General features: G+C 64.2%; 52 protein-coding genes, 4 tRNA genes and 1 pseudogene (2 of these 57 cut by a window edge). 27 read left to right on the top strand and 30 right to left on the bottom strand.

The features are described from left to right. The 5 genes in view from rpoA2 to CV102_RS06350 are tightly spaced (at most 9 nt apart) and all read right to left on the bottom strand, a layout consistent with a single transcriptional unit that may run on beyond the window. Positions 1-502, bottom strand: partial view of a DNA-directed RNA polymerase subunit A'' gene (gene rpoA2, locus CV102_RS06370; RefSeq protein WP_148857038.1) — the start only. Its footprint begins 698 nt before the window's first position; the window shows 502 of its 1,200 coding nt (coding positions 1-502); the start codon lies at positions 500-502; the stop codon falls past the left edge of the window. Beyond that, complete coding sequence (locus CV102_RS06365) at positions 495-3,422, bottom strand: DNA-directed RNA polymerase subunit A' (RefSeq protein WP_148857037.1); 2,928 nt, start codon at positions 3,420-3,422, stop codon at positions 495-497. Before CV102_RS06365 ends, rpoA2 begins: the two co-directional genes overlap by 8 nt. Before the next feature lie 9 nt (positions 3,423-3,431). Then, the gene (gene rpoB / locus CV102_RS06360; protein ID WP_148857036.1) at positions 3,432-5,261 is read right to left on the bottom strand and encodes a DNA-directed RNA polymerase subunit B; all 1,830 of its coding nucleotides are present in this window, start codon (positions 5,259-5,261) and stop codon (positions 3,432-3,434) included. A 6-nt stretch (positions 5,262-5,267) separates the two neighbouring features. Continuing rightward, positions 5,268-6,842: a DNA-directed RNA polymerase subunit B'' gene (locus tag CV102_RS06355; RefSeq protein ID WP_148857035.1), complete on the bottom strand. Its 1,575-nt coding sequence runs from the start codon at positions 6,840-6,842 to the stop codon at positions 5,268-5,270. Continuing rightward, positions 6,843-7,070 (bottom strand): DNA-directed RNA polymerase subunit H, encoded by a 228-nt coding sequence (locus CV102_RS06350; RefSeq protein ID WP_148857034.1) that lies wholly within the window; start codon positions 7,068-7,070, stop codon positions 6,843-6,845. A gap of 329 nt (positions 7,071-7,399) precedes the next feature. Here CV102_RS06350 and CV102_RS06345 point away from each other — a divergent pair. From CV102_RS06345 to CV102_RS06325, 5 genes are all read left to right on the top strand, one after another. Further along, a tRNA-Asp gene (locus CV102_RS06345) sits at positions 7,400-7,472 on the top strand. A 24-nt stretch (positions 7,473-7,496) separates the two neighbouring features. Continuing rightward, positions 7,497-7,569, top strand: a tRNA-Asp gene (locus CV102_RS06340). Between the two features lie 24 nt (positions 7,570-7,593). Continuing rightward, a tRNA-Asp gene (locus CV102_RS06335) sits at positions 7,594-7,666 on the top strand. A 325-nt stretch (positions 7,667-7,991) separates the two neighbouring features. After that, on the top strand, positions 7,992-8,408 hold the full coding sequence (locus CV102_RS06330; RefSeq protein ID WP_148857033.1) for a group I intron-associated PD-(D/E)XK endonuclease: 417 nt from the start codon (positions 7,992-7,994) through the stop codon (positions 8,406-8,408). Between the two features lie 192 nt (positions 8,409-8,600). Then, positions 8,601-10,718, top strand: a complete 2,118-nt coding sequence (locus CV102_RS06325; protein WP_148857120.1) for a bacterio-opsin activator domain-containing protein — start codon at positions 8,601-8,603, stop codon at positions 10,716-10,718. Positions 10,719-10,918: 200 nt separating this feature from the next. Here CV102_RS06325 and CV102_RS06320 read toward each other — a convergent pair whose 3' ends face one another. The 5 genes from CV102_RS06320 to CV102_RS06300 form a co-directional block, all read right to left on the bottom strand. Beyond that, entirely contained in the window at positions 10,919-11,683 is a 765-nt protein-coding gene (locus CV102_RS06320) for a protein-L-isoaspartate O-methyltransferase family protein (RefSeq protein ID WP_148857032.1), read from the bottom strand. Positions 11,684-11,753: 70 nt separating this feature from the next. Continuing rightward, complete coding sequence (locus CV102_RS06315; RefSeq protein WP_148857031.1) at positions 11,754-12,419, bottom strand: protein-L-isoaspartate(D-aspartate) O-methyltransferase; 666 nt, start codon at positions 12,417-12,419, stop codon at positions 11,754-11,756. Between the two features lie 316 nt (positions 12,420-12,735). Beyond that, positions 12,736-13,389 (bottom strand): HVO_0476 family zinc finger protein, encoded by a 654-nt coding sequence (locus CV102_RS06310; RefSeq protein ID WP_148857030.1) that lies wholly within the window; start codon positions 13,387-13,389, stop codon positions 12,736-12,738. Between the two features lie 50 nt (positions 13,390-13,439). Beyond that, positions 13,440-14,561 (bottom strand): glycosyltransferase, encoded by a 1,122-nt coding sequence (locus tag CV102_RS06305; RefSeq protein ID WP_233710639.1) that lies wholly within the window; start codon positions 14,559-14,561, stop codon positions 13,440-13,442. A gap of 636 nt (positions 14,562-15,197) precedes the next feature. Continuing rightward, positions 15,198-16,148, bottom strand: a complete 951-nt coding sequence (locus CV102_RS06300; RefSeq protein WP_148857029.1) for an aminopeptidase — start codon at positions 16,146-16,148, stop codon at positions 15,198-15,200. 79 nt (positions 16,149-16,227) lie between these two features. Here CV102_RS06300 and CV102_RS06295 point away from each other — a divergent pair, with 79 nt between their 5' ends. Further along, positions 16,228-17,154, top strand: a complete 927-nt coding sequence (locus CV102_RS06295; RefSeq protein ID WP_306438831.1) for a phosphatase PAP2 family protein — start codon at positions 16,228-16,230, stop codon at positions 17,152-17,154. Positions 17,155-17,251: 97 nt separating this feature from the next. Here the strand turns inward: CV102_RS06295 and CV102_RS06290 are convergent, their stop codons facing one another. Then, entirely contained in the window at positions 17,252-18,454 is a 1,203-nt protein-coding gene (locus CV102_RS06290; protein ID WP_148857028.1) for a phosphoglycerate kinase, read from the bottom strand. A 47-nt stretch (positions 18,455-18,501) separates the two neighbouring features. After that, complete coding sequence (gap, locus tag CV102_RS06285) at positions 18,502-19,572, bottom strand: type I glyceraldehyde-3-phosphate dehydrogenase (RefSeq protein ID WP_148857027.1); 1,071 nt, start codon at positions 19,570-19,572, stop codon at positions 18,502-18,504. Positions 19,573-19,841: 269 nt separating this feature from the next. On the opposite strand from gap, the gene CV102_RS06280 reads away from it, so the two are divergent. Then, positions 19,842-20,909 carry a type II glyceraldehyde-3-phosphate dehydrogenase gene (locus CV102_RS06280; RefSeq protein ID WP_148857026.1) on the top strand — a complete coding sequence of 356 codons (1,068 nt, stop codon included), beginning with the start codon at positions 19,842-19,844 and terminating at the stop codon, positions 20,907-20,909. 44 nt (positions 20,910-20,953) lie between these two features. Further along, positions 20,954-21,349, top strand: a complete 396-nt coding sequence (locus tag CV102_RS06275) for an Hsp20/alpha crystallin family protein (RefSeq protein WP_148857025.1) — start codon at positions 20,954-20,956, stop codon at positions 21,347-21,349. 14 nt (positions 21,350-21,363) lie between these two features. Here the strand turns inward: CV102_RS06275 and CV102_RS06270 are convergent, their stop codons facing one another. The 3 genes from CV102_RS06270 to CV102_RS06260 all read right to left on the bottom strand — a co-directional run bounded on the left by CV102_RS06270 (position 21,364) and on the right by CV102_RS06260 (position 23,455). Next, positions 21,364-22,254 carry an ATP-grasp domain-containing protein gene (locus CV102_RS06270; protein WP_148857024.1) on the bottom strand — a complete coding sequence of 297 codons (891 nt, stop codon included), beginning with the start codon at positions 22,252-22,254 and terminating at the stop codon, positions 21,364-21,366. Between the two features lie 281 nt (positions 22,255-22,535). After that, positions 22,536-23,066, bottom strand: a complete 531-nt coding sequence (locus CV102_RS06265) for a 50S ribosomal protein L16 (protein ID WP_148857023.1) — start codon at positions 23,064-23,066, stop codon at positions 22,536-22,538. Between the two features lie 158 nt (positions 23,067-23,224). Further along, a complete protein-coding gene (locus tag CV102_RS06260; protein WP_148857022.1) occupies positions 23,225-23,455 on the bottom strand; it encodes a TrmB family transcriptional regulator in 231 nt (76 codons plus the stop codon). Between the two features lie 517 nt (positions 23,456-23,972). On the opposite strand from CV102_RS06260, the gene CV102_RS06255 reads away from it, so the two are divergent. From CV102_RS06255 to CV102_RS06245, 3 genes are read left to right on the top strand one after another with little or no spacing between them, the layout of a single operon-like run. Continuing rightward, the gene (locus CV102_RS06255) at positions 23,973-25,151 is read left to right on the top strand and encodes a CBS domain-containing protein (RefSeq protein WP_187432871.1); all 1,179 of its coding nucleotides are present in this window, start codon (positions 23,973-23,975) and stop codon (positions 25,149-25,151) included. A 59-nt stretch (positions 25,152-25,210) separates the two neighbouring features. After that, positions 25,211-26,221 carry an ABC transporter ATP-binding protein gene (locus tag CV102_RS06250; RefSeq protein WP_148857021.1) on the top strand — a complete coding sequence of 337 codons (1,011 nt, stop codon included), beginning with the start codon at positions 25,211-25,213 and terminating at the stop codon, positions 26,219-26,221. Beyond that, positions 26,221-27,018, top strand: a complete 798-nt coding sequence (locus tag CV102_RS06245) for an ABC transporter permease (protein ID WP_148857020.1) — start codon at positions 26,221-26,223, stop codon at positions 27,016-27,018. The genes CV102_RS06250 and CV102_RS06245 overlap by 1 nt, the downstream gene beginning before the upstream one ends. Positions 27,019-27,027: 9 nt before the next feature. Here CV102_RS06245 and CV102_RS06240 read toward each other — a convergent pair whose 3' ends face one another. After that, positions 27,028-28,044 (bottom strand): NADP-dependent oxidoreductase, encoded by a 1,017-nt coding sequence (locus tag CV102_RS06240; protein ID WP_148857019.1) that lies wholly within the window; start codon positions 28,042-28,044, stop codon positions 27,028-27,030. 126 nt (positions 28,045-28,170) lie between these two features. On the opposite strand from CV102_RS06240, the gene CV102_RS06235 reads away from it, so the two are divergent. The 10 genes from CV102_RS06235 to CV102_RS06185 all read left to right on the top strand — a co-directional run bounded on the left by CV102_RS06235 (position 28,171) and on the right by CV102_RS06185 (position 38,313). Further along, positions 28,171-28,872: a carbonic anhydrase gene (locus tag CV102_RS06235; protein ID WP_148857018.1), complete on the top strand. Its 702-nt coding sequence runs from the start codon at positions 28,171-28,173 to the stop codon at positions 28,870-28,872. A gap of 383 nt (positions 28,873-29,255) precedes the next feature. Further along, on the top strand, positions 29,256-29,474 hold the full coding sequence (locus tag CV102_RS06225) for a hypothetical protein (protein WP_148857016.1): 219 nt from the start codon (positions 29,256-29,258) through the stop codon (positions 29,472-29,474). Between the two features lie 113 nt (positions 29,475-29,587). After that, entirely contained in the window at positions 29,588-29,782 is a 195-nt protein-coding gene (locus CV102_RS06220; RefSeq protein WP_004267330.1) for a cold-shock protein, read from the top strand. 126 nt (positions 29,783-29,908) lie between these two features. Beyond that, the gene (locus tag CV102_RS06215) at positions 29,909-30,274 is read left to right on the top strand and encodes a cupin domain-containing protein (RefSeq protein ID WP_148857015.1); all 366 of its coding nucleotides are present in this window, start codon (positions 29,909-29,911) and stop codon (positions 30,272-30,274) included. 77 nt (positions 30,275-30,351) lie between these two features. After that, complete coding sequence (locus CV102_RS06210; protein ID WP_148857014.1) at positions 30,352-31,872, top strand: NAD(P)H-dependent oxidoreductase; 1,521 nt, start codon at positions 30,352-30,354, stop codon at positions 31,870-31,872. A gap of 66 nt (positions 31,873-31,938) precedes the next feature. Next, entirely contained in the window at positions 31,939-33,063 is a 1,125-nt protein-coding gene (locus CV102_RS06205) for an ABC transporter substrate-binding protein (protein ID WP_148857013.1), read from the top strand. A gap of 2 nt (positions 33,064-33,065) precedes the next feature. Beyond that, a complete protein-coding gene (locus CV102_RS06200; RefSeq protein WP_148857012.1) occupies positions 33,066-34,232 on the top strand; it encodes a FecCD family ABC transporter permease in 1,167 nt (388 codons plus the stop codon). Continuing rightward, the gene (locus tag CV102_RS06195) at positions 34,229-35,158 is read left to right on the top strand and encodes an ABC transporter ATP-binding protein (protein WP_148857011.1); all 930 of its coding nucleotides are present in this window, start codon (positions 34,229-34,231) and stop codon (positions 35,156-35,158) included. Before CV102_RS06200 ends, CV102_RS06195 begins: the two co-directional genes overlap by 4 nt. Positions 35,159-35,417: 259 nt before the next feature. After that, the gene (locus tag CV102_RS06190; protein WP_148857010.1) at positions 35,418-37,484 is read left to right on the top strand and encodes a DEAD/DEAH box helicase; all 2,067 of its coding nucleotides are present in this window, start codon (positions 35,418-35,420) and stop codon (positions 37,482-37,484) included. 172 nt (positions 37,485-37,656) lie between these two features. Further along, the gene (locus tag CV102_RS06185; protein ID WP_148857009.1) at positions 37,657-38,313 is read left to right on the top strand and encodes an MBL fold metallo-hydrolase; all 657 of its coding nucleotides are present in this window, start codon (positions 37,657-37,659) and stop codon (positions 38,311-38,313) included. A 113-nt stretch (positions 38,314-38,426) separates the two neighbouring features. Here the strand turns inward: CV102_RS06185 and CV102_RS06180 are convergent, their stop codons facing one another. After that, positions 38,427-38,684 (bottom strand): pro-sigmaK processing inhibitor BofA family protein, encoded by a 258-nt coding sequence (locus CV102_RS06180; protein ID WP_148857008.1) that lies wholly within the window; start codon positions 38,682-38,684, stop codon positions 38,427-38,429. Positions 38,685-38,767: 83 nt separating this feature from the next. On the opposite strand from CV102_RS06180, the gene CV102_RS06175 reads away from it, so the two are divergent. From CV102_RS06175 to CV102_RS06155, 3 genes and pseudogenes are all read left to right on the top strand, one after another. After that, positions 38,768-38,840 (top strand) — tRNA-Pro (locus tag CV102_RS06175). A 245-nt stretch (positions 38,841-39,085) separates the two neighbouring features. Further along, positions 39,086-39,311 (top strand): annotated as a pseudogene (locus tag CV102_RS26530) (DUF7563 family protein); the annotation flags it as partial. A 1,063-nt stretch (positions 39,312-40,374) separates the two neighbouring features. After that, entirely contained in the window at positions 40,375-40,569 is a 195-nt protein-coding gene (locus CV102_RS06155) for a cold-shock protein (protein ID WP_148857005.1), read from the top strand. 115 nt (positions 40,570-40,684) lie between these two features. Here the strand turns inward: CV102_RS06155 and CV102_RS06150 are convergent, their stop codons facing one another. Continuing rightward, a complete protein-coding gene (locus tag CV102_RS06150; RefSeq protein ID WP_187432870.1) occupies positions 40,685-40,933 on the bottom strand; it encodes a hypothetical protein in 249 nt (82 codons plus the stop codon). 337 nt (positions 40,934-41,270) lie between these two features. Between CV102_RS06150 and CV102_RS06145 the strand changes: the two genes are divergently transcribed. Then, positions 41,271-41,942, top strand: coding sequence for a DUF502 domain-containing protein (locus tag CV102_RS06145; RefSeq protein ID WP_148857004.1), 672 nt, complete (start codon positions 41,271-41,273; stop codon positions 41,940-41,942). A gap of 105 nt (positions 41,943-42,047) precedes the next feature. After that, a complete protein-coding gene (locus tag CV102_RS06140; protein ID WP_148857003.1) occupies positions 42,048-44,150 on the top strand; it encodes a minichromosome maintenance protein MCM in 2,103 nt (700 codons plus the stop codon). A 59-nt stretch (positions 44,151-44,209) separates the two neighbouring features. On the opposite strand, the gene CV102_RS06135 is transcribed toward CV102_RS06140, so the two are convergent. Both CV102_RS06135 and thrC read right to left on the bottom strand, forming a co-directional pair. Beyond that, entirely contained in the window at positions 44,210-45,106 is an 897-nt protein-coding gene (locus CV102_RS06135) for a transcription initiation factor IIB (protein WP_148857002.1), read from the bottom strand. A gap of 190 nt (positions 45,107-45,296) precedes the next feature. Next, entirely contained in the window at positions 45,297-46,574 is a 1,278-nt protein-coding gene (gene thrC / locus CV102_RS06130; protein ID WP_148857001.1) for a threonine synthase, read from the bottom strand. Between the two features lie 224 nt (positions 46,575-46,798). On the opposite strand from thrC, the gene CV102_RS06125 reads away from it, so the two are divergent. Then, positions 46,799-47,269, top strand: coding sequence for a histidine kinase (locus CV102_RS06125; protein WP_148857000.1), 471 nt, complete (start codon positions 46,799-46,801; stop codon positions 47,267-47,269). A gap of 139 nt (positions 47,270-47,408) precedes the next feature. Here CV102_RS06125 and argF read toward each other — a convergent pair whose 3' ends face one another. The 10 genes from argF to CV102_RS06075 form a co-directional block, all read right to left on the bottom strand. After that, positions 47,409-48,341, bottom strand: a complete 933-nt coding sequence (gene argF / locus CV102_RS06120; RefSeq protein ID WP_148856999.1) for an ornithine carbamoyltransferase — start codon at positions 48,339-48,341, stop codon at positions 47,409-47,411. Continuing rightward, a complete protein-coding gene (locus tag CV102_RS06115) occupies positions 48,341-49,438 on the bottom strand; it encodes a [LysW]-lysine hydrolase (protein ID WP_148857115.1) in 1,098 nt (365 codons plus the stop codon). Before CV102_RS06115 ends, argF begins: the two co-directional genes overlap by 1 nt. Positions 49,439-49,446: 8 nt before the next feature. After that, a complete protein-coding gene (locus CV102_RS06110) occupies positions 49,447-50,601 on the bottom strand; it encodes an aspartate aminotransferase family protein (protein ID WP_148856998.1) in 1,155 nt (384 codons plus the stop codon). Beyond that, positions 50,598-51,524 (bottom strand): acetylglutamate/acetylaminoadipate kinase, encoded by a 927-nt coding sequence (locus CV102_RS06105; protein ID WP_148856997.1) that lies wholly within the window; start codon positions 51,522-51,524, stop codon positions 50,598-50,600. The genes CV102_RS06110 and CV102_RS06105 overlap by 4 nt, the downstream gene beginning before the upstream one ends. 1 nt (position 51,525) lies before the next feature. Continuing rightward, positions 51,526-52,602 carry an N-acetyl-gamma-glutamyl-phosphate reductase gene (argC, locus tag CV102_RS06100; RefSeq protein ID WP_148856996.1) on the bottom strand — a complete coding sequence of 359 codons (1,077 nt, stop codon included), beginning with the start codon at positions 52,600-52,602 and terminating at the stop codon, positions 51,526-51,528. Continuing rightward, a complete protein-coding gene (gene lysX / locus CV102_RS06095) occupies positions 52,602-53,489 on the bottom strand; it encodes a lysine biosynthesis protein LysX (protein ID WP_148856995.1) in 888 nt (295 codons plus the stop codon). The genes argC and lysX overlap by 1 nt, the downstream gene beginning before the upstream one ends. After that, on the bottom strand, positions 53,486-53,650 hold the full coding sequence (gene lysW, locus CV102_RS06090) for a lysine biosynthesis protein LysW (protein WP_005554620.1): 165 nt from the start codon (positions 53,648-53,650) through the stop codon (positions 53,486-53,488). Before lysW ends, lysX begins: the two co-directional genes overlap by 4 nt. A gap of 255 nt (positions 53,651-53,905) precedes the next feature. Further along, positions 53,906-55,432 carry an argininosuccinate lyase gene (gene argH / locus CV102_RS06085; RefSeq protein WP_148856994.1) on the bottom strand — a complete coding sequence of 509 codons (1,527 nt, stop codon included), beginning with the start codon at positions 55,430-55,432 and terminating at the stop codon, positions 53,906-53,908. Then, entirely contained in the window at positions 55,433-56,662 is a 1,230-nt protein-coding gene (locus tag CV102_RS06080; protein WP_148856993.1) for an argininosuccinate synthase, read from the bottom strand. Positions 56,663-56,964: 302 nt separating this feature from the next. Beyond that, positions 56,965-57,008 carry the 3' portion of a helix-turn-helix transcriptional regulator gene (locus CV102_RS06075; protein ID WP_148856992.1) on the bottom strand. Its footprint extends 1,081 nt past the window's final position, so the window shows 44 of its 1,125 coding nt (coding positions 1,082-1,125); the start codon falls outside the window, past its right edge; it ends in the stop codon at positions 56,965-56,967.

Below are 57,008 nucleotides of genomic sequence, written 5' to 3'. Positions count from 1 at the left end.
TGTCCTGGTTGAGCGAGATCTGAACGCGCATGTCCGCGACGTTCGTGGAGACGTCACCCAGCGCGAGGATCTTCGTCGCCTCGATCTTCCAGACGACTTCGTGGGCCTTCTCGCGCTCGGTGGCGTACTCGTCCTCGAGGAAGACCGTCATCATCGGCGTGTCCGGAGTCTTCCGCGCGTCGACCAGCTCGATCAGTCGCGGCAGCCCCTGGGTCACGTCGATCTCTGCGACACCGGCGTAGTGGAACGTGTTCATCGTGAGCTGCGTTCCGGGTTCGCCGATCGACTGCGCCGAGACGGTGCCGACGGGGTCGAGCGGATCGACCCGCGTATCGAGGTAACGAGCCTCGACGGCCTTGGCCAGTTCGTCGGCGTCCTCGACGGTCGCATCGCCACGGCCCTCGAGCGTCTCGTAGACCTCGTCCTTGAGCCGCCGGGGGAGGTCGGTGTCTTCGACGACGGCGATCGTGTCGTCGTCGACGGCGTAGTCGACCTCAGTCATCGGAGGTCACCTCCGTGCCCTCGGTGAGTCGAGTATCCGCGTGTTCGGAGAGGTTCGTCTGTTCCGGCTTGGTTCCGAGGAACTCCTCTCGTTCCGCTTCGGAGGCGAACTCGGAGTCGAGGACGCGATCCGCGATGTGTTCGACGTCGATATCGTTGTCGTCGCTGGAGGAGACCTTGACCGGCGACGTGCCGTCTTCGCCGAACTCGAACTGAACGATGGTGTCCGAAGTGTCTCGGACGGTCCCGTCGTACTGGGTCTCCAGTTCGGAGAGCGCGTTGATCAGGCGACGCTGGAGGTATCCGGACTTCGAGGTACGGACTGCCGTGTCGACCAGGCCCTCGCGACCACCCATCGCGTGGAAGAAGAACTCCCGCGGGGTGAGGCCGCTGGTGTAGGAGTTCTCGACGAAGCCGTGTGCTTCCGCCGAGAGGTCGTTCGGCTTGTAGTGGCTGAGGGTTCGGTCCTCGTAACCGCGGTTGATCCGTTCTCCGCGAACTGCCTGCTGACCGACACAGCCGGCCATCTGGGTCAGGTTCAGCATCGAACCACGGGCACCCGACTCGGCCATGACGACCGCCGGGTTCTCGCTGGAGAAGTCCTCCTCGGCGATATTCCCGGCGTTGTCACGAGCCCGCGAGAGCGTCTGCATGATCTTCATCTCGAGGGTCTCGTCGATCGTTCGGCCCGGCAGGGACTCGAGTTCGTTCCGCTCGTAGGCCTCGATAAGTTCCTCGACGCGGTCGTTTGCGTCCGTAATGGTCTCGTCGATCCGAGCCTGTGCTTCCTCCGGGATCGTCTCGTCGTCGATGCCGATCGAGAACCCGAAGTGCATGATCGCCCGCATCGCGAGCGTCGAAACCTCGTTGATGAAGATCCGGGCGCGCGTGTTGCCGTAGACCTTCGTGATCGTGTCGACGATCTCGCCGCCGAACTCGCCGACCTCGTCCTCGGCGATCGTTCCCTCGAGGAGTTGGCCCTCCTCGACGACGACGTCTTCGCCGACGGTGCCGGTGAACTCGAGGTTCAGGTCGTCGGGCAGCAGTTCGGAGAAGACGTCGTACCCGGTCCAGAACGGCTCCCCCTCGTCGTCGACGCCGCTCGGCTCGGGCAGTTCGTCGATCCGGGTCGCCCGGAGCAGGTCGAGCGCCTGGGTCTCGTTGAACCGCGGGTTGTCGTGAGTCAGGAGATACATCCCCGAGATGTGGTCCTGAATGGCGCCGATGATGTTCTCACCGAAGCGCGGGCTCAGGATCTGTTCTTGCACGCGCATGAGGACGCGCGCTTCCGCGCGGGCCTCCTCGTTCTGGAGGGCGTGCATGTTCATCTCGTCGCCGTCGAAGTCAGCGTTGTACGGCGGACAGACGACGGTGTTGAGACGGAACGTCTTGTACGGCATGACCACGACCTCGTGGGCCATGATCGACATCCGGTGGAGCGACGGCTGGCGGTTGAAGATGACGATGTCGCCGTCGACCAGGTGTCGGTTGACCTCCCAGCCGGCCTTGACTTTCTCTGCGAGCTGTTCGCAGTTCTTCTCGGTCACCTTCAGCCGGCGGCCGTCGGGACGCCGGACGTAGTTCGCACCGGGGTGGCCCTCGGGGCCGTTCGAGACGTACCGGCGAGCCTCCTCGACGTTGCGCTCGGTGACGTTCATCGTCTGGGTCATCTCCGTCGCGACGCGGTCCGGAACGCCGACCTCGTTCAGCGAGAGCGTCGGGTCCGGCGAGATGACGGTACGCGCAGAGAAGTTCACACGCTTCCCGGACAGCGAACCACGGAACCGCCCCTCCTTGCCCTTGAGACGCTGGGAGAGGGTCTTGAGCGGTCGACCCGAACGGTGACGGGCCGGCGGCGTTCCCGAGATCTCGTTGTCCATGAACGTCGTGACGTGGTACTGCAGCAGTTCCCAGAGGTCCTCGATGATCAGCTGTGGCGCACCGGCCTCGCGGTTCTCCATGAACCGCTGGTTGATCCGAATGATGTCGACCAGCTTGTGGGTGAGGTCGTCCTCACTCCGCTGACCGTTGTCGAGTGTGATCGACGGTCGCGCGGTGACCGGCGGGACGGGAAGGACCGTCAGGATCATCCACTCCGGCCGGGAGCGCTCGGGATTGATCCCGAGTACTTCGATGTCCTCGTCCGGGATGTTCTCGAACCAGTCCCGGATATCGCTCGGCATCAGCTTGTTCGTGTCCTCCTCGGTGAGGTCGATGTCGAGTGCCTTCTCGATGGCCTTGCGCTGGTTCTCGCGCGGCCGGAACGAGCCCGAGAGGATCTCGTTGACCCGCGAGAGTTCGATCTCGGTCTTTTCGGCGAGTTCGTCCGGCGTCGTTCGATCGACGCCAGCCTCCTCGTCGCCCTGCATCGCGCCGGCGATCCGCTGGGAGTACTCGCTCGTGAGGACCTGCTGGACCTCGTAGTAGGTCGTCGGCTTCTCGTGGTCGATATCGTACTGAATCTCGCCACAGAACGGACACCGATCCTTCTTTCGAGCCTGTCGGATGGCGGCTTTCGTGACGTCGTTCAGGTCGCGACCCAGCTTGCGCGATTCCGTGATCTGGTCGTGGAACTCCTCGCGTTCGTCCTCCGTCAACAGGAGCCGCGAGCACTCGCGGCAGGTGCCACGCAGGAGTCGGCGAATGAGCTTCGTGAAGCCGACGTGGATGACGGGTGCGGCCAGTTCGATGTGACCGAAGTGACCGTTACACGAACCCGAGTGCTTTCCGCAGGTCTTGCACTCGAGGCCGGGGTCGATGACACCGAGACGCGGGTCCATCAGACCCATGTCGATGGGGAAGCCGTCGTCGTCGTAGGTGTCGGCCGTGATGATCTTCGTCGCGCTCATCTCCCGGTACTCCTCGGGCTCCATGAGCCCGAAGTTGATTGATCCGATATCTTTTGGTGTGCTGTTTTGCATGGTGGTGGGTTAGACGGCGTCCTCCAGTTCCAGTCGCGGCGCGATACCCAGGGCCTTCATCTCGTCGAGTAAGAGCTTGAACGCGTAGCTCATCTCGATCTCGTGGATGTCCGTCTCCTCGTCGCAGTTCGGACAGTAGACACGCCGCTGTTCGACGTTTTCGACCGCGCTCATCCCACACTGCCCACAGATGTGGATGAACTCGCGGTCGGACTCGTCGAGCAGCCGTTCTTTCAGCGTCATCGCGGCACCGTGACCGATGAAGACGTCGCGTTCCATCTCACCGATACGGAGTCCACCCTCGCGGGCACGACCCTCGGTGGGCTGACGGGTCAGCACCTGCACCGGTCCGCGCGACCGGGCGTGCAGTTTGTTCGAGACCATGTGGTAGAGCTTCTGGTAGAAAATGATCCCGACGAAGATCTCCGCCTCGATCTTCTCGCCGGTGATACCGGAGTACATGGTCTCCTTGCCGGCCGAGTTGAAGCCGGACTCCTCGAGGCCCTCGCGGAGTTCCGACTCGTCCTCGCCGAGGAACGGCGTTCCGTCGACGCGGCGACCCTCCATCGCGCCGAGTTTGCCGCCGATCATCTCGAGGATGTGGCCGACGGTCATCCGCGACGGCAGCGCGTGCGGGTTGAGGACGAGGTCAGGAACGACCCCCTCCTCGGTAAAGGGCATGTCTTCCTGGGGTGCGAGGTGGCCGACGACTCCCTTCTGACCGTGTCGGGACGCGAACTTGTCCCCGAGTTCGGGGATCCGTTCGTCACGCACGGAGACCTTCGAGAGCTTCGAGCCGTCCTCGCCTTCCATCAGTGTGACCGTGTCGACGACGCCCGATTCGCCCGAGCGCATGGTGACGGAGGTCTCGCGGCGTTTCTGAGGCGAGAGACCGCCCATGTCGTCGGGTTCCTCGAGGAATCGTGGCGGACTCGTCTTTCCGAGCAGAACGGAGTTCTCGTCGACCGTCGTCTCGGGGTTGACGAGGCCGTCCTCGTCTAAGTGCGTGTAGGCTTCCTCGCCGCGGGCCCCGCGGACGTCCTGGCTCGGAATCTCGAAGCGGTCCTCCTGGCCGCCCGGATAGCGGCGTTCCTCGCCCTCGTAGGTCCGGAAGAAGTGCGACCGGGCGAGCGCGCGCTCGACACTGGCCTTGTTCATGACCAGCGCGTCCTCGATGTTGAACCCCTCGTAGCTCATCACGGCGACGACGAAGTTCTGGGCGGCAGGCCGGTCGTCGAAGCCAATCTGTTCGGTCGTCTGGGTCTTCACCATCGAAAGCTGCGGGTAGTGCAGCAGATGCTGGCGCGTGTCCGGCCGGATCCGGTAGTTCGCGCTCGGCAGTCCGAGCGACTGCTTGATCATCCCTGCCCCCATCGTAATACGCGGCGACGCGTTGTGTTCGGGGTACGGAATCATCCCCGCACCGATCCCGAAGATCAACGACGGGTCGATCTCGAGGTGGGTGTGGTCCTCGTCGAGGTCGTCTTCGTCGACGGCGACGTAGATGTCCTCTTCCTCCTCGGCGTCGATGAACTCGATGTAGCCGTGGTCGACGAGGTCTTCGAACTCGAGGTCGTCGTCCTGAAGCGCCTCGATCTCCTGTTCTGAAATGCGCGGTTCGCCGTCTTCGACGACGAGGAGCGGGCGGCGAGCGCGGCCCGCGTCGGCGTTGACGATCACTTCGCGGGTCCGGTCTTTGACCGAGACGTTGACCATCTCGCTGACGTCGCCGATGCGTCGTGCTTCGCGGATCTGTTCGGCCAGTTCGTGCGGATCGGGATGGGTCCCCACCAGCGACCCGTTGACGTAGACCTTGGCTTCTCGTTGTTGGCTACTCATGATTGATTAGTCGTCTGCAGTCGATCGCTCGATACCCTCGAGGCCGGGAATGCCCTCGACCCCCATCGATGCCAGTTCCCGTTTGAGTCCCTGTTCGTCCTCGACGTTCTGGGAGAGCTCCATCGCCTGTGCGAAGTTCTTCACCAGTCCACAGTTCGGCCCCTCCGGCGTCTCGGAGGGACAGATGCGACCCCACTGGGTCGCGTGCAGGTCTCGCGCCTCGAAGTGCGGCTGCGAGCGCGAGAGCGGGCTGCGAAGCCGGCGCAGGTGTGAGAGCACACCCATGAAGTCCGTCCGGTCGACGAGCTGGGAGACGCCGGAGCGGCCGCCGACCCAGTTCCCCGTCGCGATCGGATGCTCGAGGCGTTCGGTGAGAACGTCGGATCGAACGACGGTGTTCACCGACAGGTTGCGGTTACGCATGTTCGCACGCTCGAGCTGGTACTTCACGTCCCGGGCCAGCTTGTTCAGCGCGGTCCGGAACAGGTCCTTCATCAGGTCGCCCGAGACCTTCAGCCGCTTGTTGGCGTAGTGGTCCTTGTCGTCGGCCTCGCGTCGTCCCAGCGCGAGTTCGAAGCAGGCCTCGGCCATCCGGCAGAGGTAGTGGGCTTTGTTGATTCGGACGTCCTCCTCCTCGACGCCCTCCTCGTGGAGATGCGGCAGGAGGTAGCGATCGATGACGTAGTTCGCCCGCTTGAGCTGGTAGTTCTTGCCCTGGCCGGAGGCGACGCGCTTCCCGAGTTCCTCGATGGCCTCCTCTTCGGTCTGAACTTCGGCTTCCTCGAGGTTCTCGAGCATGTACTTGACGACCTCGGGATCGTTCGAGACTTTGTGGACGATCTCCTCGTCGCTCTCGAGTCCGAGCGCACGGACGAGCGTGACGAAGTTGATCGAGCCCGAAACCGACGGGAACGAGACCTCGAGCAGTCCGTCCCGGGTTCGTTCACAGAGCACGAGTGCGCGGTAGCCACGCCGCTGGCTGAACGTCTTGGCGACCTGAATCTCGTCGCCGTACTTGGTGTCGTACTCCGCGAGGATCTTGTTCGGCGCGAGGTCCTCGCTGGTCATCAGTACGCGCTCGGAGCCGTTGACGATGAAGTAGCCACCGGGGTCGGCAGGGTCCTCACCGATCTCGATCAGTTCCTCGTCGGAGAAGCCGGCGATGTTACACTTGTCCGAGCCGACCATGATCGGCATCCGGCCGATCTTCGTCTCCGTGGAGTCGACGACTCGTTCGTCGCCCTCCTCGCCCTTCACGATGGACATCTCCATGAAGACCGGCGCGGAGTAGGTGATGTTCCGAAGACGTGCCTCCTGCGGGTAGAGGAGCTCTTCGGAGCCGTCGGCCTCCCGAACGCGGGGCGTGACGACGCGGACGTCGCCCAGTTCGACGTAGACCGGTTCCTCGCCCTCCTTGTCGCCGATGTCGGTGTCGATCGTCTCCTTCTCGTAGACGACTTCCTGCATACCCCGGTTGAGGAAGGCGTTGAACGAGCGGTAGTGATGTTCGGCGAGTCGTTCCTTCGAGAAGTATTCGCGCGAAATGTCGCGTCGTTCGGCTCTGTTGAGTTCTGTTGACATTTATTCTACCACGAGTCGGTATACCACGGCCTGGTCGGTCGTTCGTGAGTCTCGGACGATCTTGATGACGTCGCCGACCTCCGCATCGTCCGGCAGCGCGGAGTCGGTACGCTTGATTTTGGGCAGGTCTGTACGGTCGATATCGTACTCGGAGAGGACCTCCTCGAGGACGTCATCCTCGAGAACGGTGTGCTCCGGAACGAGTTCGTGTTGGCTTACGTCTACCATGTGTTGGTGTGGGCTATCGGGAGAGAAGCGGCTGTCACGAGATACTACAGGCACGTAGCGGCGGGACGCATTTAACCGTTACTAACTCGGCTCAGAAGCATAGCTAACCGGCCTGGCGAACCTGACCGGGACTATCTGTCACAACTACGCGTAGCCCGTTCTGGGTTATATTCCTTGTGGGTCGTGAGGGTAAGTACCACAGAGAACCGGCTAGCACGGTCGCTCGAGGAAATCGAGTATCGGGTCGACCTACCACACGTCGTTCGATTGGAAAGCCTTAATACTATCACCGGGAAACGATATATTGCGTCGAAAGACGGTGCGAGCATGCCCGGGTGGTGTAGTGGCCCATCATACAACCCTGTCACGGTTGTGACGCGGGTTCAAATCCCGCCTCGGGCGCTTTCTCGTCCTTTCGACTCTTCGGCCCGGGTGGTGTAGTGGCCCATCATACAACCCTGTCACGGTTGTGACGCGGGTTCAAATCCCGCCTCGGGCGCTTTCTCGTCCTTTCGACTCTTCGGCCCGGGTGGTGTAGTGGCCCATCATACAACCCTGTCACGGTTGTGACGCGGGTTCAAATCCCGCCTCGGGCGCTTTCTCGAAATCCAACGTCGCGAGCAACCAGCTTGCTGTGCTGCGAGCATCCGAATGTCAAAACACAAACAAAGTATTTGAACCAGGGAGCAGCTCCGCTGCGACCGTGGTTCAAATCCCGCCTCGGGCGCTTCTTCGATTTCTAACTCGTAAGCGATCGGCGTAGCCGTATGGCGAACATTCCAGCCGAAGAGCGCCGGTAGCAGATTCCACCTCCAACGCGTTCTCAAATCTTGGTACTGCCGAATAATCTGCGGAGGCGCTCCAGAAACTCGTTCCGTGTGCGGAGAGAAATTATATACTATTGTCAGTTATAACTGACTGATGAGCAACTCGAAAGCCCAGGGGGACGAGACAGAAGCCAGAACAATTTCACAATTTATCGCAAACGGCTACAGCGTCTCTATCCCCTTCGGAGATAACGATAAGTACGATCTGCTAGTGGACGACGGAACCCGGCTCTACCGCGTCCAGTGTAAAACGGCGTGGCAGAACAAACCACAGACGATTCGATTCAATACTCACTCACAGACGACGAAGGACGGGTCATACTACGAACAGACGTACGACGACGCTGTTGATGCGTTCTGTGTCCGGTACCCGGAGACAGACCAACTGTACTGGATTCCCATCGACGAAGCAACGAAACAGAAGATGGAACTCCGGTTTGAATCGAGCGTTGATCATCCCTCGATTAATTGGGCAACCGACTACGAGTTCGACGGCCAGATTCCGGAATAGAGTAATTCCGTCTACTCGTGCCACCTGATCCAGGTCGACTCCCGGTACGAACCTAGCCAGTTAAACCAGTTAGTACGAGCGTAGGTCAGATCCTAATATATTAGTACATTCGCGGTACCTCACTACGTGAGACAGGTCGGCGACTCGCCGCAGCCCGACGCTGCTCGAGCGAGCGCCGACGATCGCCTACCCATGTCAGAGCCGATCACCGTCCTCGTCGTCGACAACGAACCGGATTACGCGGAGCTCGCCGGCACGATGCTCGAGCGCGAACGAGCAGAGATCGACGCCCTCGTGGCGACCGACGCCACGGAGGCGCTCGAGGTCCGCGCAACGCGTGACGTCGACTGTATCGTCAGCGACTACGAGATGCCCGAGATGACCGGGCTCGAGTTGCTCGAGCGCGTTCGCGAGCAGGAGCCGGAGCTACCGTTCGTCCTCTTTACCGGAAGGGGATCCGAAGAACTCGCGAGCGAGGCCATCGCCGCCGGCGTCACCCAGTATCTACAGAAGGACAGCGGAACGGAGCAGTACGCCCTGCTCGCGAACCAGATCACGAACGCGGTCTCCCAGTATCGCGCCGAGACGGAGCTTCGGCGGAGCGAGCGCCGGTACAAGCGGACGCTGACGACGCTGCACGAGACGACCCGAGAGCTGATGCGTGCGGAGACGAAAGGCGAGATCTATCGCGTGGCGACCGACACCGCCGCCAAAATTCTCGACGTCCAGGTCGCCGCAGCCTACGCGTTCGAGCCGGAGAACGGCGTCCTCGAGCACGCTGCCTCGACCCGATCGTCGCCAGCGTTCGGCGAGCCCGACGTAACGATTGGACGGAACGACGGGCTCGTCTGGGACGTCTTCTCCGCCGGCGAGAGTACCTACTACGAGGACGTACTTCGCGAGGACGGCGTCGAGGGCACCCAGCCGCTGAGTCGGAGCGAACTGATCGTTCCGCTCGGAACCCACGGCGCGCTGGTCGTCGGATCCGGGACCGTCGACGGCTTCGACGAGACGATGACCGAACTGGTGCACATCCTGGGAGCGAACACCGAAGCCGCACTGGACCGGGCGGAACGCGAGCAGTTGTTGCGCGAGCACGATCGAACGCTCAGCCGCCAGAACGAGGAGCTGACGCGGCTCAACCACTTAAATGAGATCGTCCGCGAAATCAATCACGGCATCGCTCAGACGACGACCCGGAACGAGATCGAGACGACGGTCTGTGACCGTCTCGCGGACACCGACCGCTACCGCTTCGCCTGGGTCGCCTCGAACGACACCGAGCCGCCCGAACCGACGAACTGGGCCGGGGTCGATGCGGCGTACGTCGATCGCATCCGTGACGACGGTGACGACGCGCCGGAGAGCCTCCTCGTCCGAGAGACGCTCGACACCGAGCAGGTCAGGGTGGTCGAAAACGTTCTCGAGACCGACGGCTGGGGCTGTCGGCGAACGGAAGCGCTCACCTACGGCTACCAGACGGTGCTCGCGGTACCGCTCGTCGACGACGAGCGGCGGTACGGAGTGTTACTGATCCACGCCGACGGCGTCGACACCATCGGCGACGGCGAGCGTGAGGTCCTCGCCGAGCTCGGTGAAACCATCGGACACGCGATGCGATCGGTCGAGCGAACGCGCGCGATGCACACCGACGGAACGCTCGAACTCGAACTCGCGTGTCGCGACTCCCGACTGTTGACGAACCGGCTCTCGGACCGACTCGGCGAACCCGTCTCGATCGCGGGCGTGGTCGAACGGGGAGCCGACGAGACCCTCGTCTTCGTCTCGGTCCCGGCGGGGACGGAACTGGTCGCACTCGAGTCCGAGTGGGCGTCGGTCGAGCGGCTCTCGGTGCTCTCAGAGCGTGATGACGAAACCCTGTTCGAACTGACCGTAACGTCGACGCCCTTCCTGGACGCGCTTCGAACGTACGACGCACGGGTACAGACCGCGACGGCCCGGGGGGGCACGACGACGGTGACACTCGAGGCCCCCCACCAGGTCGACGCCCGATCGCTGATCGAGTCCCTCAGGGAGGGGTTTCCCGGGACGGAACTCGAAGCCCGTCGGGAGACGACGAGCACGCAGTCGGCGAGGCGACTCGACGCGCGTCTCGAGGAACGACTCACCGACAAGCAGTTCCAGGCGTTGCAGACCGCATACTACAGCGGGTTCTTCGAGTGGCCCCGTGAGAGTACGGGCGAGGACCTCGCGGACACCCTCGGCGTCTCACCGCCGACCTACCACTATCACCTCCGGGCCGCCGAACGGAAACTCGCCACGCTGACGTTCGACGAACACTCTAACTGATTAGTATGCCTCGTTCAATGTATACAAACAGTTAGAAATTATATTTAACTCCCATCGGCAATTACTGATAAGTGGCGATCTGCAATCGACTGTCGCCACCCCCAATCCCCCCACCCCACTTTTACCGAGGTCGACGGGTAGCGAGCAGTACACACTGTTGCCACGTCGCTGAACGTCCGCTCGGATGACCCCGAACGACACTACTGTTCCTGTACTGACGACCGGCCGTTCCGTTCCTCCCACTCGATCCACTCCTGTTCCCAGCCGGTGCGCGACTCCGCGCGTTGTCGGGCGTACTCGCGGTCTTCACGATCGGTTCGGTTCCGCTCGACGGCGCCGGACTGTTCGCCCTCGATCAGGAGCGGGTCGAAGGAGACGGCGTCGAACCGGGCGACGGTGTCACCATCCTCGAGCGCCTCGAGGCGCTGGCAGTGCGTTCCCCGCGGAAACACCAGTCGGCCGCCGTCGGCGAGCTGGGAACGCAACGCGTGTGGCGGCTCGACCGCCGCCGCCTCGAGCAGAATTCGATCGAACGGTGCGTATTCGGGGAATCCCTGTGCGCCGTCGCGACGGTCGACGAGCACACCCTGATAGCCCGCCTCCGCGAGGTTCCGCCGCGCTTCGACGACGAGCGGACGGGAGATATCGACGGCGTGGACGTTCGTCTCGCCGACGAGTTCCGCGGCGACGGCCGCCGTGTAGCCGACGCCGGCGCCGACGATCAACACGTCGTCGCCCTCTTCGGCGGCGAGCGCCTGAAAGAGTCTGGCGACCGTACTCGGGGAGAGGACACGGGTTCCGAGGGCCTCGTGCTCGCGGTCCGCGTACGCGGCCCGCTCGTCCTCGAGAAACGCGTGGCGAGGAGCCTCTCGCATGGCGACGGCGACGGCCTCGTCCGCGAGGACGTCCTTGGCCGGGGACTCGAGCCCGTCGACCATGTCCTCTCGCAGTACCGCGGGGTCCATAGGGAGAGTACTCGACCAGGCGTAATCAAACGCGCGCTCGCATGTGCATCGTGACGATCACTGACCCCGCTCACTGGCCGCGCATCTGGACGAACCGAACGCCGCCGTGCGTGCTCCGCTCGAGGCTCCCGTCCGCGCGTTTTTCGGCCAGTACGAGCGTCTGGAACCCGGTGCCGACGGGCGCGAGCAGTCGGCCGCCGGGACGGACCTGCTCGACGACGGGGCCGGGAAGCTCCGGAGTCGCGCACGTGAAGTACGCGGCGTCGTACGGCGCGTGCTCGTCCCACCCCTGTCGACCGTCTCCGACGCGGACCGAAACCTCGCCGTAGCCCGTCCCCGCGAGACGGTTGCGGGCCTTCTCGGCGAGGTCTTCACTGTACTCGACGCTGAAGACGTGCTCCGGGCCGACGAGTTCGGCGGTGACGGCCGCGTGGTAGCCACAGCCGGTCCCGATCTCGAGGACGTCCTCGCCCGATTCGAGTTCGAGTCTATCGGCCATGATCGCGACCATGTGCGGGGCGCTGATCGTCTGTCCGTCGCCGATCGGCAGCGGCCGATCCTCGTAGGCGCTGTCCCGACGGTCCGGCGGGACGAACGCGTGGCGCGGGACCGCCTCGAGCGCCTCGAGGACGCGGTCGTCGTCGACCCGCGAGGCGACGGTCCGGACCATCCGCTCGCGTGCGGTCTTGTAGTCCTCAGCGTCGTCGGAACCGTCGGAGGCGAATCGATCAAACATGCTCGAGGGTACTCGCTCGCCGACAATAGGCTGTGGGGCACTCAGTGAAAGAGTAACCGTTTGGCGAGCAGAATCGCCGAGAACATCACGAAAGGGGCTGACGCGTTCGGCGAAGCACGACGACGCGAGCATCGAAGGCGAGCATCGCGAGCCGAGACGCACAGCGAGACGCGCGAGTCGAGCGCGTCAGGGGCTTTCGCTCTGCGTCGTCACCAGTTGCAGCGGAGCAGTTGCGACCCAGAGAAGAGCACCGTTTTTGTCGAAATCCACGTTTGGGTCCGCCCAACCCACAACGAACGCCTACTGCAGCAGACGATTACCAGGCCGACCAGGCGCTGCTCTGCTGGTCGTAGGCGTAGACACGTTTGAGATCCTTCGCGACCGCCCTGTCGCCCTCCATCTCGTACCGATCCCGGTCGTACCCCGATGCGTCCTCCCGGACGACGAAGGCGTCGATCTCGAACTCGTCGTCGCCGAACGTCTCGGTCTCGCCAACCTCGAACTCGTAGTCGCCCGGCACGTGGACGGCCGTGCTCCGGCTGTCCTCTCTCGAGCCGTCCTGCGGGTGGATCGTGACGTTGACCGCGACGTTGTCGACCTCGCGGGTCCAGACCGTCTCGATCTCGTCGGCGACGCCTTCTTCGGGGCGTTTCTGTCCGTCGAGTTCGACGCTCGTCACGCGAACCGTCGACAGCACTTCCTCGGTCTCGAGGATGAACTCGTCGCCGGTCTCGACCGTCTGATCCTCGGGGACCGTGACGTTGGCCGTGAAGGACTCGCCGCCCTGGGAGACGACGACGTCGAGGGTGACCTCCCGCTGGCGCTCGGGCTGGACCTTGTGGACGTGGCTACACTCACTACAGCGAACGGTGAGATCCCCACCGCCTTCCGTCAGTACTTCGTGGACCGTCTCGAGGTCCGGCGAGCACGACGGACACGGCGCCGGGATCCGATCTGGAACGTCGTTCATACCGCGTCGTATACGCCACGGCCGTAAAAGGAGATTGGACCGGCCGTCGGTTAGAGTCGCAGCGGTTCCTCGAGATCCGCGTCTCTCTCGGTGGACGCCATCAGGCGGTCGCGTTCGTCCGTCTCTCGTTCGTCCGCCGAGGAGAACGTCGCGCAGAACTGCTCGAGTCGCGCCGCCTGCAGGCGCCAGCTGAACTCGCAGGCCTGCGTTCGCGCTCGCGATTCCATCTCCCGACGGCGATCCGGATCGCCGAGCAGTTCCTCCAGCGCCGCTGCCAGCGCGTCCGCCTCCTGCGGTGGAACCGTAAGCCCGTCCGTTCCCGGGCGGAGATACGTCTTGATCCCCTCGAGATCCGTCGTCACGACGGGTGTGCCACAGGCCATCGCCTCGAGGTTGACCGTCGCGAAGCTGTCGACGTGGGTCGGCAGGCAGAAGACGTCGGCCGCGGCGTAGTAGCCCGGCAGTTCGTCGTGGGGGACCTCCCCCTCGAGTCGGATCCAGTCCGCGATTCCGAGCTCCTCGGCCCGGCGACGCACCGCCGTCTCTTCGACGCCCGCACCCGCGATCCGCAGGTGGACTCGCTCGTCGAGCCGGGACACCGACTCGAGCAGGTCGAAGATTCCCTTCGACTCGACGAGGCGGCCGGTGAAGAGGATCGTCGGCTCGTCACGTTCGAACGCGGGTTCAGCCTCGGGATGGAACCGCGTCGTGTCGACGCCCGTCGGGATCACCGCGTCGACCTCGTACCCGAACCGGTCGACGATCCGATCCGCGAGGTACGGCGTGTTCGCGAACGTCGCCTCGGTCGCAGTGAACCGCTCGCGAACCGCCGCGCCGATCCCCGGGCTCCGATCGCTGAGAAAGCCACGAACCGTCGGGACGTCGACGAGATTCGACAACAGGAGATCGTCCAGCACCTGGAACGTCACGAGGACGTCGACGTGCTCGCCGACGTGATCGGTGAGACCACTGTAGGTCGACCAGGCCGTCATCGCGAACTTGGAGAGCGTCTGTCGGCCGACCGGCAGCCCTTTCGCGGCGGTCGCGAGCGCCCTGCCGTCGAACATCGGCGTTTCGATCACGGTGACGTCGGAGTCCGTCAGTTCGGAGACGACGTCGCCGCCCTGCGTGTACAGGTAGACCTCGTTCGACGCCGCGAGCTCGATCGCCATCTGCCGAGCGTAAATAGCAACTCCACCAGCGTGCGTCGTGCCAGCGTTATCGTGGTAAAGACCGATTCGCATACCGAACGACGACCGGCAGCACAAAATGTTATTATTCAGTTTTAGTTACAGACGGACCGGCCTACCGTTAGATCGGCCGGTCTATGTCGTTGCTAGCCACCGGTATCGGCTCGTAGGGATGGTATCAGCCCCCATACGCTCGCGAGACGGTTATCCGTAAGCGGTCCGGTCTCGGCGGGAGCACACGAGACGCCCACAACGGCGGCTCGAGTGGGATCCAGTTGCAGAACGGCAACGGGCGAACGCAGTTGCAGAACGGCAAACGGGCGAACGCAACTGATACAGTGAGGATACTGGCTAGTGGAACCGTGTACTTCGGTTCGGACGTCGAAACTGGCGTTCCATACCGGTTCGCGGTTGGTACCGCTCGTTCGTCGGACGGTCTCTGACCTCCCCGCGTTCGCGGCTATCGCCGCTTACTCACTGCGTGGAAGTTCTACTTCCACGCCGACTCACGGCTCGTCGCCGTTCGCCACTGGAAGCCTTACGGCTTCCCCTGCTCGCGGTTTCACCGCTCGCTCGTTGGGAGGTCCACGACCTCCCCGCGTTCGCGGCTCCCGCCGCTCACTCACTCTGCGGAAGCTCCACTTCCGCACCGTCCGCCCACACCGTCGGCTCCCGAATGATCCCGTCGAGGTGAATTGGCGCCTCGACGTCGCCGCCGATCCCCGCGTCGTCACCGATCGCGATGTGGACCGTGCCGCCGGCCTTCTCGTCGAGCAACACCGAACCGACGAGTTCGGTGACCGCGACGTTGGTTCCGATCCCCAGTTCCGCGAGGTTGTAGGCCGCGTCGCCGACCTCGTCCGCGGCGTTCTCGACCGTCTCGCGGATCTCGTCGTCCGAAATCTCGGTGACGAGCCCGTCTTCGACCTCGAAAGTCAGCGTCTCACCCTCCTCGAGCAGTCCGTGGGGCATCATCGTCCCGTCGACGACGAAGGTTCCATCGGCGGTCTCCGGGCTGACGAACACCTCCCCTGCGGGCAGGTTCGACATGATCCCTGGCTCGTGAACGATACCCGTATCCGAGAGGAACTCCCGGTCGCCGATTCCGAACGTGATGTCGGTGCCGGCGGGCGCCGTGACGCGAACCTCGTCGGCGCCGTCGACCTGCTCGCGAACCGTCGCGGAGTGGTCGGCGATCAACTCGTAGTCGGCGTCCAGTCCCGTCGTGAACACGTCCTCGGTGATCCCCGGCAGGGTGGCGACACGGGCGCCCGCCTCGTTCGCGTCCGTGCGTGCGCGAGTGTGGCTCAGGCTCTTCGTCGTCGGCGCGAGGACGACGTCGGCGCCGGCCATCGCCGCCGCGACCGGCGCCGGCGGTTCGCCGCCGTGGGTCTCGCCCGGCGGGTAGCGGACGATCACGGCGTCGTCGGTGATCTCGCTCGCGACGTCGTAGATGGCCTCGCCGATGGGTTCTCGCTCGTCGTCCGTGACGACGGCACAGGATTCGTCGGACTCGAGGGCGAGACACTGCCGAACGGCCGTCTCGGCCGCAGCGTGAAGATCGGACATACGTGACTGTGGACACAGCGGACCGATAGGCTTTGCCCTCGGCGGGTCACGACGACAGGACTTTCACGGAAGGATACCGTTGCTTACGCTACTCATGGGCTGGACGGCGCTGGACGACGCACTGTTCGACGAGTCGACGAACCAGGGTCTCAGAGAGGCGTTACCGGACGTCGCGATCGCCGCCTTCGAACTCCTTACCCATCTCGGCGACGGCGCCGCGTTGATCGTCTTCGCGACGCTGCTGTACTGGTTCGGGACCGAATCCCGACGACGGAAGCGAGCGCTCGTGATCGCAATCGGGCTTGGCGCGCTCGCGATCAGCGCCGGAATGAAGGGAATCTTCCTCCGTCCACGTCCAGAACTGGCAGACGGCTACGGCGGCTACAGTTTTCCGAGTGCCCACGCGATGGGGGCCGCGGCCTTCTACGGCGCACTGGCGGTCGTCTCGAATATCGGAACGAGAGTCCAGCGGTACGTTGTCGCCGGAGTGGTCATTTTCCTCGTCGCGCTCTCGCGGGTCGTCATCGGCGTTCACTTCGTCGGCGACGTTCTCGCTGGCGTCGTCATCGGACTGGCGTTCGTCGCTCTGATCCTCCGCACCGACGATCCCGAACCGGGATCCGTCTTCGCGCTGTCCGGCGTTCTCGCTTTCGGCGCGTACCTTCTGGGGTCACGGGAATTCACGACACTGACTATCGGTGCCGCTCTCGGTGCAACGGGTAGCTGGATGTACGTCCGGAACCAGCCCGCCGATCCCCGCGGCGCCGCGCTTCTCGTCCTGGCTGCCATCTGCCTTCCCGTCCTGATTGCGCTCCGGTTCGTCTTCGGAGCCGTTCCGGGACACTGGGTCCTCGAGATCGTCGGCTATGCCGCCGCGACCGGTGCGATTATCGCGGCCCCCCTCGTCGCCGAGCGACTGAACGACTGGCCACCCGTCGTCTGGCTCCAGCGCCGACTGCCGTTCAGCGGGCGTGTGCTCGATCCCGACCAGGTCACCTCACGATAGACCGCGACCGATCGGGCGCAACCGACCCTATCAGGGCTCCGCGTCGTTCCGACGACGGCCATCGGTTCGTGGTAGTTCGGTCGGCCAGAAACGGACCTCAATCCGTGCGCTCGAGCACCTCGATCGCGACCAGCGACTCGCCGGTCAGCGCACGAACGTAGGCGCCGCCCGCGATCGAGACGTGGCCGAAGTCGTCCTCGTCGAGCCCGTACATCTCGATTGCACGCGAGGTGTCGCCACCGCCGACGACCGAGAAGCAGTCGGTCTCGGAGATCGCCTCGAGCACTGAGACCGTGCCGTGGGCGAAGCGCTCGTCCTCGAAGACGCCGAGGGCACCCTTCACGAAGACGGCCTCCGACTCGCGGGCGAGATCGGCGTACTTCTCGGCCGTGTCGGAGCCGACGTCGAGGTAAGAGGTGTCTTTCTCGAGGCCTTCGACATCGACCTCGGCGCGCTCGCCGTCGTCATCGTAGGCGAGGTCGCTCGCGAGGTGCAGGGAGTCCGCGTACTCGGAGAGGATACGCTCGATCGTCTCTTGCTGTTCGTCCCACTGCTCGTCGAAGAAGTCGGTTCCCTCGACGTCGTAGCCGACGTCGTGGCCGTCGGCCCGCAAGAAGAGTTCCCCGACGATACCGCCGAGACAGAACCGGTCGACGGTGTCGTCGACCTGTTCGATGACGGGAATCAGGTCTTCCGCCTTGGTGCCGCCCAGCGCCATCGTGACGGTGCCGTCGAACTCCCGTTCCTGAATCGAGGAGTTCGCGGTGTACTCGGTCTCCATGACGCGGCCGGCGTAGGCGTCCATCACGAGCGGGAACCCGACCAGCGAGGCGTGCGAGCGGTGGGCCGCCGAGTAGGCGTCGTTGACGTAGGCGTCGAACTCCGGGGCGAGCGTCTCGACGAACTCGGTGTCGGCTTTGACCTCCGGCTCCTCCTCGGGGAGTTCGTCGTCGCACATCCGGGCGTTCTCGAGGACGAGCAACTCGCCTCCCTCGAGGTCGTCGATCGCCGCCAGCGCGTCCTCGCCGTACGTGTCCGCGACGAAGTCGACGTCCCGGTCGAGGTGGTCCGCGAGAATATCGGCGTGACCCTCGAGCGAGACGAACGTGTCGCGGCCGGGTCGGCCCTGGTGGGCGAGCAGGGCGACCGCGTGGTCGTCCGCGAGCAGTTCGCGCAGCGTCTCCGCGTGACGGGCGAACCGGCGGTTGTCCTGGGGGACCCCGTCTTCGACGGGCGCGTTGATGTCGATGCGTACCAGCAGGCGCTGTCCGGACTCGAGATCGTCGATCGTCTTGAACATACAGGTACAGCGCGCCGAACGCGCTTAAAATTTAAAAGGTGAACCGCTCAGTGCGTGGCCGCTTCCTCGGCGGCGACGCCTTCGGTCTCGGCGGCGATATACGTCGCGAGGTCGAGCATCCGGTTCGAGAAGCCGTACTCGTTGTCGTACCAGGTCAGAACCTTTACCAGACCGCCCTCGAGGCTCATCGTCGACTCGAGGTCGACGTACGAGGAGAACGGCATCCCGACGATATCCCGGGAGACGATCTCTTCGTCGGTGTAGCCGAGCACGCCGGCGAGTTCGTTGTCGGCCGCGTTGCGGATGGCGTCGGCGAGCTCTTCTTCGGTGACGTCTGCCTCGAGATCGACCGTGAGGTCGGTGATCGAGCCGTTCGGCACGGGAACGCGCATCGCCATCCCGTCGAGTTTCCCCTCGAGCTGGGGAAGCACTTCGGTGGTGGCGATCGCCGCGCCCGTCGAGGTCGGGATGATGTTTTCGGCAGCGGCGCGTCCGCGACGGCGCTTGTCGAGCGGACCGTCGACCAGGTTCTGCGTGCCGGTGTAGGCGTGGACCGTCGTGAGCAGGCCGGACTCGATGCCGAACTCCTCGTCGAGCACCTTCACGACCGGTGCGACCGAGTTCGTCGTACAGGAGGCGTTCGAGACGACGTCCTCGCCGTCGTAGTCCTCGTGATTGACGCCGTAGACGATCGTCTGGACCTCTTTCTCGCCCTTCGGCGGGGCCGAGATCAGCACCTTGTCGGCGCCGGCCTCGAGATGCTGGGCAGCTTCGTCGTGGGTACGGAAGATGCCGGTCGCTTCGAACGCAACGTCGACGTCGAGGTCGTCCCAGGGAAGCTGGGTTGGGTCACGCTTCGAGCACAGTTCGATCTCCTGACCCTCGACGGTGAGGGTGTCGCCATCGAGTGAAACATCGTCGAGGCGTCCGTGAGCCGAGTCGTACTGGAGGAGATACCGCATGTCGTCGTTGTCCATGACGTCGTTGATCGCGACGATCTCGACGTTGTCGTTGGAAAGCGACGCGCGGAGTACGTTTCGACCGATCCGTCCGAACCCATTGAGGCCGATACGTAGCGGCTCTTCGAAACTCCCGTCTGTGTACGAATGTTCACTCATATGTGAGTACTAGAGAGCCACGATTAAATCACTTGCCCCTTGCGAAATGTTGATGAACGATCGAGAACTATCCCGGCGTACCCGAGAGACGGAACGGCGGCGCCCCGTTCGAAGTCCTATGAACGTTTTCTTATATATCTCCTCTCCAACGTGTGTACACACTAGCACGGTCCCACCTGCCGGTTTTCGTCAAACAACTCAATTACGAGTTAACATCTATCAGATTTTTGCAAAACAGTTATGCCGGTTGGCGGTGGACGTCAACGCGTATGCTCCGGGTCGGAATCAACGGTTACGGCACCATCGGAAAACGCGTCGCAGACGCCATTCGAGCGCAGCCTGACATGGAGGTTGCCGGCGTCGCCAAGGTCAGCCCCGACTACGTCGCCGTCGGGGCGGCCGAGGCCGACTACCCGCTCTACGCGGTCGACGAGGATCGCGCCGATGGGTTCCACGAGGCCGGCCTCGAACTCGCCGGCACCGTCGACGAACTCGTCGCCGAGAGCGACATCGTCGTCGACGCAACGCCCTCCGGTATCGGTGCCGAGAACCGCCCTCTGTACGAACACCACGACACCCCCGCACTCTTCCAGGGTGGCGAAGACGCCACCATCGCCGAGGTCAGCTTCAACGCCCGCGCAAACTACGACGAGGCGACCGACGCCGACTACGTCCGCGTCGTCTCCTGCAACACGACGGGGCTCTCCCGATTTGTCGCCCCTATCCACGAGGATTACGGGATCGAAAAGGTCCGAACGACGCTGATCCGCCGCGGCGGCGATCCGAACCAGATCGGACGCGGCCCGATCAACGACGCGGTTCCGGACCCCGTCTCCATCCCCTCCCACCACGGTCCCGACGTCCAGACGGTTTTCCCCGAACTCGACATCGACACTATCGGGCTCAAGGTACCGACGACGATGATGCACGTCCACGCAGTCAACGTCACCCTCGAGGAGGAACCCGACAGCGTCGAGGAGGTCCGCAACCGACTTCGCGAGGAGGACCGCCTCCTGTTGATCCCCGAGTACGCCGGTATCGACGGCGCCGGCACCCTCAAGGATCTCGCGCTCGACGCGGGACGCCCGCGCGGTGACATCTGGGAGAACTGCATCTGGGAGGAGTCGATCACCGTCGAGGGTCGAGACCTCTACTGTATGCAGGCGGTCCACCAGGAAGCGGACGTCGTCCCCGAGAACGTCGACGCGATCCGTTCGGTTACGGGACTCCTCGACGGGCCGGAGAGTCGCGCGGTTACGAACGAAACACTTGGAATCGGCCTGCGTCGACTGGAAACCAGCGAAGAACGGGCCGCGGATCGACAGACCGCAGACTGAATTGTCGGGGAAAGTTTTTGGCCGTCCCGTACTAACCACCAGCTATGCGACGAGACGACCGCGACGAACCCTTCGACGACCTCTTTCGCGAAATAGAGCGGATGATGAACGAGATGATGAACGGTGCCGACGTCGATTTCGACTCACAGAGTACCGTCGATAGCGGCTTCGGTATGGACACCCACGTCGATATTCACGAGACTGACGACCAGGTCCGCGTCGTCGCCGACCTCCCGGGCGTCGAGAAGGACAACATCAACCTCGAGTGTGACGGCAAGACGCTCACGATCTCCGCCCAGAGCGAGCACCGCCAGTACGACGAGCGCGTCTCGCTCCCGCAGCGCGTCAACGAGCACACGGCGTCGGCGACCTACAACAACGGCGTCCTCGAGGTCGTCTTCGAACCGGCAGAGCAGTCCTCGGGTATCAGCCTGGAGTAACGCGGCCGTCGCGGTCACGACTGGTTTTTCTCGCGTCCGTTCGCCCTCGAGCGAACCGCATCGGCCAGCCGATCGTAGAACCCGGACTCGTACTTCGTCGCCTCGTCGATCGTCGGCCGGGCGTTTGTCTCGTTGATCACCAGCCGATCGTCCGTCTCGAGCAGGTCGACGCCAAGAAACGGAATCTCGAGTTCGGCGGCGACCGACTCGGCCAGTTCGCGCCACGCCGATGGCAGGTCGACGCCCGTCGCCTCGGCCCCGCGGTGGACGTTGTGTTTCCACTGTCCCTCGCGGACCGCCTCGTCCGGGAGCCGGCGTTCGACCGCGCCGACGTACTCGCCCTCGACGATCATCACGCGGTAGTCGGTCGCCTCGGGAAGGTACTCCTGGACGAGAAACGACCGGTCGCCGGTCGCCCGGTAGTCGTGGACCAGCGAGAGGTAATCACAGATCCCCAGAAACGAGTCCAGGTCGTGGGCTTTCGCAACGCCGACGCCGCGGGTCGTCGAGTTCGGTTTCACGACCACCGGCGGCTCGAACCGGTCGAACGCGTCGGCCAGTTCGTCCTCGCCGACGTCGTTCGAGACGTACACGGAGTTCGGAACCGGGAGGTCGGCTCGCTCGAGTCGCGCCAGCACCTCGGCCTTGTTCCGCGAGGTGAGAACGGTTTCGTGGTCGTTGAGCCACGGAATCTCGAGCAAGGCGTCGGCGACCCCGCCCTCCATGAGCCGGCCGGGGTAGACGAAGCCCACATCGTACTCCCCGGCCGACCACGGGGCGTCCTCGCCGAGCGGTACCACGCGCTCGCTCGCGGGCACGTGGTGAACTCGTATGCCGCGCTCGGCGAGGGGCTCGCGCATCCGCTCGAACGTCTCCTTTTTGTTCGCGACCGCGAGATCGATCATACTCGAGCATCGGGAGCAGAGACGCAAAAATCTGCGTGCCTCGAGGCATTGGAAATCAATCAACGGCCGGGAGTGCGTCTCGAGCGAACGTGAGAGACGCACGACTCGGGGAAGGGCAGGCAGTTACACAATTATCGACCGCGAGTGAGCGCCGCCGGCGCGAACGAGCGGGCCGACGACTGACGTGGAGAACGCTACGCGTTCGGAACGGAAGGAGGAGTGCTTTTAATCGAATTTTTGCCGAGGGTGCGCCTTCGGCGCACCCGCAGAGCAAAACTTCGTTAGGCGACCAGCTTCTCTTCGCCCTTCTCGACGACGATGCGACACGGCGGCGAGATCTTGTTGTACGCACGGCGGAACGCTTCCTTGGCGAACTCGGCGTCGTCGAGGTCACACCAGATCGTGAAGATGCGCTCGCCCGCGTCGATTCGTGCGGCGGTGCCGACGATCTTCCCGAAGGACTGGCGCATCCCGTCGGAGACACGGTCCGCACCCGCACCCGTCGCCTGCTTGTTCTCTCGGATGACGTGGTGTGGGAACTTGCGGAGGATCATCTTGTAGTTGCCCTCGCCGGCGTTTTTCAGCATGTAACGGTTCGCGGAGAGGCGCGAGGCCTCGAGGCTTCCGTGGCGGAGCTGGACCTCCTCTTCGGTGATGAGGCTGATCTGGACGGGGTAGTCGTCGGGATCGGCGCTGATGTCGCCCATCTTGTGCTGTGCGATCTTCGAACCGGGGATCCCAGTAATGTATTCGCGGCGCGTGTAGGCCGGCTTACTGATCTCCCGGTACATTGAGGCAGGTTTGTCTGACATGGTTGTGGTTACTTACGAAAACGCAGGCCTACCGTGCGGATAAAGGCTTCGAAGCACCGCGTACAACAGCTGTCGACGTCGTCGATCGCCGGCGGTCTCTCGAGCCGGTCGCTGGGCGGTGGGAACTGGCGACAACACGGCGAGGACAACAATACGCTTCAGTCGCGCGGGACGTACACGTCGCCGTCCTTCTCGACGAGACCCTGCCCGGAGAGCGAGTTGAGGACCGAGAGGACCGAGATCTTCTTCATCGCCAGCGCCTCGTTGAGGTCGGTCGCCGTCGCGCCTCCGGTGGCGTCGAGGTAGAGGTACACGAGTTTCCCCTGCGGGGACTCGAGTTCGGCGGGCATCGGTTCGAGCTGTTCGGTGGTGAGTTGCTGTTCCATCATCGTAGTAGCAGTCACGCCAAACCCACATATAAATCTGTGGTGCAGGCGGGTAATATTGACTAGTCCATATAATGGCGATTATATAGATATATATTATGCCCCATATCGGAGTGGGGTCCGGTTTAGAGCACAGTATTAGTGTTTTCGACCGTTCTCTGTACGTGAGGAAAGTTCAGAGTCAGTGGAGGAACCGAACAGACCACTACCTAATATCGTCGGCTGTTTTTCAATTCGAGCCGTTCGTCTCAGCAGACAGCCACTAGTTCCTAATTATTAATAATGGTTAATTCGGGTTTGAGAGATGTATAAGGAATATTAATTCCGAGAGCCAAACGGGAAGAGACGAGACGCGGCGATTCTCACAATCTGGTCGCACGCATCAATCGATGGGAGACGTGGGAGACGTGAACTCGCAGTCCGCTCGAGAGCCACACGCTGGTGCGGAACGAAGCGGCTGAAAGACGCCGTCCCGCGTCTAGGGAGGTACCTTAAGGTTCTGCCACCGATATTTCGTAGCATGATGAAGAGTTTCCGGATCGGGTCTCTCTTCGGGATTCCGATCAAGCTCGATCTGACGTTCTTGCTGGTGCTACCGCTGTTCGCGTATCTCATCGGCATCCAGATCGGAGACGTTGCAGGAATTCTGAACGCTACCCTGAACGCGGGGATCGACATCGGAGACGTGACCGGCGGATTGAATCCGTGGATACTCGGATTCATCGCGGCGGTCGGGCTGTTCGTCGGCGTCGTGCTCCACGAACTCGGCCACTCGCTGACGGCCCAGCGCTACGGGTTTCCCATCGACTCGATCACGCTCTGGCTGTTCGGCGGCATCGCCGCCCTCTCGGAGATGCCGGAGAACTGGAAAGAGGAGTTCAACATCGCCATCGCAGGTCCGATCGTCTCCGTGCTGGTCGGCGTCGCCTCCTACGTGCTGTTTCTCGCCACGCCCGAGACGTTCAGCGGCGCGCGGTTCGTCCTCGGCTATCTCGCCGTGCTCAACGTCGCACTCGCGATTTTCAATATGATTCCCGCGTTCCCGATGGACGGCGGGCGCATCCTCCGCGCGCTCCTCGCTCGCGGCAGGCCCTATGCCCAGGCGACCCAGCAGGCGGCGAGCATCGGAAAAATGTTCGCGATCGCGATGGGACTGTTCGGGCTGTTCGCGTTCAACATCATCCTCATCGGCGTCGCCTTCTTCGTCTACATCGCCGCCTCGAGCGAGGCCCAGCAGGTGACGATGAAAGCCGCCTTCCAGGACGTCACCGTCGCCGACATCATGACACCCGCGGGCGATCTCCACACGGTCGAGACCGATACCTCGATCGCCGACCTGATCCAGCGAATGTTCACCGAGCGCCACACCGGGTATCCGGTCGTCGAGGCCGATCGCTTCGATGACGGCCGACTCGTCGGTCTCGTTACGCTCACGGACGCCCGAGAGATCAAACCCGTCGAGCGCGACGCCTACACGGTCGAGGACGTGATGACGACCGACCTGAAGACGATCGAGCCCAACTCGGACGCGATGGCCGCGATCGAACGGATGCGGGAGAACGACATCGGTCGTCTCCTGGTCGTCGAGGACGGCGACCTGGTCGGACTCATCTCGCGTTCGGACGTGATGACCGCGTTCGACATCGTCCAGCAAAGTGGTGCCCTCAACCCCTCGAAGAAGCCACAAACGGCCGACTGAACCCGTCTCGTGTTCCGCATTCAACATTCTTAACCGCCGGCGGGGCCGAGAGTCGGCCGATGCCACCGGCCATCGAGACGACGGACCTCGTGAAGGAATACGGTGACTTGCGTGCGCTGCAGGAACTCTCGCTGACCGTCGAGGAGGGCGAGTTCTTCGGACTGCTCGGTCCCAACGGGGCGGGCAAGACGACGTTCATCAATACGCTGGTCGGCCTCGCCCGCAAGACCGGCGGCGAGGCGCGAGTGTTCGGCCACGACGTCGAAGCGGAGTACCAGGAAGCCCGAAACGCGATCGGCCTCGCCCCCCAGGAGTTCAACGTCGATCGCTTCTTCCCCATTCGCGAGGTCCTGATGCACAAGGCCGGCTACCACGGGATTCCCGAGGACGAAGCCGCCGAACGGGCCGACGAGGTCCTCAAACGGGTTGGGATCTACGACAAGCGCAACGAGCGCTTCGACTGGCTCTCCGGCGGGATGAAACGCCGACTGCTACTCGCCCGGGCACTCGTCACGGACCCCGACCTGCTCATTCTGGACGAGCCGACGGCCGGCGTCGACGTCCAGTTGCGCCACGACCTCTGGGAACTCGTCACCGAACTCAACGAGGAGGGGACGACCGTGCTCCTGACGACGCACTACATCGAGGAGGCCGAACGCCTCTGTGACCGCGTCGCGATCATGAACGAGGGACAGAAGGTGACCGTCGCGACGCCCGACGACCTCAAAACGCGAGGGACCGACACGATCACGGTTCGTCTCGAGTCCTCGCCGGCCGTCGCGCCCGATCTCGGCGAGTACGCCCACGAGACGACGCTCGAGGACGGCCACCTCGAGGTTCGCGTCGACGACGGCGGCTCGACCGCGCCGCAGTTGCTCCACGATCTCGAGGCCGACGGCTACGAGATCGCCGACCTCGAGATCTCGCGGACGTCGCTCGAGGAGATCTTCGTCGATCTGACGAGGAGCGAGGATCGGACGGTGACGCGCTCCGGTGCGTCGGAGACCGACGAACCGACGGAGGACGAAACCGACGACGGGGCCGCCCGCGAACAGGAGGGGATCGCCTGATGTGGTCCGTCGGCTTCAGTGCGCTCTTTCGCCGCGAAATCCTGCGGTTCGTTCGCCGGCCCAAGAACACGTTCATGCCGCCGGCGATCACGAACGTCCTCTATTTCGCCGTCTTCGGGCTCATTCTGGGGGGTCGAATCGACGAACCGGTCGAGGGGATCGGCTACATTCTCTTTCTGGTCCCCGGACTCGTCGTCCTCGGTACGATCTCGAACGCCTTCGAGAACGCCTCGTTCTCGATCTTCCACGGTCGGTGGAACGAGTACATCCACGAGACGCTCACCTCGCCGCTCTCCTACGCCGAGATGGTCGTCGCCTACGTCGGCGCCAGCGCCGTTCGCGGGCTGATCGTTGGCGTCATCATCGCTGTCATCGGCCGGCTGTTCGTCCCGATCTCGATCGAGAACGGGCTCTTTCTGGTGGTCACGATGATCGTCATCGCCGCGCTGTTCGCCGGCTTCGGGATCATCGGCGGGCTGGTCGCTCGAGACTTCGACGATCTCACCGTTATGAACCAGTTCATCCTGCGACCGCTGGTTTTCTTCGGGGCCGTGTTCTACTCCCTGACGATGCTCGAGCCGATCTGGCAGGCCGTCTCGATGTTGAACCCGATGGTCTACATGGTCGACAGCGTCCGGTACGGGCTGCTCGGCTACTCTGATATGCACTCCGTCGCGCCAGCGGCCTACGCCGAGTTCGCGCCGTACGCATCGCTCGGCGTCCTGACGCTGCTCACGGTCGTCGTTATCGCCGTCGACGTCTACCTGTTCAAGATCGGCTACGGACTGACCGACTGAACTCCGGCGTCAGCCGTCGTACTCCGCAACCTGGACCAGCTGTTTTCCGACGTTCTCGCCCTCGAACAGTCCCATGAACGCGTTCGGGGCGTTCTCGAATCCCTCGACGACGTGTTCGCGGTAGTGGAGATCGTCCTCGCGAATGAACGTCGAGAGTCGATCGAGTGCCTCGCCCCACCGGTCCTCGTAGTCTCGAACGAGCAGTCCTTCCACGCGGGCGCGAGACTCGATAAGTTTTCCGAGCTTTCGCGGCCCAGTCGGGACCTCCGTCGCGTTGTAGAGCGCGATCTGTCCGCAGACGGCGACGCGAGAGCGGACGTTCAACAGCGGCCAGACCGCGTCGGTGATCGGACCGCCGACGTTGTCGAAGTAGACGTCGATACCGTCCGGACAGGCCTCGGCCATCGCCCCGGAGAGGTCGTCCGTCGTCTTGTAGTTGATCGCGGCATCGAAGCCGAGGTCGTCGGTGAGCCAAGATGTCTTCTCGTCGCTGCCGGCCGTCCCGACGACTCGAGCGCCGCTCAGTCCGGCGAGCTGTCCCGCGACCGAGCCGACCGCGCCGGCCGCGGCCGAGACGACGACAGTGTCGCCGGGTTGGGGTTCGGCGACGTCGAGCATCCCGAAGTAGGCCGTCACGCCGGGCATTCCGAGCACGCCGAGCGCCGTCGAAACTGGGCCGCGGTCAGGGTCGACTCGGCGCAGGTCGTCACCGTCCGCGACTGCGTGCTCCGCCCACAGGAGGTTCCCCGTCACGACGTCGCCCGCTTCGAAGCCGTCGTGGTTCGACTCGACGACTTCGCCGACGACGCCCGCTTCCATCGGATCGCCGACGTCCCACGGCTCCGCGTAGGACTCGGCGTCGCGCATCCGACCGCGCATGTACGGGTCGACCGACTGGTAGAGCGTGCGAACGAGCACCTCGCCCGGCCCCGGATCGGGGCGGTCGACGGTTACGAGGTCGAAGTTCTCGTGGCTCGGTTCGCCGGTCGGGCGGGACGTCAATCGCCACTGTCGCGTTTCTGCCATACGCCCTCGAGGTGCCGACGACAGGTCAATATTCGGCTCGCGGAACCTCCTCGGGGAACGGACAGACCCGTCGCAAATTCCGAACGAAGGGGAACCGTTTTGATCACAGTGGATGCATACTCGCCCATGAGCGGCACTGGCGACGTTCTGCTCGAGTTGCTCGAGGGGAACCACAGTCACGTCGAGGAACTGCCAGACGACTACTTCGCCGACGTACAGACGGGCCAACAGCCGAACGTCGTCTCGATCTGTTGTTCGGACTCGCGAGTCCCCCAAGAACGGATGTGGGGCGTCGATCACCCGGGAGCGGTGTTCACGCCGAGCAATATCGGCAACCAGGTCTGGGACGAGGACGAGGGCGAGCAGATCGTCGACGGCGGCGTGCTCTACCCGATCCACCACGCGGGTACTGACGTCGCGGCCGTCGTCGGTCACACCGGTTGCGGCGCCGTCACGGCGGCCTATCAGGTCGCGACGGGAGGCGAGAACCCCGGACCGCAGGGCGTCGACAAGTGGGTCGAGATGCTGGTCCCGGTCGTCGAGGAGGCCCTGGAGAGCGACCTCGTCGACACCGAGGCCGACGAGGAGACGGTGATCAACCAGCTCGTTGAGTACAACGTCGACCATCAGGCAGCGTTCCTCCGAGAGTCGGAGGACGTCCCCGACGACGTCGACGTCTACGGCTTCGTCTACGACTTCCAGGGCGTCTACGGCAACGAGCACGGCCGAGCGTACCTGGTCAACCACAACGGAGAGACGAAGCCGGAGGAGATCGCCGATCGGATCCCCGACGAGTACGAGACGGCGACGCAGAGTCTACTCTACTGAGTGGGGCGGTCGATTCGACGATTCGGCTCTCCCGCTGCCGAGAAGTTCGGCGCAGGGGTCAGTATCCGCCTGCCTCACCGAAACATCGTCCACACCGTCTGGTGCTGGAGTCGCTTTCGCTTCGATCGATCGAGATCAATCGGAGCCGGTCGTGTGCGACGTGAGATGTTGCTCCGCAGATCGTCCGAAAATCGGATCGACCGGGCTCGTGCTTGTGAATCGTCTTCGTCGTTTCGTTCAATACACCGTCCATGAGATTGGCTAGCATACGCCACATATATAATACTGCAACCCCGTTAATTTGGCAATAACTGACACAGGTACCGAAAGCCGTCGGCGAGACGCCGGTACCGTTTTGCTATCCCCGCCGAAAGAACGTACATATGCGGGAGTTCCTCGAGTCAGATACAGGCTTTTACTACGCCATCGGCGCGTTCACCACGCTGGTGTTCGTCGTCGCCCTCGTCGCGCTCGCAGCGATCAATCCAGGCGGCGTCGGCACGCGAGAACTGGTCGGACTCGTCGTCGGTTTTTTCCTGTTTATCCTCGTTTACTTCGTCTCGATTACGGTTCACCGACTGGAGGAGAGTGAGAGTGTGTGAAATCGAGTCATAGAATTTCGAAATATCGCTGCCAGAGCCGCGTATACCGAAGAATTTCGCAGTTAGGGTGAGTCGGAGGGTTTATCCGTTTCGGTGGCCTTTGTTCAGAAGCAATGGCGAAAGGAACCGTTGATTTCTTCAACGACACTGGCGGCTACGGATTCATCGAGACTGAGGACGCGGACGACGACGTGTTCTTCCACATGGAAGACATCGGCGGCCCGGACCTTGAGGAAGGACAGGAGCTCGAGTTCGAAATCGAGCAGGCCCCCAAGGGCCCGCGCGCGACGAACGTCGAGCGCCTGTAAGGCGGATTCGTAACGGTATCGGCACTTGACTGCAGTATTTTCACACTTTCTAGCGACCGCACTGGCCTGACGAGCGGTCCGCGAGACTGGTACAACGTTTAGTGACTCCACGACCCAGCCACGGGTATGACGGAGCCACGCATCCGCCGCCGCGAGGAGATCGAGTACGAGTCGGTCGAGGCCGCAGACGGTCTCGGGAAGGGCGTCCTGATTAGCGACGAGCACGGCGCACCGAACTTCGCGATCCGACGGTTCGTCCTCGAGGCCGGCGCGGCGGTGCCGAAACACACGAACGAAGTCGAACACGAACAGTACGTCCTCGAGGGCGAGTACACGGTCGGAATCGCGGACGAGGAGTACGAGGTCGAGGCGGGCGACTCGCTACTGATTCCCGCCGAGACCGTCCACTGGTACCGCAACGAGGGAGACGAGCGGGGCGCGTTCATCTGTGCGGTGCCGAACGGCGACGACGAGATCGAACTCCTCGAGTAGCGTCGCCACTGAGCGACAGGACACACCCGGGGACGGACCAGCTATATGCCGTCGACTCCCGAATCGTCGGAACGTCCGTGAACGTGCTACTCATCCTGGGTCATCCCCGGACGGATAGCTTCTGCGCTGCGTTAGCCGACTCCTACCGTGAGGGTGCCCGCGAGGCTGGCGTCGACGTCCGCGAACTCGCCGTCGCCGACCTCGAGTTCGATCCCGACGTCCACACCGAGTGTCCGAGTGACCAGCCGCTCGAGGACGACCTCCGTGAGGCCGAGCGCGAAATCGAGCGGGCGGACCATCTCGTCTTCGTCTACCCGAACTGGTGGGGGACGATGCCCGCCCGCCTCAAGGGCTTCTTCGATCGGCTGTTCAGGCCCGGCTTCGCGTTCTCCTTTTACGACGAGGGCGAAGGGTCGGGCCACGAAGAACTGCTCGACGACAAGACGGCCGAACTGATCGTCACGATGGACGTGCCGCCGCGGATCTACCGCTGGATCCTCCGCCAGCCCGGAAACCACGCCCTCAAGCGCGCGACGCTCGGGTACGCAGGCGTTCGGACCACGCGCGTGACGAACCTGGGATCGGTCGAGGACTCGACACTCGAGCAGCGCGAAGAGTGGCTCGAGCGGGTCCGAGAACTGGGGCGGAGTCTCGAGACCGGGCCGGAATCGCAGCTGTCGCAGGCGAAGCGGACGGCGACGACCTGGCTGAAGGCCCTCCGGCCGCAGTTCTATCCGATGGCCTGGATCGCCTACACGATCGGTGCGCTGGCGGCGGTCGGCTCGAGTTCGGTCTTCGCCAGCGGCGCGTACTGGCTGGGGCTCGGGTTTCTGGTCTTCCTCGAGGCCGCGACGGTGCTGAGCAACGAGTACGTCGACTACGAGACGGATCGGGAGAACACGTTCGCCGGGCCGTTCACCGGCGGCTCCCGCGTCCTCGTCGACGGCGAACTGTCGTTCGGAGCGCTCCGGAGCGGCATCGCTGCGGTGCTAACGGGTGCCGCCGCGTTCGGCGGGGCCGTACTGGTGGTCGGCCACGGATCGACGGCAGCGATGGCCGGACTAATGGGAGTGCTCGCGGTGCTGGCGCTCGGCTACACGATCCCACCGCTGAAGCTCGTCTACCGCACGCTGGGCGAACTGGACGTCGCCGTCACCCACAGCATCGGCGTCCTCCTGTGCGGGTTCGTCTTCCTCGGCGGCGCGTGGGACGATCCGCTCCCGTGGCTCCTGGGACTCCCGTTTCTGCTGTCGGTGCTTCCGTCGATCACCCTGGCGGGCGTTCCGGACGCCGCCGCCGACCGCGTCGCGGACAAGGAGACGGTCGCCGTCCGGTTCGGTATCGACGGCGCAGCGACGATGGCTGCAGCGACGGCCGTCCTCGCCGCCCTCATCGGCGCGCTCTGGCAACTCCTGGACGTGGTCCCCGGCTACGGCCCCGTGATCTACCTCGGGGTCGTCCACGCGCTGGTGCTCGTCTGGCTGCTTCGACGGCGGCTCGAGATCCAGGCAGGAGCCCAGCGGATCGACGTGCTGATGCTCGCCTCGCTGAGCTACATCACCTGGTTCGGCGTCGTCCCGCTGGTCGGGCTGTTATGAACGGACGAACGTATTAGGCCGGCCTAAAACAGAGTGTTTTTACACTATTAGGTGAGCCTAAAACACATGCGTGAGAGAGCGACTCGGCGGGCGGTACTCGCTGCGGGAACGAGCGCTGTGGCACTGCTCGCGGGCTGTAGCAGCGGAACCGAGGAGGAGAACGACGACGCGCCGACGAACGGCGACGACTCGGCCCACTCGGTGACGATGGAGCCGGTCGGAACCGTCGAGTTCGACGACGTACCCGAGAGCTGGCTCGCCTACGAGAGCGACTACGCGGACATGGGCGTCGCGCTCGGTCTCGGCGACGGGCTGCGGGCAGTTGGCGAACCGGACCGCTTCCACACGGACTACTACGACGAGCTCGGCGTCTCGTATCCCGAGGATCCGACGCCGCTGTGGAACGACGGCGTCGACGAGGAACTGTTCTACGAACTCGACGCCGACGTCCACCTCGTCGATCCGAACTGGCTCGAGCACAACGAAGCCTTCGGCCTCGACGAGGACGACGTCGCGGAGATCGAAGCGAACGTCGGCCCCTTCGTCGGCAACACGATCTTCCGGCGGACCGACGAGTGGCACGACTACGAGTACTACGACCTGTACGAGGCCTTCGAGAAGGTCGCGCAGGTGTTCCGGCGTGAGGACCGGTACGAGGCGTTCGCCGACCTCCACGGGGAGTTCCTCGAGGAGGTCGAGTCACACCTTCCGGGCGAGGACGAGCGGCCCGACGCGCTGCTGGTCTGGGAGGGGACGGACGAACCGGAAGAGTTCGTCCCGTATCGGATCAGCGACGAGGGCGCGGGCAACAAACAGTACCGCGATCTCGGCGTCGACGACGCCCTCGACGGAACGGGTATCGACGGGCTGAGCACGAGCGACCGGGGAACGATCGACTACGAGGCGGTTCTCGACGTCGATCCGGACGCGCTGTTCGTGCGTGGCCACGAGGACAAGCGCCGCGACGAGTTCGAGGACACCGTTCTCGCGTACATGCAGGAGCACGACGTCGCGAGCGACCTCACGGCGGTCGAGAACGAGCGGGTGTTCCGCGGCGGGCCGATCTACCAGGGGCCGATCTACAACCTGTTCGTGACCGAACGAACCGCCCGCGAACTGTACCCCGACAGCTTCGACGACGAGCTGTTCGACCGCGAGGCGGTTTCGAAAATCGTGACGAACGGAGCGTAAGAATGGCCGGCGAGCAGCCTGCCGACGGCGCCGCCGTCGGTTACCGCGACCGCTTCGCGTGGCTGGACTCGAGTCTCCTCTGGCTCGGCACCTCGAGCGTCGCCGTCGTGGTGCTCTCGCTGTTCGTCCAGGTGAGTTTCGGGACGTACACGATGTCGATCACGGAGGCGTGGTCCGCGCTGCTCGACGCAGACGTCTGGTACGACGAGCGCGTGCTGGTGTCGTTCCTGCTCGGCGAGGAACTCATGCGAACGGTGCTGTTCGTCCCGGACGGCGACGCACTCCCCGACCTGGCGACGAACACGAACATCGTCTGGAACGTGCGGCTTCCGCGAGTGATCGTCGGCGCGCTCGTCGGCGCGAACCTCGCCGTGTCGGGGGCGATCTTCCAGGCGGTCACCAGGAACGAGCTCGCGAGCCCGTACATCCTCGGGGTCTCCTCCGGCGCCGGTCTGGCCATCCTGCTCACGCTGGTCGTCTTTTCGGGAATGACGGCGCTCCTGCCCGTGACCGCCGCCCTCGGCGGCACGGTCGCGTTTCTCGTCGTCTACGCGATCGCGTGGAAGGGCGGAACGAGCCCGGTCAGACTGGTGCTCGCGGGCATCATCGTCGCGACGATCTGCACCTCGCTCCAGACCGCGCTCTACCTCTTCGCCGAGGACATTTCGACCGTGCAGTCGGCCGTGGCGTGGACGACCGGCTCGCTCACCGGCGCCGACTGGGGGGACGTTCGGCTGGTCTTTCCCTGGACCGTGATCGCGCTGACGCTCGCCGTCGCCAGCTCGAGACAGCTCAACGTGCTCCTGCTGGGCGAGCGAACCGCCGGCGCGCTCGGAATGCCCGTCGAGCGCGTTCGCTTCGCGCTCTCGTCGGTGGCGATCCTCGCCGCCGCGGCGTCGATCGCCGTCGCCGGTATCGTCGGCTTCGTCGGCCTCATCGTCCCACACGTGGTTCGGACGATCGTCGGGAGCGACCACAAGCGACTGATCGTCGGGTGTCTGTTCGTCGGTCCGGCGCTGCTCGTCTCCGCCGACGTGGGCGCGCGCCTCGGGATGCAGGTACTGTTCGACAGTCCGAATCAGCTTCCCGTCGGAATCCTGACCGGGTTGATCGGCGGTCCCTACTTCCTGTACCTCATGCGCAAACGACAACACCTCGGTGACCTATGACCGGACTCGCACTCACGCTCCGTCGATTGCTTCGGAACGGCGCTGCGGAAGCGACCCGCGCCGCGACCGACCGCCCCGACGGCCTCCCTCGCTGGGACGGCGTCGATCGCGAGGGCGATGCCGCCGGTTCGGACGAGCCAAGTCGGCTCATCGGCGAAGACCTCGAGCTCGGCTACCCCGGTACGGAAGAGCCGGTCGTCGAGGTCGATCGGCTCGACCTCCCGGCCGGCGAGGTGACGGCCCTGGTCGGCCCGAACGGCAGCGGGAAGTCGACGCTGCTGAAGGCGCTGGCGCGCCAGCTCGAGCCCGACGCGGGGGACGTCTACCTCGACGGCAGCGACCTCGAGACGTTCGGGAACAAAGCGTTCGCGCGACGCGTCGGTTTGCTCTCCCAAGAGCACGAGTCGCCGGGGAGCCTGAGTGCCGAGGAACTCGTCTACTACGGTCGATACCCCTATCGGGGCTTCTTCGACGCCGTCGACGACGCGGATCGCGCGGCCGTCGAGCGTGCGATCGACCTCGCGGGCGTCGACCACCTTCGCGACGAGCCCGTCGGCGACCTGAGCGGCGGCCAGAAGCAACTCGTCTGGATCGCGATGATCCTCGCACAGGAACCGGAGGTCCTCTTGCTCGACGAACCGACGACCTACCTCGACCTCCACCACCAGCTCCGGGTGATGGAGGTCGTCGAGACGCTCAACGAGGAGCGCGGCGTGACCGTCGGCGTCGTCCTCCACGACATCGCCCAGGCAGCCCGCCACGCGGACAACCTCGTCGCGCTCGAGGACGGCTCCGTCTACGACTGGGGGCCGCCCGACGAGGTCGTGACGGACGACCTGCTCGAGGAAGTCTTCGGCGTCGTCGCGACGGTCGGCTACGGCGAGAACGGGCCGACGATCATGCCCCACCGTCCGATCGAGGAGTGAGTCGGACGCCGTTCGCTCTCGAGCGGCTACTCGACGACCGTCGGAGCGCGGCCGGTACGCCGCCGGCTGCGCGGAGAGACGGAGTCGGGTAGGGGTGCTTGGAGTCTCGGCGAGCAGACCGATCCAGGGCCCGGAGGTCGCAAAGCGTCTTCCGACGGATCGGCGAGGTGAGCGAGGCGCGATCGAGACAGAAACTCGGTAGCACACGACAGATTACGAGTCCGAACCGCTCAAGTACGTTACCCGACTACACTGTAGCGTGTCGCAGCAGGTCCAGGACGTCGAAACGATCTTTTGTCACGAGACGGGCGACGACTACCTCGTCGTCGTCCAGCGGGACGGCAAGCGGCTGTTCCGGGCAAAGCTCGGGCTCTCGGAGACCTCCGCGGGACCGCGTCCCGCCAAGTTCCGGCTGAAGCAGGGCTCGACCGAGGAACCCCGCCAGCCCGACGAGTTCATCGAACTCGCCCGCCGCACGAAGCGTATCCGTATCTCCGAGCAGACCTCCGCCGAGGGACGCCGCGAGCTCAAGGAAATGTTCGGCGGCTACCAGCTCGACGACAAGACCAAGACCGTCCGGACCTGCCGCTACTGCGCCTCCGCGGGTCGGTACTCGCCGGTCACCACCGAAACCGCGGTCAAGGACGACAACGACTGGATCTGTCGGGACTGCGCCCGGCAGGAACTCGAGCGACAGCTCTCCTACGCCGGCGGCGGCGAGGTGACCGGTGCCGCAAAGGAGCGCCTCGAGGAGCTGATGATGGAGGTCCAGGACTTAGAACGGATCGTCAACCTGCTGAAGGGACAGCTCGATCCCGACCTGACGAAGTTCGACACGATCTCGGCGACGACCGACGAGGTCGATCCCGTCCGAACGGACTCGCTGGACCTGCATCCGGACCTCCAGGAACTGCTCGAAGATCGGTTCGACACCCTGCTGCCGGTCCAGAGTCTCTCGGTCGAGAACGGCCTCTTCGAGGGTGACGACCAGCTCGTCGTCTCGGCGACGGCGACCGGGAAGACCCTCGTCGGGGAGCTGACCGGGCTCGACCGCGTGCTCAAGGGCAAGGGGAAGATGCTCTTTCTCGTTCCCCTCGTCGCGCTCGCGAACCAGAAACACGAGGACTTCCAGGACGAGTACGGCCACCTCGTCGACGTCTCGATTCGCGTCGGTGCGAGTCGGATCAGCGACAACGGCAACCGGTTCGACCCCAACGCCGACGTCATCGTCGGCACCTACGAGGGGATCGACCACGCTCTGCGGACGGGCAAGGAGATGGGCGACATCGGGACCGTCGTCATCGACGAGGTTCACACCCTCAAAGAAGAGGAGCGGGGCCACCGGCTGGACGGCCTCATCTCGCGGCTGAAGTACACCACCGAACAGCGCGCGAAGCGCCGCGACGACTACGGGGGTTCTCAGTGGGTCTACCTCTCCGCGACCGTCGGCAATCCGAGACAGCTCGCCGACACGCTCGAGTCGAAACTCATCGAGTTCGAGGAGCGCCCGGTCCCGATCGAACGCCACGTCACCTTCGCCGACGGCCAGGAGAAGGTTCGGGTGGAGAACAAACTGGTCAAACGCGAGTTCGACACGGAGTCCTCGAAGGGGTATCGCGGACAGACGATCATCTTCACGAACTCCCGCAGACGGTGTCACGAGATCAGTCGGAAGCTCGAGTACTCCGCCGCGCCGTACCACGCCGGGCTGGACTACAAGCGCCGAAAGCAGGTCGAACGGCAGTTCGGCGAGCAGGAGCTATCGGCGGTGGTCACGACCGCCGCCCTCGCGGCGGGGGTCGACTTCCCGGCCTCGCAGGTCGTCTTCGACTCGCTTGCGATGGGAATCGAGTGGCTCTCCGTCCAGGAGTTCCACCAGATGCTCGGCCGTGCGGGGCGACCGGACTACCACGATAAGGGGAAGGTGTACGTGCTCGTCGAACCCGACTGCTCGTACCACAACTCGATGGAGATGTCCGAGGACGAGGTCGCCTTCAAACTGCTCAAGGGGGAGATGGAGTCGGTGATGACCCACTACGACGAGGACGCTGCCGTCGAGGAGACGCTGGCGAATATCACGGTCGGCGGCAGAGCCGCCAAGTCGCTCAACGACCGAATGCTCGGCCAGGTGCCGACGAAACACGCCATCGGGAAGCTGCTGCAGTACGACTTCATCGACGGCTTCGAGCCGACGCCGCTCGGGCAGGTCGTGACCGAGCACTTCCTGTCGCCCGGCGAGGCGTTCACGCTGGTCGACGGGATCCGGAAGGAGGCCCACCCGTACGAACTGATCGCGGACATCGAACTCCGCGACGAAGATCTGTAGACCGGTTCGAGTTTCGAGCGCGTACTGCGTGCGCACGCTCCGCCGACCGCCGAACGCAGTACGGCGGAGGTCAACACGGGAGATCGCTCGGGAGCGGACGGCCACCGATGTGGTTTTGCGGAATCAGTTCATCCAGCCAACCGTTAAGTGGGTGGTGGGGAATACGTCAGAGATGGAACTCGTCGATGGCGTCCACACCCTTCCAGTGACGCTCGAACTCGAGGACCGAGATGTAACGCTCAACCCGGCAGCGGTCGAAACCGATCGAGGAGTCGTGCTGATCGACGCCGGGTGTCCCGGAATCGTCGATCAACTCGAAACGGGGCTCGAGGCAGCCGGGTTCGACTGGGACGACGTGTGGGCGACGCTGCTCACCCACCAGGACGTCGACCACGCCGGCGGACTCGAGGACGTGGTCGACCGAGCGGATCCCGTCGTGATCGCGCATCGCGAATGCGCTCCGTACATCGACGGGCGGCTGGAGCCGATCAAGATGACGGACCGTCGGTATCCGGCCGTGGCGGTCGACGTCGAGCTAACCGAAGGAGAGCGCGTTCGCACGGTCGCAGGACCGATGGAAGCGTATCATACGCCCGGCCACGCCCCTGGCCACCTATCGCTGTATTTCAGTGAGGAGCGACTGCTGCTCTCGGGGGACGCCCTGCACGCACCGGACGGGACGCTCGACGGTCCGCGAGGACCGCTCGACGAGGCGAAAGCGGTCGGCTCGATCGAGACCCTGGCGACCCTCGAGATCGAACGGACGCTGTGTTATCACGGCGGATTCGTCGAACAGGGAACCGACGCTATCGAAACGTGCTGTCAGTAGCGAGTCGGGTACGTCCAGCGAACGAGCCAGTAGTCTGGGCGTCGTCTCGAGCGAGCGGCAAAACGAGTACAAAAGGACGTCCCGGATCTACCCGAGCGATCGATAGCGGCCGATTACGCGACGAACGCGATTTCGAACAGCGAGAGCAGGATGACGAGCAGCGAGCCGGGCAGCCCGCCGAGCGCGACGATCAGGAGGACGACGGGTGTCACGGCGACCGAGAGCCCGAACACTGCCTGGGCGAGGAACAGTACCAGCAGTCCGACGACCGCGTTGACGATGAAGGGTCTAACCGTCCGAATGAGCGTCGAGGCGCCCAGTACGGCGGCGAGAACGAGCACTAGCAGGAGTATCTCGAGTCCTGTAACCATAGCCGACAGTAGGAAATCGAGAAGGGAAAGCCGTTCGGTACAGAACGAAACGCTTTAAGAGGTCCACACGAAAGGAGGGGTACGGGATCGTGGGTTAGCCTGGTATACTTCGGGCCTTGGGTGCCCGTGACCCCGGTTCAAATCCGGGCGATCCCATATTTCTGCCGCGAGCAAATCCGCGAGCGGCAGCTATTGGAAGAGCGCGGATTTTGAACCACGGAAGACGATCGCTCTCGCTTCGCTCGAGCGCTGCGACTTCCCAGGCTCAAACCTGGACGAGCACGTCTCGGCGTAGTTCACAATCCGGGCAATCTCAGACGAGAGGCGAGGAGAGCGGCTGGTTTTGCCGCTCTGCGTTCATCGTTCTCACACCGACCAGCCGGCGCTCTCGAGGGGTCCCGATGTCGATAGCGTTCCGACCGCGCTCTACAGACGGGTGCTGTCACGACTGCGTCGACCACGTTTCTGACCGATTCCGTCGCGTCTTCGGCGACGATGGCGACCGCATCCTCCGCTGTGGCGAGTGCGGGACGGACGCGCGTTTGATCCGCGGGTCCGCGCGTGGTGTATGACCCCACTCCAGATCCGGAGACGTCGGCCGGCCGTCATGGCGGTGAGTCCGATGCCAGAGGGGCTGTCCGTCTCGGCGAGTCGGCTGTATCACGTCGAGAGTCAAGACCCCAAGCGTACCCTACGGAACAGGCTCTCGACGAGCAGGTTCGGTAAGTGTTCGAGTGTCACGAATCGGTACAGTCCGAGAACTCTACGCGAAACGAAGGGGTGGCCGCAATAGTCGAAAGCGGGACTATTCACCGAATCGCTCGGAAGCGCTCGGACCCACAGGAACAGTGCTGCGTTCCGATGGGCTGGACACTTCCGTCCGATAGCACGTTCGCTGCGTATGCCGAGTCACAGCATTCACAGACGGACATAACCCGTTTCTGGTCGTGCATGGCTATCACCCCAATCACGAATAGGTAGCCAGCATCTTCAACCCTCATAATAAGTTCTCTGTACTTCGTCGCCGGGAGATGGTCCCGCCAAGTCGGTTCTCACAGACAGGAGCGACACTGTCAGACGACGATCCGTAACACTCGGTCGTGTCTCGCGGATCCTCGCCTGCAGCGTTGAGTGCAATCGACGTGTGGATCGTATTGTCCGACAACGTACGTCCGGAACGAGTGATTCGCGATGAATTCGCGTGCGTCGGCTCTCGAGACCGCCCTCTTTCTGTGAGCGGACCCTCTGCCACCGATAGTAACAACTGAAACTGTTTGCACCCGTTCGCGTTCCGCGGTTCTCACTCACTTCGTTCGTTCCGAACCGCGCACGTTCCGAACCGCGCTCGTTCCGAACCGCGCTCGCTCCGAACCGCGCTCGCTCCGAACCGCGCACCCGTCGTGCGAAGGTGCGCACTGACGTTCAGTGGCTACTATGTCGTCGAAGACCACTCCCCGGGAGACCGACGAACGATCGTCGTGCGACGAAGACCGCGAACACTGGAGAACTGCGGATCCCTCGAAAGTACTCGGTCGTTGTGGCGAGATGGGCACCACAGTCAGCCAGAACCGAAATTGTGTGTCCAAATACACGCTATTGTGCATTTCTTTGTGAAGATCGTACGGAAATATCCATCCGATGAGTACGAATGCAAACTCTTAACCGTGCAGTCGGCAACGATATAATCGCAATGGCAAACGGTAAGGTTGACTTCTTCAACGACACAGGCGGCTACGGATTCATCGAGACTGAGGATGCTGACGAGGACGTTTTCTTCCACATGGAGGACGTTGGCGGCGAGGATCTGACCGAGGGTACCGAGATCGAATTCGACATCGAGCAGGCCCCCAAGGGTCCGCGCGCGACGAACGTCGAACGCGTATAATCTGATCACTGTCGCCTCGAGGCGACACTACTAACTTCTAACACAGGCAGCGTTGTCCTGTTACAGGCGCAGTATGTCACCGACGAGCGCAGCCAACTGCTCGAGGACCCACGTCTCAGATCGACTGTTTGTACCCACACTCCGGACAGTACATGAATCCGGATTTCATCAGTATATTGCTCCGATCACAGCGGGTACACGGAGAGCCGACCGAGAGACCACTCTCGCGGGCAAGTCCCGCGACCGTTCGCTCGAGTTGCTGCTGACGGGTCTCCGCCGCCTCGAGTCGAGTGGCAAGCGTCTCGAGACGAAGTAACAGCGCCTGACGCTGCGTTTCCGAACGTAACGACGAACTGGGACTCATAAGGAGGGTACGAACCCGAGAGATAAAAACACACCTCTGAGCTGTCAGAAACCGGGAGTCTCAGGCGGCGTGTTCGATTCAGGACGAACGGAACCAGATGGGTCTCACCGGAGCAGGGCGACCCTGGAAAAAGGTAGCCGTGGGCAACGCGCCACCCTCCAGGGCCTACGTTCTAGTTGGCGCCGAGACCACATAAACTGGTACTGAATCCAACGCAAGCCGTTGAAGACACCGTCTGGATACCAGCAGTCATTTCGAGAAGCGGCGGGCCGCTGACGTCACGATTGGGTTGCAAGCCGAACGATTTCTGTCGAACACTTCCTACTCGAGCACTGCAATGGAGCTCTCGGGACCGCTCAAGCGATGGCTCATCAACGGGATTATCCTCACGATTCCGCTGGTCGTCACCCTGCTCGTGTTGCTGGTCGTCGTCGATTTCGTCCTCGGCATTCTCTCGCCGGTCGTCGGCGGCGTCGCCTACGTCTGGCCGAACGAACCACCGACGGTCGTCATCCAGCTTGCAACGCTGCTCTCGCTGTTCGCGTTCTTCGTGCTGATCGGACTCGTCGCCGAGCAGACACCAGGGAAACACCTCTCGAAACGAGTCCACGCGACGATGGAGACGATTCCGGGAGTGAGCACGCTCTACGAGAGCATTCGGCGGGCCAGCGACATCCTGGTCGACGACGAGACGGACCAGTTCAAGGAGGTGAAACTCGTCGAGTTTCCGCACGAAGGCGCCTACATGTTTGGATTTCTGACAGCGAATACGCCGACGGAGATCGAACGCAGCGCGGACGAGAGCGCAATGATGACGCTCATGGTGCCGCTCGGACCGAATCCGACGACGAACGGGTACGTCATACACGTGCCGGTCGAAAACGTCTACGACGTCGACGTCACCGTCGAGGAAGCCGTTCGATCGATCGCGACACTCGGCGTCTCCGTCGACAGGCTCGAGGAGACGACGTCGACCAACCCGCCCGTAAACCCCAGATCTCGCCGATAACGTCGATTCGCCGGGTTCCAGGTCGAGGGGTCCGTTCGCGGGCGACGATCAGTTTCGCCCCGCTTTGCAATCATTTATACACGATGGCGACCCTACGACAGTGCAATGGCGCAAGCGGGAAATTCTGAACTCGTCGACTCGTTCGAGCAGTTCTTCCGCAACTACTACGACAACGAGATCAAACAGCTTGCCCAGCAGTATCCGAACGAACAGCGATCGCTGCACGTCGACTGGCAGGACCTCTACCGGTACGATCCGAACCTTGCAGACGACGTTCTCAACCAGCCCGAACAGCTCCAGCGCTACGCCGAGGAGGCACTGCGACTGTACGACCTTCCGATCGACGTCAGCCTCGGCCAGGCCCACGTCAGGATTCGAAATCTCCCCGACACAGAGTCACCCGAGATCCGGGAGATTCGCGCCCGGGATATGAACTCCCTCGTGCAGGTCCACGGCATCATCCGGAAAGCCACCGACGTCCGTCCGAAAATCGAGGAAGCCGCCTTCGAGTGTCAGCTCTGTGGCACCCTGAGCCGTATTCCACAGTCCAGCGGCGACTTTCAGGAACCACACGAGTGCCAGGGCTGTGAGCGACAGGGACCGTTCAAGGTGAACTTCGACCAGTCGGAGTTCGTCGACTCCCAGAAACTCCGCATGCAGGAAAGTCCCGAAGGACTTCGCGGCGGGGAAACCCCGCAATCGCTCGACGTTCACATCGAAGACGATATCACCGGCGAGGTCACTCCCGGTGACCACGTCTCCGCAACCGGCGTCCTCCGACTCGAGCAACAGGGCGACCAGCAGGAGAAATCGCCCGTCTTCGACTTCTACATGGAGGGGATGTCCGTCGACATCGACGAAGAGCAGTTCGAGGACATGGACATCACCGACGAGGACAAAGCGGAGATCGTCCGACTCTCCTCGAGCGAGGGCATCTACGAGAAGATGGTCGCCTCCATCGCCCCCTCGATCTACGGCTACGAGCAGGAGAAACTCGCGATGATCCTCCAGTTGTTCTCGGGCGTGACGAAGCAGTTACCCGACGGCTCGAGGATCCGAGGGGACCTGCATATGCTCCTTATCGGTGACCCGGGTACCGGGAAGTCCCAGATGATCGGGTATATCAAAAACATCGCCCCTCGAGCAGTCTATACGTCGGGTAAGGGGTCGTCCTCTGCAGGGCTCACTGCCGCTGCGGTTCGCGACGACTTCGGCGACGGCCAGCAGTGGACGCTCGAGGCGGGCGCGCTCGTTCTCGCCGATCAAGGAATTGCGGCAGTGGACGAACTCGACAAGATGCGATCGGAGGACCGGAGTGCGATGCACGAAGCCCTGGAACAACAGCAGATCTCGGTTTCCAAGGCAGGCATCAACGCGACTCTCAAATCACGCTGCTCGCTCCTCGGCGCAGCCAACCCCAAGTACGGTCGCTTCGATCACTACGAACCGATCAGCGAGCAGATCGATCTCGAGCCGGCGCTCATCTCGCGGTTCGACCTGATCTTCACGGTCACCGACGAGCCAGACGAGGAGAAAGACCGTAACCTCGCGGAACACATCATTACGACCAACTACGCGGGCGAACTGACGACCCAGCAAGAGCAGATGACGTCGATGGACGTCTCGAGCGAGGAAATCGAGGAGATGACCGAGCAGGTCGACCCCGAGATCGACGCCGAACTCCTGCGCAAGTACATCGCTTACGCGAAGCAGAACTGCCATCCGCGGATGACCGAAGCGGCCCGCAACGCGATCCGGGACTTCTACGTCGACCTGCGATCGAAAGGAACCGACGACGACGCCCCGATCCCGGTGACGGCGCGGAAACTCGAGGCGCTCGTGCGGCTCTCGGAGGCCAGCGCTCGCGTCCGGCTGTCGGATACGGTCGAGGAGTCGGACGCCAACCGCGTCATCGAGATCGTTCGCTCCTGTCTGCAGGACATCGGTGTCGACCCCGAGACGGGCGAGTTCGACGCCGACATCGTCGAAGCCGGCACGTCGAAGTCCCAGCGCGACCGGATCAAGAACATCAAACAGCTGATCAGCGACATCGAGGAGGAGTACGACGACGGTGCGCCGGTCGACATCGTTCTCGAGCGGGCCGAGGAGATCGGGATGGACCAGTCGAAAGCCGAACACGAGATCGACAAGCTCAAACAGAAAGGCGAGGTCTACGAGCCGAGTACGGACAACCTCCGGACGACGTAACGACCGCGCTCCCGCTCTGCTGTTCTACGTGTCGGGCTTCGTACCGGCCCTCGGATCGTCTAGCGATTCTGATTCTCGAGCGTCGTCACCGTCGATCGGATCGTCGCGGGGGCGACGTCGGCGACCGCGGCCGCATCGGTCTGGGTAATCGACGGCCACTCCTCGCGTTCGTCTGCGGCCCGATACAGACACGCCGCAGCGACGCCGCTCGGATTACGGCCGCCGATCGATCCGTTCTCGTGGAGCGCGGTCACGTGCTCGCGGGCGCGGCGCTCGACGGCCGTCTCGAGGTCGAGTTTCGAGGCGTAGCGCGGCAGGTACTGCGTCGGATCGATCGGACCGGTCGGAAGCCCGAGTTCTCGGTTCAGTGCGTCGTAGGCGGCCTTGAGTTCGTCCTCGTCGGCGCGAGCGACGTCGGTGATCTCGTCGATCGTTCGAGCGAACGAGTTCGTTCGACAGGTGGCGTAGATCGCCGCCGCGGCGAAGCCCTCGATCGAACGCCCCTGGAGGAGCCCCTCGGACTGGGCCGAGTCGAAGAGCGTACACGCCTGCTCTCGGACGGAGTCCGGCAGCGAGAGCAGGGCGTTCACGCGTCTGATTTCTGTAAACCCGTACACCTGGTTCTGGTCCGCCTTCGTGGAGATCCGGGCCCGGTTGTGTTCGCGCCGAAGCCGGGCGATCTGTCGGCGTTTGCGGCCGGTCAATCGGGAGCGGTAGCCTGCCCCGCCGCTGTACCCAATCTCCGTGGAGAGCCCGCGGTCGTGTCTCGAGCGCGTCAGCGGTGCACCGGTACGCCGCCGATCTGTCCCGTCGTCGAACGAGCGCCACTCGGGACCGCGATCGATCACATCCTCGCCGGAGACGAGGCCACACTCCTCGCAGACGAATTCGGTTCCCGTCTTCCGTAGTCGACCGTCGCATTCGGGACAGGTAGCGGTCGATTCCGTTCCACCCATTGGTAATTATCACCAGTTAGTATTAGTGAGTGTAGTCATCTTATTTAAAGTATAAGATTTAACCAGAATGTGCCGGTCGAACGGCTTCTCGGCCGTCAGCAATTCGGAACAGTCGTCACGACCGTTGATACAGAAAGCCCGGTCAGCTACGGGAGATTACTCCGGCAGGTGCTCGAGGACGCCGGCAGCGCTATCGCTCCGACGAGTTCTCGCTCGCAAGGCTCGCGAGAACGCCGTCCGTGTCGGCGGGGACGGGTTCGGGGTCGTTACCGGCGGCGGCGGCCGCGTCGGGATCTTTGAGCAGATGACCGGTCGTCAGACAGGCGACGCGCTCGTCGCTCTCGACGATCCCCTCGGCGCGAAGCTTACGGAGGCCGGCGACGGAAGCCGCGGAGGCTGGCTCGACGCCGATCCCCTCGCCCGCGAGATCGCGCTGGGCCTCGGTGATCTCCTTGTCCGAGACGGATATCGCCGTCCCGTCGGTTTCGCGGATGCCGGGCAGTGCCTTGGGGGCGTTGACCGGGTTGCCGATCCGGATCGCCGTCGCGCGCGTTTCGACGTCCTCCCAGCGGCGAACCTCGTCCGCGCCGTTCTCGATCGCTTCGACCATCGGCGCGGCGCCCTCCGCCTGAACGCCGGTGAGCTTCGGCACCTCGTCGCGGTCCAGTTCGCCCGCCTGGACGAGTTCGCGGAACGCCTTGTACAGCGCGGACGTGTTTCCCGCGTTGCCGACCGGAAGGACGATTCGATCCGGGAACGCTCCGTAGTCGTCCCGGAACGCTTCGAGAATCTCGAAACCGATCGTCTTCTGGCCCTCGAGGCGGAACGGGTTCAGCGAGTTCAGCAGATAGGCCTCGCCCTGGCTCGCGAGTTCCTGGACGATGTCGAGACAGGCGTCGAAGTTGCCGTCGACCTCGAGGATGCGTGCGCCGTGGAGACTCGCCTGGGCGATCTTCCCCGCAGCGACCTTCCCCGCGGGGAGGAGCACGAGCGTCTCCATCCCGCCGCGGGAGCCGTAGGCGGCCAGCGCAGCGCTCGTGTTCCCGGTCGAAGCACAGGCCAACCGGCCGACGCCGAGTTCCTTCGCGACAGCGACGCCGACGGTCATCCCGCGGTCCTTGAACGAACCCGTCGGGTTCATCCCCTCGTGTTTGATCCGCAGCGCCTCGACGTCGATCGACTCCTCGAGTCGCGGGACCTCGTACAGCGGCGTCGCGCCCTCCTGGGCCGTGACCCCCGACTCGAGCGGGAGCGCGTCGGAGTAGCGCCAGACGCCCTCCCCCTCGAAGTCGTCGAAGGTCGGGTGCTCGGCGTAGCGGACCTCGAGCAGGCTATCGCACTCGTCACAGGTGTAGCGAACGTCCTCGAAGGGTCCGAACGTTTCCCCGCAGTCGATGCACTCGAGCCAGGTTCCGTCGGCCGCGTCGTCGGGTACCTCCGGTTTCCCAGCGGAAAGACTGAGACTCATTACCGGGACGTAGTGGGCAACGGAGAAAAAGGGGCTGATTGCTCTGAATGCTGCCACCGGAAACGCGGTCGAACGGACGATCACGTCCCACCGTCGCCCTCGACGGCGCCGCGACCCGCTCCGTTCGGAGACCGTCACCTCGCTATCGAGTCACCCACGGGACCTGTGCGCGAGCGGTGCCAGACCGAGACATCGCTACACCCGCTCGAGTGCACTGGTACCGTATGGCATCGAAAATGCGGACTCGGACTGCAGAACGAACCGGAACCCCGCTCGAACCCTGGCAAGCCGGCACCGTCGGCGGAATCGCCGGCGCGATCGTCTTCGGCGCGATGATGGCCGTACAGAGCCCCGCCGTTCTCGAGATGGGTATTCCGGCGATGTACGGCCTCGAAGGCGGACTCGTCGGCTGGATTATCCACGTCTCCCACGGCGCGGTGCTCGGCGTCGTCTTCGGGGTGATACTCGGCGCAGTCGGAAAGACGGATCCCGGCATCGTCCGAACCGCCGGTCTCGGCCTCGCTTACGGCGTCGTCATCTGGGCCGCCCTCGCGGTCGTCGTCATGCCGGTCTGGCTCTCGGTGGTCGGCTTCCCGATGGCGCCGCCGCTGCCGAACGTCGACGTCGGCAGTCTGGTGGGCCACGCCGCCTACGGAATCGTCCTCGGCCTCGCGTACGCGTTCCTCGAGCGCTAACCCGGGAGAAAAGACGGCTGGTTACTCGAGCAGCCAACTCAACAACGCTTTCGTGGCCACCTTTTTTCGCTCGGGTTCACTCCACCCTCGCGAAAAAATCTGGACCAAAAAGCCGCTCGCTTCGCTCGCGGGTGCGACTCTACTCGAGCAGCCAGCTCAACAACGCTTTCTGCGCGTGCAGTCGGTTTTCAGCCTGATCGAAGACGACCGAGCGGTCGCTCTCGATGACGTCGTCGGTGATCTCCTCGCCGCGGTGGGCGGGCAGACAGTGCATCACCGACGCCTCGGGCGCGTGCTCGAGGAGGTCCGAGCAGAGCTGGAACCCCTCGAAGGCGTCCATCCGAACGTCGCGCTCGTCCTCCTGGCCCATGCTGGTCCAGACGTCGGTGTAGACGACGTCCGCGTCCGCGACCGCATCGACGGGATCGGTCGTGGTCGTGGGGTCGTCGCCGAGTTCGCGGGCGCGTTCCAGGACGTCGTCGTCGATGCCGTACCCCTCGGGCGTCGCGACGGTGAGATCGATGTCGGTCAGCGCCGCCCCGATCACGAACGACTGGGCGACGTTGTTGCCGTCCCCGATCCAGGCCGCCGAGACGTCCTCGAAGCCGCCCATCTGCTCGCGGATCGTCAGCAGGTCCGCGAGCGTCTGGCAGGGATGGGCGTCGTCGGTGAGCCCGTTGACGATCGGGACCGAGGCGTACTCGGCGAGCACCTCGACGTTCTCGTGTCTGAACAGCCGGGCCATCACGACGTCGACGTACCGCGAGAGCGTCCGCGAGGTGTCCTTCAGCGGTTCACCGCGGCCCAGTTGGATATCGTCGGCGCCGAGGAAGACGGCGTGACCGCCGAGCTGGGTCATCCCCGTCTCGAAGGAGACGCGAGTGCGCGTGCTCGGCTTCTGAAAGATCATTCCCAGCGTCTGGCCCTCGAGGTCCGCGTGGTCCTCGCCGGCCTCCTGGGCGCGTTTGTACTCGCTCGCTCGTTCGAGGACCGCCGTCAGCTCCTCCCGCGAGAGGTCGTCGATCTCGAGGAAGTGTCGAGGCTCCGACGCTGTGGAGCCGTCGGCCGTCATCAGTCGTCACCTCCACGAAGCGTCGTCGAAACGCGCTCGAGGACGTCGACGGACCGATCGAACTCGGCGAGCGAGAGCCGCTCGTCCGGCGCGTGATCCAGGTCGGAGTTACCGGGGCCGTAGGTCACCATCGGGCAGTCCCACGCGCCGGCGTAGAGGTTCATGTCGCTGGTGCCGGTCTTGCGCAGGAGCCGCGGCTCGGCGTCCCCCTTGCGGATCGCCACCCGGAACGCCCGGGCGACCTCCGTTCTGGGACTCTCCATCACGGGCGGGATCGGCTCGGCCCACGAGACGGTGCCGATCTCGAGTTCGGCCTCGGCGGTCTCGCGGACGGTCTCGGCATCGAGCGACGGAGGAATCCGGAGCTGAACCTCGAGCGTCGTCTCGACCGACAGCCCGTCGTCGCTGATCCCGCCGTCGACATCGACCGGTTTGGCAGTCACGCGTTCGAAGACGGGCGTGTACTCGTCGGCCTCGAAGACCGATTCGACGGTCGTCCACCAGTTCGTCGCGTGCTGGATCGCGTTCGGTTCGGGCCGGGAAGTGTGACCGGACTCGCTGGTCGCCACGTAGGTACCCGCGAGGAAGCCGCGGTAGCCGAGCGTAATCCCCGTCGCACCGCTAGGTTCGCCGTTGACCACGGCGTCGGGTTCGCCGCGGTCGTCGACGAGGTGACGCGCGCCGCGCGAGTTCGTCTCCTCGCCGACGACGCCGACGAACGAGACGCCCGTTCGGACGGCCGCGGCGGCCATCGCCGCGAGCGGGCCGGTGGCGTCGACGCTGCCGCGACCCCAGAGGACGTCCTCGCCTTCTTCCTCGGCGATCTCCGCCTCGACGTCCGTCTCGTCGGCGGGTTCGACCTCGACCGGGATCTCCCCGGGAACGGTGTCGACGTGCGAGGTCAGCAACACCGAGTCGTCGGCCGGCGCGCGAACGTTGCCGACCTCGTCGAGCCACGCCTCGCGGCCGTAGGCCTCGAAGAACTCGACGAGTCGCTCCGCAGCCGCCGCTTCGTCGCCGGACGGCGACGGGATCGAGACGAGGTCGATCAGCAGCTGACGGGCGTCCTCGAGCGAGACGTCGGCCGTGTCCTTCATCGTCGTGCTCATGATTTGGCGTCCGCCTCGGGGGCGATGGTATCGGCCAGCGCGTCGACGAGCCGATCCGCGTCTGCTTCCTCGATCACGAGCGGCGGCAACAGGCGCAATACGGTCCGGCCCGCGGGTAGCGCGAGAACCTGATGGTTCATCGCCAGATCGCGGGCGGCGCGGTTCGCGCCGCGTTTCAGTTCGATGCCGACGAGCAGGCCGTCGCCGCGGACCTCGCGCACCTCGTCGCCCAGCGCGGCCTCGAGTTCCGCCGTGAGATAGTCGCCCATCTCGGCGGCGTGGGCGGGCCACTCCTCCTCGACCAGCGTCGAGACGGTGGCGTGGACCGCCGCGGAGACGACGGGGCCACCGCTGAACGTAGCGTTGTGCGACGCCGCGCCGTCGGCGATCCAGTCCCGCACCGCGACCGCGCCGACGGGCAGGCCGTTACCCAGGCCCTTGGCCGTCGTGAGCACGTCGGGCGTGACGCCCGCGTTCTGGCAGGCCCACATCTCGCCCGTGCGGCCCATGCCGGTCTGGACTTCGTCGAAGACGAGCGCCGCGCCGACGTCGTCGGTGGCTTCGCGGGCCGTCTCGAGGTAGCCCGCGGGCGGGACGTTGATTCCGCCCTCGCCCTGGATCGGCTCGAGGATCACGGCCGCGGTCTCGTCGTCGACGGCGGCCTCGAGTTCCGCAGCGTCGCCGTAGGGGACGAACTCCACGTCGCCGGCGAGCGGTTCGAAGGGTTTCTTGTACGCGTCCTTCCAGGTGGCAGCGAGCGAGCCCATCGTCCGCCCGTGGAACGAGCGGGTCGCAGCGACGATCTTCGACTCGCCGGTCGCCGAACGGGCGAACTTCAGCGCGGCCTCGTTCGCCTCGGTCCCGGAGTTACAGAACCAGGCCTGGTCGAGGCCGTCGGGCGTCGACGCGACGAACGCGGCGTACGCGTCCTCGCGCGACTGGACGGGGAACGAGGAGTCGACGAACGTCAGCTCGCCGACCTGTTCTTGCACCGCGTCGACGACCGCGGGATGGGAGTGTCCCAGCGGCGTGCACGCGAAGCTCGCACCGGCGTCTACGTACTCCGTTCCGTCGGTGCTGTAGAGGTACGGCCCCTCGCCGCGTTCGATGCCGATCGGCTTGCTGCCGGAGACGAAATCGTGGTCGCTCATTGTGTGGCCTCCTGTGCGGTTTCCTCGTCCGATTCGTCGTCCGCGAGCGCGCCGGGCTCGAGGGTCGTCCCCTCGCCCGCGAGCGCGCTGGTGATCGGTGCATCCGCGTTGGCCGTCGCGACGGTGACCGACGCGGCGCCGCCCTCGAGGGCCTCCTGGGCGGCCATGACCTTCTTCGTCATGAACCCCTCGGCGGCGTCCTCGACGGCCGCGAACTCCTCGGGCGTGGACGCCGAATCGATACGCGTCGACTCGTCGTCGGGATCCTCGTAGATGCCAGAGACGTCGGTCAGCACGACCAGGTCGGCCTCGAGTGCTCCCGCAATTGCGGCAGCCGCGCGGTCGGCGTCGGCGTTGACCGCGGTGTACCCTCCGCTCTTCTCTTTTCCGAGCACCGGGACCGAAACGACGGGCGTGTAGCCGCCCGCGAGCATCGTCTCGAGCAAGTCCGCGTTCACGGACTCGATCTTGCCCGAGTGGTCGCCGCGCTTGATCTTTTTCTTGCCGTCCTCCTTCACGCGGACGGCCGACTTGCGCTTGCCACAGAGCAGTTTCCCGTCCGTGCCCGAGAGGCCGACTGCGTTCACGCCCTCGTTCTGCAGGCTCTCGACGAGGTCGGTGTTGAGCTTGCCGGGCATGACCATCTTGAAGACGTCCATCGTCTCCTCGTCGGTAAACCGGCCGACGACGCCGCCGGGCGTCTCGACGTAGGTGGGTTCCTGGCCGAGTTCCTCGAGGGTCTCGTCGACGGCCGTGGAGCCGCCGTGGGTGAGGACGACGTCTTCGCCCTCTCGCGGGCGCTGCCCGCTCGAGTCATCCGCGGAACGTGGTTCCGCGCTTCCCTCGACGAGGGAGGCGACGTCCGCGAGCGCACCCTCGGGATCGACGGCGCGGGCGCCGCCGATCTTGACGACGACCGTCATTTCAGGGTGCCCCCACGGGGTGGAGCCCCGTAAACTCGAGTCCGGCCGTCTCCTCTAAGCCGAGCGCGATGTTGGCGGCATGGACCGCCTGGCCGGCCGAGCCCTTCATCATGTTGTCGATCGCCGAAAAGACGACGATGCGCTTGTTCGAGGGGTCGAGTTCGAAGCCGACTTCGGCGAGGTTCGTCCCCGCCACGGATTTGGGTTCGGGGTAGCGATAGACGCCGGAGCCGCCCGCGGCCATCCGAACGAACGGTTCGTCCTCGTAGCAGCCGCGGTAGGCCTTCCAGAGGTCGCCCTTCGAGACCGGTCCCGACGGGAAGACGTGGTTCGTCGCGCTGGCGCCGCGAATCATGTCCACGGCGTGGCAGGTGAAGGCGACGCTCGTGTCGAGGAACTGCTCGATTTCGGCCTCGTGACGGTGACCCGTCGGCGCGTACGGACGGACCACACCGGACCGTTCCGGATGCGAGGAGGCCTCGCCGCCGCCGGCCCCTCCCTCGCTCGATCCGACTTTGACGTCGACGACGATCTGCTCTCCGCCGTCGAGGATGCCGTGCTCGAACAGCGGGTACAGCCCCAGGATGGTGGCGGTGGCGTTACAGCCGCCGCCGGCGATCAGTTCGGCGCCCGCGAGGTTGTCGCGGTTGATCTCGGGAAGCGCGTACTCAGCCTTCTCGAGGTATTCGGGCGCGCTGTGGCCGTCGTACCACTCGTCGTACTGTTCCTCGGTTTCGAGGCGGAAGTCGGCCGAGAGGTCGACGACCGTCTCCGCGATATCGAAGAAGTCGTCGATCTGTCCCATTGAAACGCCGTGTGGCGTCGCCGCGAATAGAACGTCGACGCTTTCGAGATCCTCGGGTTCGGTAAAGCGCAGGTCGGTCCCACGCAGCGGCGGATGAACGGAGCCGACGCTCTTGCCGGCCTTCGAACGGCTCGTGACCTCCGCGAGTTCGAAATTGGGATGGCCGGCGAGCAGTCGCAGGAGTTCACCGCCAGTAAAGCCGGAGCCGCCGATGACGCTCGCGGTCACCGTTTCGGTGGATTCGTCCGCGCTGACGTCGGTGCCGACCGCCATCAGAAGGTCACCTCGACTTCCTGGGCGTCGTCGTTCTCGGCTGCCTTCTCCTCGAGCCAGTCGACGACGGTTCCGGCGACGTCGGTGTCGACGGCGCCGTCGAGCGCCTTGAACTCGACCGTGTGGTTGACCTCGTGGACGGTATACCCGTCTTCAGTTTCCATGAGGTCGATACCGAGCAGCCCGCCGCCGACGGCGTCGCTGGCCTTCTGGACGAGTTCCGTCGCTTCCTCGTCGGGCTCGAAGACGTCCGTCTCGGCACCCTTCGCGGCGTTCGTGATCCAGTGGTCCGACGAGCGGACCATGCCGGCGATCGGTTCGCCGTCGGTCGCGAGTACGCGGATGTCCCGTCCGGGTTTCTCGACGAACTCCTGGACGTAGAACACCTTGTGCTCGTAGTGACCGAGGGTGGCCTTGTGCTCGAGGATGGCCTCGGCCGCGTCGGGGGAATCGATCTTGGCCATCAGGCGACCCCACGAACCCACGACGGGTTTGAGGACGCAGGGGTAGCCAAACTCCTCGATGGCCTCCATCGCGGTCTCCTTCGTGAACGCGACTTTCGTCGCGGGCGTGGGGACGCCCGCCTTCTCGAGCGCGAGGCTGTTTTTCACCTTGTCCGCGCAGATGTCGGCCGTCTCGTGGCTGTTGACCACGGGGATGCCGTACGCCTCGAAGAACTGCGTGGCGTACAGGCTCCGACTCGTGGCGAGACAGCGGTCGACGACGACATCGAGGTCGTCGAACTCCTCGGGTGCCTCACTGATATCGAACGTCTGCTTGCGGACGTCGATCTTCGTGATTTCGTGATCGCGCTCGCGAAGCTCGTTCAGGAGGAGCTTCTCGTCCTTGCGGATCCGGGAGTAGAGGATTCCTATCTGCAAGGTCACTCACCCCAGTCCTCTTCGAGCTCCGGGGCTCGCTCGAGGACTGGCGGCTCGGTGTCGACGACTTCCAGTTCGGCTCCGCAGGTCGTACAGTCAACGATCTCTCCCACTTCCAGATCGTCGTGCAGGGACACTTCTGCCCCACACTCGACGCATTCTGTCATTGTATTCCCAACTGGGAGCGCGGTACCCTTAAACCCTTCGAACCTAACAACAAAATTATATAATCTATACTACCCTCTAACGGCGTGGAGTGGCTATTTTCCGGCAGTTTTTGTTCCGTATATCATTTGGAATATGTATCGTCCCCCGGCGGGGACGGCGGCGGCGGGAGCGGAATTCCCGCTCGCCTGCAGGGTCGTCGCTCACCTGCGGGCGGCGATCGCGGTGATCGCGGACTCGGACTGAACGAGGGGAACTCAGACATAGTCGTTCACCTCCTCGCGAAGGGCCGTGTGAGCCGCCTCGAGCGCTTCCGCCATCTCCGCGTGCGTCGCCTCGTGGCTCTCGAGCGCGTCGCGGGCCGACTCGATCTGGGGAGTCACCGCTTCGGGTGCGGGACCGCCCTGCGAGTCGCGGCTCGCGACGCTCTTCGCGGGATCGAGCGCGTCCTCGACGGCGCCGGGATCGACGTAGGACTCGAGGGGTTCGTCCAGGACGTCTTCGGCGGCGGCCTCGAGTGCGTCGTAGTCGCCTCCCCCGTCGGCCGCGCTACTCGCGGTTTCACCGCTCGTTTTCGCGGCGCGTTGCGCCGCGCTCGCAACCATCTCGTGAGCAGTCCTGAACGGCAGCCCGTTCGCAGCCAGCAGGTCGGCGACGCCGGTCGCCGTCGAGAAGCCGTCGCCCGCTTCGGCGGCGAGGGCGTCCTCGTTCCAGTCGGCCGTCGCGACGGCGCCGGCGGCGACTTCGCCGGCCTCCGTTACGGCGTCGACGGTCTCCCAGGCGTGGGTCGTCGCCCGCTGGAGATCGCGGTTGTACGCGCGGGGGAGCCCCTTGAGCGTCGTCGTCAGCCCCTGGACGCCGCCCGCCGCGTCGCCCGCGACCGCGCGGACGAGTTCGAGCGTGTCCGGGTTCTTCTTCTGGGGCATGATCGACGACGTCGAGGAGTAGTCGTCCGCGAGGTCGACGAAGCCGCGGTTCGCGAAGATGATCAGATCCTCCGCGATGCCGGACAGCGTCGTCGCGTGGGTCGACAGCGCCTGCGTCGTCTCGAGCAGGAAGTCCCGGCTCGAGGAGGCGTCCATCGAATTTTCGACGATCCCGTCGAAGCCCAGCAGGTCGGCCGTCCGCTCGCGGTCGATCTCGAACGTCGTTCCCGCGAAAGCTGCGCCACCCAGCGGGGACTCGTTGATCCGCTCGTAGGCCTCGAGCAGCCGTTCGGTGTCGCGACGAACCGCACCCTCGTAGGAGAGCGCCCAGTGGGCGACGGTAGTCGGCTGGGCGGGCTGAAGGTGCGTGTAGCCGGGCATGATCGTCTCCGTGTGCGCCTCGGCGACCGCGGTCAGCGCCTCGCGCAGCGCGAGCGTCGTCTCGAGCGCCTCGAGGACGTCCTCGCGAAGGCGGTAGCGGATACAGGTCGCGACCTCGTCGTTGCGTGAGCGCGCGGTGTGCATCTTGCCGCCCGCTTCGCCGATGCGCTCGATGACCGCCGTCTCGATCGCCTCGTGGACGTCCTCACCGTCGGGTAGCGAGTCGTGACCGTCGACCTCGATGGCGTCCAGCGCGGTCAGGATCGATCCCGCGGTGTCGTCCTCGACGATCCCCTGTTCGGCGAGCATGACCGAGTGTGCACGGTCGACCTCGAGGTCGGCCTCGAAAATCCGCTCGTCAGCCGCGAGCGAGGAGAGAAAGCTCCGCGCGGGACCACCGCTAAAACGGTCCCGCCGGACGACACCCGACTCGTCGGAGCCATCCATCGAACCGCCGGGAGCTTTCTCTCCGCTCATCTACTCCTCGCACCCGTCGGTCGCGAGTTCGACTGCGTCCTCGTCGTCGGCGTTCGCCGCGATCGACTCGTTGGCGAGACGGCGCTGGAAGCCGTGGTACTTCGCGACGCCCGTGGCGTCCTCCTGTTTGATCTTGCCGACCGTCTCGGTGTTGAAGGAGGCGTGTTCGGCCGAGTACGCGGCGTACGTGCTGTCGCGGGCGACCGCGCGAGCCTGCCCGCCCTCGAAGCGGATCGTCACCGTCCCGGTGACGCGCTGCTGGGTCTCGTCGATGAAGCCCTCGAGCGCGCTCACGAGCGGGGCGTCGATCAGTCCCTCGTAGCCCTTCTTCGACCACTTCTGGTCGATCAACTGCTTGAACTCGCGTTCCTCCTGGGTGAGGACGAGTCCCTCGAGGGCCTCGTGGGCGTTGAGCAGCGTCGTCGCGGCGGGGTGCTCGTAGTTCTCGCGCACCTTGAGACCGAGCATGCGGTCTTCCATCGAGTCGGTGCGACCGACGCCGTAGGCGCCGGCCACCCCGTTGAGGTGTTCGACGAGGTCGACGGGGTCGTACTCGACGCTGTCGACGGCGACGGGGTAGCCCTCCTCGAACTCGATCTCGATCTCCTGGCTGTCACCGGTCGGCGCCTGCGTCCACTCGTAGATCTCCTCCGGCGGGACGTAGCTCGGATCCTCGAGCTTGTCGCCCTCGACCGAACGGCTCCAGAGGTTGGTGTCGACCGACCACTTGCCGCCGCCGCCGCCCTCGACGGGCAGGTTCTTCTCTTCTGCGTACTCGTTCTCCCACTCGCGCGTGAGTCCGAGTTCGCGGACGGGCGCGATCACTTCGAGATCGGAGCTGCGCCAGACCGCTTCGAAGCGAAGTTGATCGTTCCCTTTGCCCGTACAGCCGTGGGCGATGCCGGTACAGTCCTGTTCTTCGGCGACCTCGAGGATCGCGCTCGCGATCACTGGCCGCGCGAGTGCGGTTCCGAGCGGGTAGCCCTGGTAGGTCGCGTTCGCGCGGACGCTCTCGAGACAGAGGTCGGCGAACTCGTCTTTGGCGTCGACGACGTAGTGTTCGAGTCCGAGTGCCTCGGCGGTTTCCTCGGCTTCTTCGAACTCCGATTCCGGTTGTCCGACGTCGACGGTGACTCCGATGACGTCGTCGTATCCGTACTCCTCCTCGAGCAGCGGCACACAGACCGTCGTGTCGAGTCCGCCCGAGAACGCGAGTGCAACGCGTGTCATGTCGTACTCGAGTGAAGCAGAAGGATGGTATTAAATTCGTTGGTTTGTGGATCGTAAAATAGTCGAATAGAGCACTCTACACGTGAAAATCGGGGATTTTCGGGAAGCGAAAGCAATCGGGGAACAGGGGGTAAGGTATAGTGTGGGCTCAAAGGCCCGGTCGTCGCGGTCGTCGCGGCACGACGGCTCCATCGGTATCGAGAAGAGCGACCGAATGCTCGATAGAGCGCCTCATTGCTCACTTCTAAGAAACTGGATCCTCTTAAACCCTACCCGAGTGGCAAGAGTTACGTGAGTCGTGGCTACTCTTCGGAGTCCTCACCGTCCTCCGTCGGAAGCGCGAGGA

Source organism: Natronococcus pandeyae, from assembly GCF_008122205.1.
GTDB lineage: Archaea > Halobacteriota > Halobacteria > Halobacteriales > Natrialbaceae > Natronococcus > Natronococcus pandeyae.
This window is presented reverse-complemented; position numbering and strand designations above follow the sequence as displayed.

Coding starts and splice junctions, on each gene's coding strand:
- CV102_RS06145 (WP_148857004.1), top strand. CDS start 41,271: ATGGAGCTCTCGGGACCGCTCAAGCGATGGCTCATCAACGGGATTATC.
- CV102_RS06260 (WP_148857022.1), bottom strand. CDS start 23,455: ATGATGGAACAGCAACTCACCACCGAACAGCTCGAACCGATGCCCGCC.
- CV102_RS06105 (WP_148856997.1), bottom strand. CDS start 51,524: ATGACGGTCGTCGTCAAGATCGGCGGCGCCCGCGCCGTCGATCCCGAG.
- CV102_RS06080 (WP_148856993.1), bottom strand. CDS start 56,662: ATGACACGCGTTGCACTCGCGTTCTCGGGCGGACTCGACACGACGGTC.
- CV102_RS06155 (WP_148857005.1), top strand. CDS start 40,375: ATGGCAAACGGTAAGGTTGACTTCTTCAACGACACAGGCGGCTACGGA.
- CV102_RS06280 (WP_148857026.1), top strand. CDS start 19,842: ATGCTCCGGGTCGGAATCAACGGTTACGGCACCATCGGAAAACGCGTC.
- CV102_RS06150 (WP_187432870.1), bottom strand. CDS start 40,933: ATGAGTCCCAGTTCGTCGTTACGTTCGGAAACGCAGCGTCAGGCGCTG.
- CV102_RS06195 (WP_148857011.1), top strand. CDS start 34,229: ATGACCGGACTCGCACTCACGCTCCGTCGATTGCTTCGGAACGGCGCT.
- lysW (WP_005554620.1), bottom strand. CDS start 53,650: ATGACAGAATGCGTCGAGTGTGGGGCAGAAGTGTCCCTGCACGACGAT.
- CV102_RS06140 (WP_148857003.1), top strand. CDS start 42,048: ATGGCGCAAGCGGGAAATTCTGAACTCGTCGACTCGTTCGAGCAGTTC.
- CV102_RS06215 (WP_148857015.1), top strand. CDS start 29,909: ATGACGGAGCCACGCATCCGCCGCCGCGAGGAGATCGAGTACGAGTCG.
- CV102_RS06205 (WP_148857013.1), top strand. CDS start 31,939: ATGCGTGAGAGAGCGACTCGGCGGGCGGTACTCGCTGCGGGAACGAGC.
- CV102_RS06320 (WP_148857032.1), bottom strand. CDS start 11,683: ATGGACCCCGCGGTACTGCGAGAGGACATGGTCGACGGGCTCGAGTCC.
- CV102_RS06180 (WP_148857008.1), bottom strand. CDS start 38,684: ATGGTTACAGGACTCGAGATACTCCTGCTAGTGCTCGTTCTCGCCGCC.
- CV102_RS06255 (WP_187432871.1), top strand. CDS start 23,973: ATGATGAAGAGTTTCCGGATCGGGTCTCTCTTCGGGATTCCGATCAAG.
- rpoB (WP_148857036.1), bottom strand. CDS start 5,261: ATGAGTAGCCAACAACGAGAAGCCAAGGTCTACGTCAACGGGTCGCTG.
- argF (WP_148856999.1), bottom strand. CDS start 48,341: ATGACGGCCGACGGCTCCACAGCGTCGGAGCCTCGACACTTCCTCGAG.
- CV102_RS06245 (WP_148857020.1), top strand. CDS start 26,221: ATGTGGTCCGTCGGCTTCAGTGCGCTCTTTCGCCGCGAAATCCTGCGG.
- argH (WP_148856994.1), bottom strand. CDS start 55,432: ATGAGCGGAGAGAAAGCTCCCGGCGGTTCGATGGATGGCTCCGACGAG.
- CV102_RS06240 (WP_148857019.1), bottom strand. CDS start 28,044: ATGGCAGAAACGCGACAGTGGCGATTGACGTCCCGCCCGACCGGCGAA.
- CV102_RS06225 (WP_148857016.1), top strand. CDS start 29,256: ATGCGGGAGTTCCTCGAGTCAGATACAGGCTTTTACTACGCCATCGGC.
- CV102_RS06250 (WP_148857021.1), top strand. CDS start 25,211: ATGCCACCGGCCATCGAGACGACGGACCTCGTGAAGGAATACGGTGAC.
- CV102_RS06200 (WP_148857012.1), top strand. CDS start 33,066: ATGGCCGGCGAGCAGCCTGCCGACGGCGCCGCCGTCGGTTACCGCGAC.
- gap (WP_148857027.1), bottom strand. CDS start 19,572: ATGAGTGAACATTCGTACACAGACGGGAGTTTCGAAGAGCCGCTACGT.
- CV102_RS06265 (WP_148857023.1), bottom strand. CDS start 23,066: ATGTCAGACAAACCTGCCTCAATGTACCGGGAGATCAGTAAGCCGGCC.
- CV102_RS06325 (WP_148857120.1), top strand. CDS start 8,601: ATGTCAGAGCCGATCACCGTCCTCGTCGTCGACAACGAACCGGATTAC.
- CV102_RS06135 (WP_148857002.1), bottom strand. CDS start 45,106: ATGGGTGGAACGGAATCGACCGCTACCTGTCCCGAATGCGACGGTCGA.
- CV102_RS06310 (WP_148857030.1), bottom strand. CDS start 13,389: ATGAACGACGTTCCAGATCGGATCCCGGCGCCGTGTCCGTCGTGCTCG.
- CV102_RS06300 (WP_148857029.1), bottom strand. CDS start 16,148: ATGTCCGATCTTCACGCTGCGGCCGAGACGGCCGTTCGGCAGTGTCTC.
- CV102_RS06275 (WP_148857025.1), top strand. CDS start 20,954: ATGCGACGAGACGACCGCGACGAACCCTTCGACGACCTCTTTCGCGAA.
- CV102_RS06125 (WP_148857000.1), top strand. CDS start 46,799: ATGGCATCGAAAATGCGGACTCGGACTGCAGAACGAACCGGAACCCCG.
- CV102_RS06365 (WP_148857037.1), bottom strand. CDS start 3,422: ATGCAAAACAGCACACCAAAAGATATCGGATCAATCAACTTCGGGCTC.
- CV102_RS06305 (WP_233710639.1), bottom strand. CDS start 14,561: ATGGCGATCGAGCTCGCGGCGTCGAACGAGGTCTACCTGTACACGCAG.
- CV102_RS06110 (WP_148856998.1), bottom strand. CDS start 50,601: ATGAGCGACCACGATTTCGTCTCCGGCAGCAAGCCGATCGGCATCGAA.
- CV102_RS06330 (WP_148857033.1), top strand. CDS start 7,992: ATGAGCAACTCGAAAGCCCAGGGGGACGAGACAGAAGCCAGAACAATT.
- CV102_RS06185 (WP_148857009.1), top strand. CDS start 37,657: ATGGAACTCGTCGATGGCGTCCACACCCTTCCAGTGACGCTCGAACTC.
- CV102_RS06235 (WP_148857018.1), top strand. CDS start 28,171: ATGAGCGGCACTGGCGACGTTCTGCTCGAGTTGCTCGAGGGGAACCAC.
- CV102_RS06290 (WP_148857028.1), bottom strand. CDS start 18,454: ATGTTCAAGACGATCGACGATCTCGAGTCCGGACAGCGCCTGCTGGTA.
- argC (WP_148856996.1), bottom strand. CDS start 52,602: ATGGCGGTCGGCACCGACGTCAGCGCGGACGAATCCACCGAAACGGTG.
- thrC (WP_148857001.1), bottom strand. CDS start 46,574: ATGAGTCTCAGTCTTTCCGCTGGGAAACCGGAGGTACCCGACGACGCG.
- CV102_RS06220 (WP_004267330.1), top strand. CDS start 29,588: ATGGCGAAAGGAACCGTTGATTTCTTCAACGACACTGGCGGCTACGGA.
- CV102_RS06115 (WP_148857115.1), bottom strand. CDS start 49,438: ATGAAGGACACGGCCGACGTCTCGCTCGAGGACGCCCGTCAGCTGCTG.
- CV102_RS06270 (WP_148857024.1), bottom strand. CDS start 22,254: ATGATCGATCTCGCGGTCGCGAACAAAAAGGAGACGTTCGAGCGGATG.
- CV102_RS06350 (WP_148857034.1), bottom strand. CDS start 7,070: ATGGTAGACGTAAGCCAACACGAACTCGTTCCGGAGCACACCGTTCTC.
- CV102_RS06315 (WP_148857031.1), bottom strand. CDS start 12,419: ATGTTTGATCGATTCGCCTCCGACGGTTCCGACGACGCTGAGGACTAC.
- CV102_RS06355 (WP_148857035.1), bottom strand. CDS start 6,842: ATGTCAACAGAACTCAACAGAGCCGAACGACGCGACATTTCGCGCGAA.